Source organism: Pseudomonas sp. Xaverov 259 (assembly GCF_019352915.1).
GTDB lineage: Bacteria > Pseudomonadota > Gammaproteobacteria > Pseudomonadales > Pseudomonadaceae > Aquipseudomonas.
The window spans coordinates 1-57,671 of record NZ_JAAAFV010000008.1; the positions used below are offsets into that span (position 1 = coordinate 1).

The 57,671-nt window shown below is 60.0% G+C and carries 42 protein-coding genes (1 of these 42 running past the window's edge); 23 read left to right on the top strand and 19 right to left on the bottom strand.

The window, feature by feature from the left end; genetic code table 11:
- Positions 1–237: 237 nt before the first annotated feature.
- Both K0H48_RS01305 and K0H48_RS01310 read right to left on the bottom strand, forming a co-directional pair.
- Positions 238–909 carry a GNAT family N-acetyltransferase gene (locus K0H48_RS01305; protein ID WP_219266036.1) on the bottom strand — a complete coding sequence of 224 codons (672 nt, stop codon included), beginning with the start codon at positions 907–909 and terminating at the stop codon, positions 238–240.
- Positions 910–929: 20 nt separating this feature from the next.
- The gene (locus K0H48_RS01310) at positions 930–1,835 is read right to left on the bottom strand and encodes a LysR family transcriptional regulator (RefSeq protein ID WP_219266038.1); all 906 of its coding nucleotides are present in this window, start codon (positions 1,833–1,835) and stop codon (positions 930–932) included.
- A 113-nt stretch (positions 1,836–1,948) separates the two neighbouring features.
- On the opposite strand from K0H48_RS01310, the gene K0H48_RS01315 reads away from it, so the two are divergent.
- The 3 genes from K0H48_RS01315 (at position 1,949) to K0H48_RS01325 (ending at position 6,445) form a co-directional block, all read left to right on the top strand.
- Entirely contained in the window at positions 1,949–3,163 is a 1,215-nt protein-coding gene (locus K0H48_RS01315; protein WP_219266046.1) for an MFS transporter, read from the top strand.
- A gap of 81 nt (positions 3,164–3,244) precedes the next feature.
- Positions 3,245–4,096 carry a CAP domain-containing protein gene (locus tag K0H48_RS01320; protein WP_138817498.1) on the top strand — a complete coding sequence of 284 codons (852 nt, stop codon included), beginning with the start codon at positions 3,245–3,247 and terminating at the stop codon, positions 4,094–4,096.
- Positions 4,097–4,258: 162 nt separating this feature from the next.
- A complete protein-coding gene (locus K0H48_RS01325; RefSeq protein ID WP_219266048.1) occupies positions 4,259–6,445 on the top strand; it encodes a GAF domain-containing protein in 2,187 nt (728 codons plus the stop codon).
- Between the two features lie 4 nt (positions 6,446–6,449).
- On the opposite strand, the gene K0H48_RS01330 is transcribed toward K0H48_RS01325, so the two are convergent.
- From K0H48_RS01330 to K0H48_RS01345, 4 genes are all read right to left on the bottom strand, one after another.
- Positions 6,450–7,616, bottom strand: a complete 1,167-nt coding sequence (locus K0H48_RS01330; RefSeq protein ID WP_219266050.1) for a GGDEF domain-containing protein — start codon at positions 7,614–7,616, stop codon at positions 6,450–6,452.
- A 51-nt stretch (positions 7,617–7,667) separates the two neighbouring features.
- A complete protein-coding gene (gene glgB / locus K0H48_RS01335; protein WP_219266052.1) occupies positions 7,668–9,905 on the bottom strand; it encodes a 1,4-alpha-glucan branching protein GlgB in 2,238 nt (745 codons plus the stop codon).
- Entirely contained in the window at positions 9,902–13,249 is a 3,348-nt protein-coding gene (treS, locus tag K0H48_RS01340; protein ID WP_219266053.1) for a maltose alpha-D-glucosyltransferase, read from the bottom strand. Before treS ends, glgB begins: the two co-directional genes overlap by 4 nt.
- Positions 13,250–13,402: 153 nt before the next feature.
- On the bottom strand, positions 13,403–15,391 hold the full coding sequence (locus tag K0H48_RS01345; protein WP_219266062.1) for an alpha-1,4-glucan--maltose-1-phosphate maltosyltransferase: 1,989 nt from the start codon (positions 15,389–15,391) through the stop codon (positions 13,403–13,405).
- A gap of 203 nt (positions 15,392–15,594) precedes the next feature.
- On the opposite strand from K0H48_RS01345, the gene K0H48_RS01350 reads away from it, so the two are divergent.
- Positions 15,595–15,762 (top strand): hypothetical protein, encoded by a 168-nt coding sequence (locus K0H48_RS01350; RefSeq protein ID WP_178112673.1) that lies wholly within the window; start codon positions 15,595–15,597, stop codon positions 15,760–15,762.
- A 176-nt stretch (positions 15,763–15,938) separates the two neighbouring features.
- Positions 15,939–16,490 (top strand): hypothetical protein, encoded by a 552-nt coding sequence (locus tag K0H48_RS01355; RefSeq protein WP_219266064.1) that lies wholly within the window; start codon positions 15,939–15,941, stop codon positions 16,488–16,490.
- Positions 16,491–16,498: 8 nt separating this feature from the next.
- Here the strand turns inward: K0H48_RS01355 and K0H48_RS01360 are convergent, their stop codons facing one another.
- Entirely contained in the window at positions 16,499–16,996 is a 498-nt protein-coding gene (locus K0H48_RS01360; protein ID WP_138817491.1) for an MgtC/SapB family protein, read from the bottom strand.
- A gap of 121 nt (positions 16,997–17,117) precedes the next feature.
- On the opposite strand from K0H48_RS01360, the gene K0H48_RS01365 reads away from it, so the two are divergent.
- The 4 genes from K0H48_RS01365 to K0H48_RS01380 all read left to right on the top strand — a co-directional run bounded on the left by K0H48_RS01365 (position 17,118) and on the right by K0H48_RS01380 (position 21,078).
- Positions 17,118–17,357, top strand: coding sequence for a DUF3203 family protein (locus K0H48_RS01365; protein WP_138817490.1), 240 nt, complete (start codon positions 17,118–17,120; stop codon positions 17,355–17,357).
- A gap of 184 nt (positions 17,358–17,541) precedes the next feature.
- A complete protein-coding gene (gene ccoG / locus K0H48_RS01370; protein ID WP_219266065.1) occupies positions 17,542–18,951 on the top strand; it encodes a cytochrome c oxidase accessory protein CcoG in 1,410 nt (469 codons plus the stop codon).
- Between the two features lie 157 nt (positions 18,952–19,108).
- Positions 19,109–20,518, top strand: coding sequence for a GntR family transcriptional regulator MpaR (gene mapR / locus K0H48_RS01375; RefSeq protein WP_065906638.1), 1,410 nt, complete (start codon positions 19,109–19,111; stop codon positions 20,516–20,518).
- Positions 20,519–20,700: 182 nt separating this feature from the next.
- Positions 20,701–21,078, top strand: a complete 378-nt coding sequence (locus tag K0H48_RS01380; protein WP_219266066.1) for a hypothetical protein — start codon at positions 20,701–20,703, stop codon at positions 21,076–21,078.
- Between the two features lie 12 nt (positions 21,079–21,090).
- On the opposite strand, the gene K0H48_RS01385 is transcribed toward K0H48_RS01380, so the two are convergent.
- The 3 genes from K0H48_RS01385 to K0H48_RS01395 all read right to left on the bottom strand — a co-directional run bounded on the left by K0H48_RS01385 (position 21,091) and on the right by K0H48_RS01395 (position 24,898).
- Positions 21,091–21,837: an SDR family oxidoreductase gene (locus K0H48_RS01385; RefSeq protein ID WP_219266070.1), complete on the bottom strand. Its 747-nt coding sequence runs from the start codon at positions 21,835–21,837 to the stop codon at positions 21,091–21,093.
- A gap of 54 nt (positions 21,838–21,891) precedes the next feature.
- A complete protein-coding gene (locus K0H48_RS01390; protein WP_219266072.1) occupies positions 21,892–23,988 on the bottom strand; it encodes a bifunctional diguanylate cyclase/phosphodiesterase in 2,097 nt (698 codons plus the stop codon).
- 127 nt (positions 23,989–24,115) lie between these two features.
- The gene (locus K0H48_RS01395) at positions 24,116–24,898 is read right to left on the bottom strand and encodes an SDR family oxidoreductase (RefSeq protein WP_219266082.1); all 783 of its coding nucleotides are present in this window, start codon (positions 24,896–24,898) and stop codon (positions 24,116–24,118) included.
- Between the two features lie 108 nt (positions 24,899–25,006).
- Between K0H48_RS01395 and K0H48_RS01400 the strand changes: the two genes are divergently transcribed.
- On the top strand, positions 25,007–25,444 hold the full coding sequence (locus tag K0H48_RS01400; RefSeq protein ID WP_219266083.1) for a helix-turn-helix domain-containing protein: 438 nt from the start codon (positions 25,007–25,009) through the stop codon (positions 25,442–25,444).
- Between the two features lie 90 nt (positions 25,445–25,534).
- Here K0H48_RS01400 and K0H48_RS01405 read toward each other — a convergent pair whose 3' ends face one another.
- The 5 genes from K0H48_RS01405 to tpx all read right to left on the bottom strand — a co-directional run bounded on the left by K0H48_RS01405 (position 25,535) and on the right by tpx (position 35,244).
- Entirely contained in the window at positions 25,535–27,010 is a 1,476-nt protein-coding gene (locus K0H48_RS01405) for an efflux transporter outer membrane subunit (protein WP_219266091.1), read from the bottom strand.
- The gene (locus K0H48_RS01410; RefSeq protein ID WP_219266093.1) at positions 27,007–30,114 is read right to left on the bottom strand and encodes an efflux RND transporter permease subunit; all 3,108 of its coding nucleotides are present in this window, start codon (positions 30,112–30,114) and stop codon (positions 27,007–27,009) included. The genes K0H48_RS01405 and K0H48_RS01410 overlap by 4 nt, the downstream gene beginning before the upstream one ends.
- Entirely contained in the window at positions 30,111–33,212 is a 3,102-nt protein-coding gene (locus K0H48_RS01415; RefSeq protein WP_138817484.1) for an MdtB/MuxB family multidrug efflux RND transporter permease subunit, read from the bottom strand. Before K0H48_RS01415 ends, K0H48_RS01410 begins: the two co-directional genes overlap by 4 nt.
- Positions 33,209–34,513, bottom strand: coding sequence for an MdtA/MuxA family multidrug efflux RND transporter periplasmic adaptor subunit (locus K0H48_RS01420; RefSeq protein WP_219266095.1), 1,305 nt, complete (start codon positions 34,511–34,513; stop codon positions 33,209–33,211). The genes K0H48_RS01415 and K0H48_RS01420 overlap by 4 nt, the downstream gene beginning before the upstream one ends.
- 230 nt (positions 34,514–34,743) lie before the next feature.
- Complete coding sequence (gene tpx, locus K0H48_RS01425) at positions 34,744–35,244, bottom strand: thiol peroxidase (RefSeq protein ID WP_219266097.1); 501 nt, start codon at positions 35,242–35,244, stop codon at positions 34,744–34,746.
- A gap of 157 nt (positions 35,245–35,401) precedes the next feature.
- Between tpx and K0H48_RS01430 the strand changes: the two genes are divergently transcribed.
- From K0H48_RS01430 to K0H48_RS01480, 11 genes are all read left to right on the top strand, one after another.
- Positions 35,402–36,691, top strand: coding sequence for a glycosyltransferase (locus K0H48_RS01430; protein WP_219266099.1), 1,290 nt, complete (start codon positions 35,402–35,404; stop codon positions 36,689–36,691).
- A gap of 72 nt (positions 36,692–36,763) precedes the next feature.
- Positions 36,764–37,669, top strand: coding sequence for an AraC family transcriptional regulator (locus K0H48_RS01435; protein ID WP_219266101.1), 906 nt, complete (start codon positions 36,764–36,766; stop codon positions 37,667–37,669).
- 156 nt (positions 37,670–37,825) lie between these two features.
- Positions 37,826–43,885 carry a hypothetical protein gene (locus tag K0H48_RS01440; RefSeq protein WP_219266102.1) on the top strand — a complete coding sequence of 2,020 codons (6,060 nt, stop codon included), beginning with the start codon at positions 37,826–37,828 and terminating at the stop codon, positions 43,883–43,885.
- Between the two features lie 271 nt (positions 43,886–44,156).
- Positions 44,157–45,479, top strand: a complete 1,323-nt coding sequence (locus K0H48_RS01445; RefSeq protein WP_219266104.1) for a sugar ABC transporter substrate-binding protein — start codon at positions 44,157–44,159, stop codon at positions 45,477–45,479.
- Positions 45,480–45,642: 163 nt separating this feature from the next.
- On the top strand, positions 45,643–46,533 hold the full coding sequence (locus K0H48_RS01450; RefSeq protein ID WP_056859283.1) for a carbohydrate ABC transporter permease: 891 nt from the start codon (positions 45,643–45,645) through the stop codon (positions 46,531–46,533).
- Positions 46,534–46,543: 10 nt separating this feature from the next.
- The gene (locus K0H48_RS01455) at positions 46,544–47,374 is read left to right on the top strand and encodes a carbohydrate ABC transporter permease (RefSeq protein ID WP_078742104.1); all 831 of its coding nucleotides are present in this window, start codon (positions 46,544–46,546) and stop codon (positions 47,372–47,374) included.
- Positions 47,375–47,396: 22 nt separating this feature from the next.
- On the top strand, positions 47,397–48,500 hold the full coding sequence (locus tag K0H48_RS01460) for an ABC transporter ATP-binding protein (RefSeq protein WP_219266113.1): 1,104 nt from the start codon (positions 47,397–47,399) through the stop codon (positions 48,498–48,500).
- 16 nt (positions 48,501–48,516) lie between these two features.
- The gene (locus K0H48_RS01465; RefSeq protein ID WP_219266115.1) at positions 48,517–49,998 is read left to right on the top strand and encodes a mannitol dehydrogenase family protein; all 1,482 of its coding nucleotides are present in this window, start codon (positions 48,517–48,519) and stop codon (positions 49,996–49,998) included.
- Between the two features lie 169 nt (positions 49,999–50,167).
- A complete protein-coding gene (xylB, locus tag K0H48_RS01470) occupies positions 50,168–51,649 on the top strand; it encodes a xylulokinase (protein ID WP_219266117.1) in 1,482 nt (493 codons plus the stop codon).
- Positions 51,650–51,661: 12 nt separating this feature from the next.
- Positions 51,662–52,600 (top strand): carbohydrate kinase, encoded by a 939-nt coding sequence (locus K0H48_RS01475; RefSeq protein ID WP_219266126.1) that lies wholly within the window; start codon positions 51,662–51,664, stop codon positions 52,598–52,600.
- Positions 52,601–52,700: 100 nt separating this feature from the next.
- Positions 52,701–52,961 (top strand): DUF2790 domain-containing protein, encoded by a 261-nt coding sequence (locus K0H48_RS01480; protein ID WP_138817474.1) that lies wholly within the window; start codon positions 52,701–52,703, stop codon positions 52,959–52,961.
- Between the two features lie 74 nt (positions 52,962–53,035).
- On the opposite strand, the gene K0H48_RS01485 is transcribed toward K0H48_RS01480, so the two are convergent.
- Both K0H48_RS01485 and ilvA read right to left on the bottom strand, forming a co-directional pair.
- Positions 53,036–53,302 carry a DUF1652 domain-containing protein gene (locus tag K0H48_RS01485; RefSeq protein ID WP_219266128.1) on the bottom strand — a complete coding sequence of 89 codons (267 nt, stop codon included), beginning with the start codon at positions 53,300–53,302 and terminating at the stop codon, positions 53,036–53,038.
- A 225-nt stretch (positions 53,303–53,527) separates the two neighbouring features.
- The gene (gene ilvA, locus K0H48_RS01490) at positions 53,528–54,550 is read right to left on the bottom strand and encodes a threonine ammonia-lyase, biosynthetic (protein WP_219266130.1); all 1,023 of its coding nucleotides are present in this window, start codon (positions 54,548–54,550) and stop codon (positions 53,528–53,530) included.
- 275 nt (positions 54,551–54,825) lie between these two features.
- Here ilvA and K0H48_RS01495 point away from each other — a divergent pair, with 275 nt between their 5' ends.
- Both K0H48_RS01495 and map read left to right on the top strand, forming a co-directional pair.
- The gene (locus tag K0H48_RS01495) at positions 54,826–55,026 is read left to right on the top strand and encodes a ParD-like family protein (RefSeq protein ID WP_017135045.1); all 201 of its coding nucleotides are present in this window, start codon (positions 54,826–54,828) and stop codon (positions 55,024–55,026) included.
- The gene (gene map / locus K0H48_RS01500; protein WP_219266132.1) at positions 55,026–55,775 is read left to right on the top strand and encodes a type I methionyl aminopeptidase; all 750 of its coding nucleotides are present in this window, start codon (positions 55,026–55,028) and stop codon (positions 55,773–55,775) included. The genes K0H48_RS01495 and map overlap by 1 nt, the downstream gene beginning before the upstream one ends.
- Before the next feature lie 255 nt (positions 55,776–56,030).
- Here map and K0H48_RS01505 read toward each other — a convergent pair whose 3' ends face one another.
- Both K0H48_RS01505 and K0H48_RS01510 read right to left on the bottom strand, forming a co-directional pair.
- Entirely contained in the window at positions 56,031–56,969 is a 939-nt protein-coding gene (locus tag K0H48_RS01505; RefSeq protein WP_219266140.1) for a magnesium transporter CorA family protein, read from the bottom strand.
- A gap of 6 nt (positions 56,970–56,975) precedes the next feature.
- A protein-coding gene (locus tag K0H48_RS01510; RefSeq protein ID WP_257626807.1) for a RimK family protein crosses the window boundary here: on the bottom strand, positions 56,976–57,671 show its 3' end. 891 nt of this gene lie beyond the right edge of the window; only the last 696 of its 1,587 coding nucleotides appear in the window; its start codon lies beyond the right edge, outside the window; the stop codon is at positions 56,976–56,978.

Consider the following 57,671-nt stretch of genomic DNA (forward strand, 5'->3'; position numbering starts at 1 on the left):
GCCGGAGTGAGGGCATGCCGAGCCTAGGCGAGGCACCGAGTGGTGGGGCGAAGACTTTTTGGTTACTTTTGTCTGGGCCGGCATTCCGGTCTTTACAAAAGTGACCCGCCGTCAGGGCGGAACCCTAAGTAGCCATCACCGCAGCAACGGATATACACACAACACCCTCCCGACAACCACAAACCTCAACCCAAATAAAATAGTTAGCTACCTATATCCAAGGGAGGTTATCTACATTCAGGCCAGATGCTGGTTTACAAACAACCGCACCTTGCGTGTCAGATGATCCAAGTGCCGATCACGCTGCTTCTCTGCATCCACCATCGCGCGCTTGCCATGTTTTTGCAGCAAATACGTATGAATCTGCCGCACCTCCAGCGAGCTGTAGATCGCAGCCACGTCCAGCACGCCCATCAAGCCATCGGTGCCGTAATCGCGTGTGTTCATCAACACTTGGGTGCCCCGTGCGCCACGCAGCTGAAAGCCCAGCGCTTGGAATGCCGGGACTTTCTCCACTGAGCAGGCCAACTCTGCATGGGGATAAAGCGCCAGCACCTCGCCAAGCATGGCGCGGGCCACGCCCTGGCGCCGGTGCCCGGCCTGCACTGCCATAAAGGGAATGCCACAAGCGTGTGGGTCGTCCTTGACAGGCAAGTACAGGCAAAAGCCGATCACCTGTTCTTCCTGCATCGCCACCACCAGTTCAACCGCGATGCCCTTGGCGCCGTTCAGCGCTTCAAGGTACAGGTGCACCTCGTAACCGACGGCATATTGATAGATGTTGTAGAGCAGGTTGCTCGGCGGCAACGCCACGCTGCTGATGTCGGTGAGGTTGTCTACCACCATCTGCAGGATCTGGCTGTTGATCGGCTCGGGGCACGCGGTGGTGTAGCGGGTAAGGCTGAACATGCAAATTCCTGGGTTTAGCGTCAAGGCAGTGGTGATTGTACCTGCTGCCCGCACACCTCGCGCAAACAGCTGCGCAACCAGCGGTGGGCCACATCGGCGTCCAGGCGCGGGTGCCAGAGCATGGCCACGGTGAACGGCGGGACGACTATCGGCAGCGCGAAGCTGTGCAGCCCGTCGCGCTGATGGGCGGTGTAGCGTTCGGGCACGCTGGCGATCAGGTCGGTGTCGCGGGCCAGGGCGATGGCAGTGGCAAAGCCGGCGACGATGGTGCTGATGTCCCGCGTCAGGCCTTGGGCTTGCAGCGCGTCGTCGACCTGACCACGGTCAAGCCCACGGCGGGACACGTAGACATGCCGGCCCTGGGCAAAACGCTCGGCGCTGACGTCACCCTGGCTCAGCGGATGGCCGCTGCGGACCACACCGATCAGCCGGTCACGGAACAGCGCCTGGGTCAGCAGCTCGGGGCTGGCGCTGGCGTCGACCACGCCAATCGACAGGTCAATACTGCCCTCGCGCAGCAGCGCCGAGTCCTTGTCGCTCTTGTCGACAAAACGCAGGCGCACGCCCGGCGCTTGCTGGGCGATACGCGCGAGCAACGCCGGGCCAAGGTTTTCGACAAACTCCTCGCTGGAGCGCAGCGTGAACGTGCGTACCACCTGCCCCATGCCCAACGCTTGCGCCGGGCGCAGCACCGCCTGGGCCTCTTGCACCAAACGGCTGACCTGTTCACGCAGTTCGACGGCGCGCGGTGTCGGCACCAGCCCGCGCCCGGCGCGCACCAGCAAGGGGTCACCGGTGGTTTCGCGCAGGCGTGCCAGGGCACGGCTCATGGCCGAAGGGCTCAGGCGCAGGCGCTTGGCGGCAGCGGCGACACTGCCCTCGCTGAGCAACGTATCCAAGGTAATGAGCAGATTCAGGTCGGGCATACGCGCTCCTTATCAGGCGTTTGATGCAGGTATTAGCTGCAACCCATGCGTCTTCCGCCATATTAGGCCACGCCGTAGAGTTGTGTCAGTTGCCTTCACTCAAGGAATCGTCCATGCACAGCTCTTCACGCGCCGCGCTCGTCAGTTTGTCGCTGTCCATGTTGCTGGCGTCTTTAGGTACCAGCATCGCCAATGTCGGCCTGCCCAGCCTGGCACAGGCATTTGATGCATCCTTCCATGCCGTGCAGTGGGTGGTGCTCGCCTACCTGCTGGCGATCACGGCGGTGATTGTCGGCGCCGGCCGCCTGGGTGATCGCTTCGGGCGCAAGCGCGTCTTGCTCGCCGGCTTGCTGTTGTTCGCCGTAGCGTGCGCACTGTGCGCGGCAGCCCCATCGCTTGAATGGCTGATTGCCGCGCGCGCCCTGCAAGGGTTGGGCGCCGCCAGCATGATGGCGATGACCCTCGGCCTGGTCGGCGACACGGTAACCAAGGCGCGCACCGGACAGGTGATGGGCTTGTTGGGCACGATGTCGGCAGTTGGCACCGCCATGGGCCCCAGTGCCGGCGGGGTGTTGCTGAGCCTGTGGGGCTGGCGCGCGTTATTTGCGGTCGGTGTGCCGCTGGGCCTGTTGGCGGCCGCCCTCGCCTTTTATTACTTACCGGCAGATCGCGAGGCCAGCGCCCGCGTAGCGGACGGTGCTTTCTGGCAGCCGTTGCAAGACCCGTCGCTACGTGCCGGGTTGGCGATGAGCGCGCTGGTAGCGGCAGTGATCATGGCCACGTTCGTGGTCGGGCCGTTCTACCTGTCCCGTGGGCTGGGGTTGGACCCGGCCTGGATGGGCCTGGCCATGGCCGTCGGCCCTTGTGTGGCGGCACTGACCGGCGTGCCGGCGGGCCGCCTCACCGATCGTCTGGGCAGCCAGCGCGTAACCCTCGCGGGCCTGGGCGTCATGGCCCTGGGCGCGCTGTCGCTGTCTTTGGCGGCGGGACTGCTGGCTTACCTCGGCGCCCTGATCCTGCTCACCACCGGCTACAGCCTGTTTCAAGCGGCCAATAACACCGCGGTGATGAGCGACGTCGCGCCGACATGCCGAGGCACCGTCTCCGGCCTGCTGAACCTGTCGCGCAACCTCGGCCTGATTCTTGGTGCATGGGCCCTAGGCGCGGTGTTTGCCTGGGCCAGCCCCGATGTGGCCCACGCAGCGCCGCCCAGTGTCGCCCATGGCTTGCACCTGACCTTCGCCGTGGCGTTGGCCCTGATCGTCACCGCCAGCACTTTTGCCTGGGGCCGCCACCGCGCCACTATCGGCCCGCAGAACACCCGTTGAGGCAAAAAAACAAAAAAGGCGTTGCCCCAAACCGGGTTACTTCGCGCATCATGGGCACTTTCAAGCTCAAGGGTAACGTCCATGCGCGTGCTGTCATTGATGATGGGTCTGACGACGCTGGCCGCCAGTTCGGTGTTCTGCGCCAGCGCGATGGCGAATGAAGAAAGTCAGTTGGTACAACAGATCAACGAATACCGCAGCCAGGTTCAGCGCTGCGGCAACCAGGGTTCCCAGGAACTGCCACCGCTGGCCAGCGATACGCGGCTGGTGCTGCCGGCCACCAATGTCGGCGACTTGCAGCAGGCGCTGGCGCGGGCCGCGTACCCAATGGTGAATGTGCAGGCCATCAGCCTCTCCGGCCCCAAGGACGCCCAGGCGGCGATGAAGGCGGTGCGCGAAAGCTTCTGCCGCGTGGTGCTGGACCCGCAATTTGTCGATATCGGCGTGAGTAACAGCGGCCAGGACTGGCGCATCGTGCTGGCACGCCCGCTGCTCACCAGCGGCCTTGGCGATTGGCAGACCGAGGGCAAAAAACTCCTCGATCTGGTCAACACTGCCCGTCAGCAACCGCGCCAATGCGGCACCCAGGCGTTTACCGCAACGACGCCGCTGTCGTGGAATGATGACCTGGCCAACGCCGCCAACAGCCATTCGCGCAACATGGCCAATGGCAATTTCTTCGACCACCTGGATCATGACGGCCGTACGCCTGGCGATCGTGCGGAATTGGCCGGATACATCGCAAAAAACATCGGTGAAAACATCGCCGCCGGCCTCGACAACCCGCGCAAGGTGGTGGACGGCTGGCTCGCCAGCCCCGGGCATTGCGCCAATTTGATGAACCCGCAATTTCGTGAATTGGGCGCGGCCTACGCCATGGACCCCAAAAGTGATGCGGGCATTTATTGGACGGGGGTTCTCGGCGCGCAATAGGCGCTTTCAGGCACGATTGCAGGCCCATTCATTTGGATAGAACATCAAATTGCTATCACCTGGATAATCGTGCTGAACTGGCAGCATTCAATCCGGTCTGTTGCTTGTTAGCCTGACCGCTTCAGGCCCTCGACAGACCGTGGTAAACAAGGTGTTCTCGCAATGATGAATTGGCTGCAAAGCAGCAGCGACATGGCTGAGCGGGTTCGCCAGCACGACTGGGGCAACACGCCGCTGGGCCCGCTGGAGCAGTGGCCCGACGTGCTCAAGACCACCGTAGCGCTGTGCTTCGCATCGAGCTTTCCCCAGGCGATTGTCTGGGGGCCGCAGTTGATCACGCTCTATAACGACGCATTCATTCCGATACTGGGCACCAAGCCCGAAGCGTTGGGCCGCCCGTTCAGCGAGGTATGGCATGAGGTGTGGGCGGATATCAGCCCTATTGCCGATGCCGCCTTCCAAGGCCATGCCACCTACATCGAAAATTTCCCCCTGGTGATTGAACGCGGCCCGACGCGGGACCAGGCGTACTTTACCTTTTGCTACAGCCCAATTCGTGACCGCGAGGGCAAGGTGGTCGGCATTCTCGACACCGTGTCGGAAACCACTACCACGGTATTCCTCGCCCGCCGCCTGTCCGTGCTGGATGCCATCAGCCACACGGTGGCCAATGCGGCCGATGCCGAAACCATCCTGACCGGCACCACCCAATTGGTCGCCGAACACCTGCAGGTGAGCAACTGTGCCTACGCCGATATGGATGCCGATGAAGACGGCTTCACCATTCGCGACAATTGGGTGGCACCGGGTTCGCCCAGCATCATCGGCCGCTACAGCCTGGCGGCCTTCGGCGAAACAGCGGTTAAGTGCCTGCGGGCCGGTGAGCCACTGGTGATCCATGACAACGTACGTGAACTGCCACCAGAAGAATCGGCGTCCTTTCAGGCACTGGGCGTCAGCGCCACGATCTGCATGCCCCTGATCAAGAATGGCCGGCTGACGGCCTTGATGGCGGTACACGATAAACTCCCACGGTTGTGGTCGAGCTACGACCTGGCGTTGCTGCGCGAAGTCACCGAGCGCTCCTGGGCGCATATCGAGCGCGTGCGCGCCGATGCCCATGTGCGTGAAGGCCTGGCAGCCTTTGCCGAACTCAACACCACCCTGGAGCAGCGCGTCGAAGAACGCACCTTGGCGCTGGCCCAGGCCGAAGCCGCGTTGCGCCAGTCGCAGAAGCTCGAAGCCATCGGCCAGTTGACCGGCGGCGTGGCCCACGACTTCAACAACCTGCTGACCATCATCCGCTCCTCGGTGGATTTTCTGCGCCAGCCGGGGTTGTCCGAAGAACGTCGCCAACGCTACATGAGCGCGGTGTCCGACACCGTCGAGCGCGCCAGCAAACTGACCAGCCAATTGCTCGCCTTTGCGCGCCGCCAGCCGCTGAACCCGGAAGTCTTCGATGTAAGCCTGCGGGTCAAGAACATCGGCGAGATGCTCGAAAGCCTCACCGGTGCGCGTATCCGCGTGCAGTTGGAACTGCCGCAGCGTCCGTGCCATGTGCGCGTCGACTCCAGCCAGTTTGAAACCGCCCTGATCAACATCGCGCTCAATGCCCGCGATGCCATGGAGGGCCAAGGCACCCTGACGCTGAGCGTCGCCCACATCGCAAAGCTGCCGCGCATCCGTGGCGATGCCGAATCAAGCCAGCCCTTTGTAAGTATCGCGCTGGCTGACACCGGCAGCGGCATTGCCGTCGACACCGTCGAGCGTATTTTCGAACCGTTCTTCACCACCAAGGCGGTAGGCAAAGGCACCGGGCTTGGCTTGTCCCAGGTGTTCGGGTTTGCCAAACAGTCCGGTGGCAACGTCGACGTTACCAGCAACCTCGGCCAGGGCAGCGTGTTTACCCTGTATCTACCCGAGGCGGAACCTGTGGCAGTGCAGGCCTGCCCGGTACAGGAAGACCAAGGCCCGGTGCCCGACACTGCGGCGCGCCACATCCTGATCGTGGAAGACAACCTTGAGGTTGGGCGCTTCGCCAACCAGATCCTGCAGGACCTGGGCTACCGAACCACCTGGGCTACCGATGCCGAGCAGGCACTTGCGCTGGCCGGCCCGGACGGCATGGCGTTTGACGCGATTTTTTCCGATGTAGTAATGCCCGGCATGACCGGCGTGGCCATGAGCAAACTGCTGCGCCAGCGCCGCCCCGATTTGCCGGTGGTGCTCACGTCGGGCTACAGCGAAGAACTGGCTGACAGCGGCTATGAAGGCTTCGAGTTTCTCCCCAAGCCCTACTCCGCCGACCAAGTAGCGCGGGCATTGGCCAGGTCAATGCTCAAGGAGTGAGGCGCTACTGCGCGACGGCCACCTGATTACGGCCCATGGCCTTGGCGCGGTACAGCGCTTTGTCGGCGTTGTTCATCAGGCTGTGCAAGTCCTGATCAAGGCTGCGGGTGGTGGCCACACCGAGGCTGGCGGTCAAGCCCTTTACCGGTTCGGAGGTCAGGCCCGAAATCGCCAGGACCAGTTGCTCGGCGATGCCCCTTGCGGTCTCCAGCGAGGTGTTGGGCAGCAACACCGCGAATTCTTCACCACCGAGCCGACCATAGACGTCGGCCTGGCGAAACGACGCGCTGATCACCCCGCCAATCTGGCGCAACACCTGGTCACCGGCCTGGTGGCCGTAAGTGTCGTTGATGTCCTTGAAGTGGTCCATGTCCAGCATCAGCGCGCTCAGCGGCTGCTGGTTATGGCGGCATTGCGCGTACAGCAGGTGGGCATGTTCGAAAAACGCGCGACGGTTCATCAGCCCGGTGAGTTCGTCGGTCTGCGCGGCACGCGTGGAGATATGGTGGGCACGTTCCATTTGCCGGGTCAGGCGGAAGGCTTTCTCCAATGCATCCGAGAGCTTGCGTGTGGCGCTGACCACAAAGGTCGAAAACACCAGCACTGCAATCGCCACACCCACTTGCATCGGCGCCGGCTGGAACAGCAACCACAGGGTACATGGCAACAGCACCAGCGCCATGGAGCCCAGGGTCATATAGCGATAGGCCGAATAACACGACACCGCGCTGACCGACATGCCCACGGTAAACAGCATGACCAGCACTTGGGAGACGCGATCATCCGGCGGCATCACGGCCAGGGCGCCGAGGCCCCAGGTGCCGGCTGACAGCATCAGCGTGACCCAATAGCGGCGCTCCCAGCGTTCGGGTGTGCGCTCGCTGTCGGGGCAGCGAAACCAGTCGGTGAACAGCTTGACGCGCACCAGCGATGTCACCGCCAGCACTGCCAGCCAGACCAGCATGACCTTGTGGTCAAACCGGCTCCAGCACAGCCAGCAGAGCATGACGGCGCCCAGATAGCTGCCGAAAATAGCCGAGAACGATTGGCGAAACAGTTGGTGCAAACGGTCGGTTCGCACCTGCTGTTCGATAAGTTCATCCGGGTCTTGCCCACGCCCAAGGCCGTTCATGAAATACGCCTGCTTCGACTGCCACGACAAAGGCGCCATTGTGGCACCCTGCCAGTAGAGCGGACAACAGAATCCACCACGCTAGAGCCCTTAAAGCGGCTCCGGTCGAAGAATCAACACGCCCAAAGGTGGCAGATTCAGCGACAGCGACACCGACTGCCCATGGCGCGGCTCCTCTTGGGTGAACACTTCGCCGCCGTTGCCATAATTGGAGCCGGCATAGGTGTCGGCATCGCTGTTGATCACCTCACTCCAGCGTCCGGCAAACGGCACACCGACCGCATAGCCCTCACGTGGCACCGGCGTGAAGTTGGCCACCACCAGCACCGGCTTGCCGTCCTTGCTCCAGCGCAGCCAGGCATAGACGCTGTTGATCGCGTCGTCGCCAATCAGCCATTGGAAGCCTTGCGGCGCATCGTCCTGCTCATGCAGCGCCGGTTCTTCGCGGTACAGGCGATTAAGGTCGCCGACCAGTTTCTGCACGCCGCGGTGTTCAGGGTATTGCAGCAAGTACCAGTCCAACTGCTGGTCGTGGTTCCACTCGCGCCATTGGCCGAACTCGCAGCCCATAAACAGCAGCTTCTTGCCGGGGTGCATCCACATAAAGCTCAGGTACGCGCGCAGGTTGGCGAACTTCTGCCAGCGGTCGCCGGGCATCTTGTCGATCAGCGAATGCTTGCCGTGCACCACTTCGTCGTGGGAGATTGGCAGGATAAACCGCTCGGACCACGCATACACCAGGCCGAAACTCAGCTCATTGTGATGATGGGCGCGGTACACCGGGTCTTGCTGGATGTAATGCAGCGAATCGTGCATCCAGCCCATGTTCCACTTGTAGTTGAAGCCCAGGCCGCCCTGCTGCGTGCTCTGGCTCACGCCCGGCCAGGCCGTGGACTCTTCGGCGATCACCAGCGCGCCCGGCGCTTCCAGCGCGACCACATCATTGAGATGGCGCAGAAAGTCGATGGCCTCCAGGTTCTCGCGACCGCCATGGCGGTTAGGCACCCACTCCCCGGCTTTACGCGAATAATCGCGATACAGCATCGAGGCGACGGCATCCACGCGCAAACCGTCGATGTGGAAGTGTTTAAGCCAATGCAGCGCCGAAGCCAGCATAAAACCATGCACTTCGGTGCGGCCCAGGTTGTAGATCAGCGTGTCCCAGTCCTGGTGAAAACCTTCCAGCGGGTTGGCGTATTCGTACAGCGCCGTACCATCGAACTGCGCCAGGCCGTGGGTATCGGTAGGAAAATGCGCCGGCACCCAGTCCAGAATCACGCCGATGTCAGCCTGGTGCAAGGCGTTGATGAAAAACCCGAAGTCTTCCGGCGAGCCAAAGCGTGCGCTCGGTGCAAACTGCGACAGCGCCTGGTAACCCCAGGAGCCACCGAACGGGTGTTCCATGATCGGCATCAGCTCGATATGGGTAAAGCCCAATTGCTGCACATAGGGAATCAAGCGCTCGGCCAGTTCGCGCCAGCCATATTGGCGCGACACTTCACCGGCCTCATCGAGTTCACACTGCCAGGAACCCACGTGCAGCTCATAGATCGACAACGGCGCCGAGGCCTTCTGCTTGTCGGCACGCGCCTGCATCCATTCATGGTCTTGCCAGTCGACCTGCAACGGCGCGGCGACTTTCGAGGCGGTGTCGGGCGGCAATTGAGTCGCAAGCGCCATCGGGTCGGCCTTGAGCGGCAGGATCCCATGGGCGCCGAGAATCTCGTACTTGTAGGCTGCACCCGCTTGCAGGCGCGGGATAAAGATCTCCCATACGCCGGACGGATGCCGCAGGCGCATCGGATGGCGGCGGCCGTCCCAGATATTGAAGTCACCCACCACCGACACACGCCGCGCATTTGGCGCCCACACCGCAAAGCGCACGCCTTGCACGCCGTCGACGCTGGTCACCTGCGCCCCCAGGCAACTGCTGAGGTCACGGTGATTGCCTTCGGCAAACAGGTACAAATCCATCTCACCCAGCAGCAATTGGCTGAAGCTGTAGGGGTCTTCGGTGATCTGCTCACCGCCGGCCCACTGAATCTTCAGCAGGTAGCCCTGACGCGTGGAAAAATGCCCGACAAACAACCCCGGCACCTGAGTCGCGTCCAGGCTGCCGATGGCTTCAACGCTATCGCGGGCCAACACCTGGACGCTCAAGGCTTCGGGCAGGAACGCGCGGATAAATTGCCCGCCCTGCTCGTCATCATGCGGCCCCAGGATGGAAAAAGGGTCCGGGTGTTCAGCGCGCACCAGCGCTTCTACATCCTTGGGCGCCGGCATGGCGGTCAACTTCGCTTGCAGCGGTTCTCTCTGTGTAAAACTCATGACGTCTCCTCACCGCGTGCAGTCTTCGATATAGGTAGCAGCCCGCTGAGCAAACCGTGCAACCCTAGCAGGGGCACCGGCAACCAGGTCGGGCGATTTTCCGCTTCGTAAGCCACTTCGTACGCGGCCTTCTCCAGGCTGAACAACGTCAGCGCTGCGTCCTGGCCTTTGGCATCCTGCCATTCATGCGCCAGTGTAGACGTAGCCTGATGATAAGCCTGGATAAATGCGCTGCGCGCTTCACTCAGGTAACGGTCAGTCACGCGCTTGCGGGCGGTATCCGCTTGCGGTGAATGATCCACACCTTGCACATTCAGGGCCATGGCGGCGGCGTAATCAAACGAGCGCAACACACCACTCACATCTTTATACGGGCTGTGCTTGCCGCGACGCTCATGCAGAGGGCGCGCAGGTTCACCTTCAAAATCGATCAAGTACGCATCGCCTTTCACCACCAGCACCTGGCCCAGGTGCAAGTCACCGTGGACGCGAATCCGCAAGCCGCCGGCCGTGGCTTTCGCCAGGGCCTGGATGCTGCCGGCAAGCGCTTTTTTCTGCCCCAGCATTTCACTGACCAGCGCCTGATCGGCGGGGTTCAACTGGCTTTGATGAAGTTTTAACAAGTGCAGCGCGCGGTCGATCTGTGCGCCGATGTCCTTGGCCCACGCCTGGGTGTCCTTGGCCGTGGTGGTCTCGGGCTTGAAGTCTTTGTTGGTGGTTTTCGCCGCCAGTACCGCGTGCATTTCGCCCAGGCGCTGGCCGAGCAAGCCGGCAAAATCCTGCAGTTCGCCCAAGGCGTTGTAGTGTTGCTCCTGCTCGGAAATCGCTTCGGCCAACTCGTCGCGAATGGCGCGCTCCAGGTTGTTCTGGGTCCAGCTCCAGGCATCGCCCTGGTTGCTCAGATAGCCCTGGGCAATCATCAACAGGTTGTCTTGCCCTTCGCCATCGCGACGAATCATCGAGCCCAGCAACGGCGAAATATTCGGGTAATCGGCCGCCGTCAGGTAGGCACTCATTTCCAGCTCCGGGTGGACCCCGGTGCTGACTTTGCGGATCAACTTGAGCACCAGGCTTTCACCCACCACCACCGAACTGTTGGACTGCTCGGCAGACAGGTAGCGCACTTGGGAGTCATCACTCAGTTGCAGCGCAGCCAGGTGCGGCGTGGCTTCAAAGCGCAAATCGCCTTCGTCGGTGGCCAACACGGTGCCCGCCTGCAAACCCTGGATCACCGCACGGATAAAGTGTTCCAGGCTGAAGGCGTCGGTCACCAGCCCGACCTGGCGGCCCCGGCGTACGCGGGCCAGCGCCAGTTGCTGGGGCAACGCACTGGTGAACTGGTCTTCGGCGAGGAAACCGAACGGCAACTGATAACGACTCACCTGGCCGCCGCTGGTTACCTCGACTTCGCTGAGCAGCACCGGGTGCTGCGGGTCGCCAAAGCGCACGCCGTAGCTGATCTGCACCCGCTCGATGGTCGCATCCTTGCCCGCGAACCAGCGCCGCTTGGGCAACCATACCGGCAGCGAGGTGTGTTCCAACGTGGTGCGGCACGGCTCATCAAGTAACTCTTCCATGCGTTGTTTAAGCACCAGCGTGGTGAAATCCGGGATGCTCTGCGCCGGTTCCACATGCCAACTAGGCATCTGGTTTTCGGCCGCCAGCACAAACCAATAGAAACCGTACGGCGCCAAAGTCAGCAGGAAATTCAGCTGGCCGATGGGCGGGAACGCGTTACCGCCGAGCATCTCCACCGGCACCATGCCGGCGAAAGCGGATAAATCCAGCTCAGCCGCCTGGGCGCTGCGCGACACGTTGGCCACACACAGAATGATTTCCGTGCGGCCATCGTCGCCGGTGAACTCGCGGGTGTATGCCAGGATGCGGCGGTTGCTCGGCGAGAGCATTTTCAGGCTGCCGCGACCAAAGGCCTTGGACTGTTTACGCACGGCCAACATGCGCCGGGTCCAATTCAGCAGCGAATGCGGGTCCTGGGCCTGGGTTTCAACGTTGACCGACAGGTAGCCATATTGCGGGTCCATGATCGGCGGCAACACCAGGCTGGCCGGGTCGGCGCGTGAGAAGCCGCCGTTACGGTCGATGGACCATTGCATCGGCGTGCGCACGCCGTCGCGGTCGCCCAGGTAGATGTTGTCGCCCATGCCGATTTCATCGCCGTAGTACAAGGTCGGCGTGCCGGGCATCGACAGCAACAGGCTGTTGAGCAGTTCAACGCGGCGACGGTCACGCTCCATCAGCGGCGCAAGACGCCGACGAATGCCCAGGTTGATGCGCGCGCGGCGGTCGGCGGCGTAGTAGTTCCACAGGTAGTCGCGCTCTTTGTCGGTGACCATCTCCAGGGTCAATTCATCGTGGTTGCGCAGGAAGATTGCCCATTGGCAGTTGGCGGGTATTTCCGGGGTCTGGCGCAAAATATCGGTAATCGGGAAGCGATCTTCCTGGGCCAGCGCCATGTACATGCGCGGCATCAGCGGGAAGTGAAAAGCCATGTGGCATTCGTCGCCGTCGTCGCCTTTTTTGTCACCAAAATACAGTTGAGTGTCTTCCGGCCACTGGTTGGCTTCGGCCAGCAGCATGCGGTCGGGGTAATGCGCGTCGATCTCGGCGCGGATCTGCTTGAGCACGCCGTGGGTTTCCGGCAGGTTCTCGTTGTTGGTGCCATCGCGCTCGATCAGGTAGGGAATCGCGTCCAGACGCAGGCCGTCGATGCCCATGTCCAGCCAGTAGCGCATCACCGACAGCACGGCTTTCATGACTTGCGGGTTATCGAAGTTCAGATCCGGCTGGTGCGAGTAGAAACGGTGCCAGAAGTACTGGCCGGCGACCGGGTCCCAGGTCCAGTTGGACTTTTCGGTGTCGAGAAAAATGATGCGGGTGCCGTCGTACTTCTGGTCGTCATCGGACCACACGTAGAAGTCCCGCGCCGCCGAACCCGGCTTGGCCTTGCGCGCCCGCTGGAACCAGGGGTGCTGGTCGGAGGTGTGGTTGATCACCAGTTCAGTGATCACCCGCAGGCCGCGTTTGTGCGCCTCGCTGATAAAGCGCTTGGCGTCGGCCATGGTCCCGTAGTCGCTGTGCACACCACGGTACTCGGCGATGTCGTAACCATCGTCGCGACGTGGCGACGGGTAGAACGGCAGCAGCCAAATGGTGTTGACGCCCAGATCGGCGATGTAGTCGAGCTTGGCGATCAGGCCGGGGAAGTCGCCGATACCGTCGTTATTGGAGTCGAAATAGGATTTGACATGAACTTGGTAGATCACCGCGTCCTTGTACCAGAGCGGGTCTTTGATGAACGTGGCTGGGGTGGGTTTCTTCGCCATTGGAAACTCCTGGAACACTGGAAAATCTAGGGTCTGGACGCCGTCAGTGTGGGAGCGGGCTTGCTCGCGAATACGGTGGATCAGTTACAGATGTATTGCCTGACACTCCGCTTTCGCGAGCAAGCCCGCTCCCACAGGTTGATCTTCATCCGATCAGGAGACGGTGATACGCCATATGCCGAATGGCATCTGCGGCTCGATGCGCAACCACTGGTTCTTGCCGTACCAGGTCCAGCGATGCCCATTCATCAGGTCTTCGCCTTGGGTCTGGGCGTCGTCCGGCAAGCCCAGCTCCCACAGAGGCAATTCGAAATGGGCCTCTTGGGCATTGAACGGGTCGAGGTTGACCGCCACCAGGATAAAATTGCTGCCATCGTCACTGCGCTTGCCGAAGTACAGGATGTTGTCGTTCCAGGCGTTATAGAGCTTCAAGCCCAGATGCGTCTGCAGCGCCGGGTTCTGCCGACGAATGCGGTTGAGCTGGGCGATCTCGGCAATGATGTTGCCGGGCGCGGTGAAGTCCCTGGGGCGGATCTCGTATTTCTCCGAGTCCAGGTATTCCTCTTTGCCCGGCACCGGCGCCGCTTCGCACAGTTCAAACCCCGAATACATGCCCCACAAGCCCGAGCCCATGGTGGCCAGCGCGGCGCGAATCAGAAAGCCTGGGCGTCCGGATTCGTGCAGAAAACCTGGGTTGATATCCGGGGTATTCACAAAGAAGTTCGGCCGGAAACACTCGCGCCACGGCGATTCGTTCAACTGCGTGAAGTACTCGCTCAACTCGGCCTTGGTATTACGCCAAGTGAAATAGGTGTAGCTCTGGGAATAACCGACCTTACCCAGGCGCGCCATCATCGCCGGCGTGGTGAAGGCTTCGGCGAGGAAGATCACCTCCGGGTGCCTGGAGCGCACGTCACTGATCAGCCATTGCCAGAATGGCAGTGGCTTGGTGTGCGGGTTATCCACTCGAAAGGTCTTCACGCCCTCTTGCACCCACCCCACAACAATGTCGCGCAGTTCGGTCCACAGGCTTGGGATCGAGTCGGCGGCGTAAAAGTCGACGTTAACGATGTCCTGGTATTTCTTCGGCGGGTTCTCGGCGTATTTGATCGTGCCGTCCGGGCGCCAGTTGAACCAGCCTGGATGCTGCTTGAGCCACGGGTGGTCCTGGGAACACTGGATGGCAAAGTCGAGGGCGATTTCCAGGCCATGCTCGGCGGCGGCCTTGACCAGCCGGCGAAAGTCGTCGCGGCTGCCCAACTGCGGGTGGATGGCTTCATGGCCGCCCTCCTCGCTACCGATCGCATAAGGGCTGCCGGGATCATCGGCGCCTGCGGTCAGTGAGTTATTCTTGCCCTTGCGATGGCTGCGCCCGATCGGGTGGATCGGCGGAAAATACAGCACGTCAAAACCCATGTCATGGATCATCGACAGCCGTGCATGCACGTCATTAAAGGTGCCGTGGCGCGCCGGATCGTCGGTGATCGAGCGCGGAAACAGCTCGTACCAACTGGCAAATTGCGCGGCTTCACGCTCAACGTCGATCGGGTATACGGTACTGATGCTCAAGTAGGCGCGGTGGTCGGCCTGGGTCATCAAATGTGCACTGTCTTCGTGCAGGAACTGCGCGACCTGCTCGGTTTCCAGCAGGCCCGACAGTTCGTGGTGCAGCAGCATCAGGCGGTCGCGCAACTCATTGTCACTGCGCTCGGCGGCTTGCAATACCAGGCTGCGGCCTTCCTGCAGTTCGAGGCTGACCGGCACACCGGCCTCATGCTTTTTGCGCAACTCGTAGCAAAAGCTCGCAAACGTATCTATCCAGGCTTCGATGCAGTATTCGTGCGGGCCTTGCTCGGCCACGGTAAACGCGCCTTCCCAGCCATTGTTGCCGACATCGCTCATCACCACGCTGTGCCAGCTTTCGTCCTGCAGCGGGCGCCAGCGGATCAGCACAGCAAGCTTGTCATGGCCGTCGGCGAACACCTTGCTGGTGACGTTGACGCGCTGGCCCACCACGGCCTTCACTGCAAATTCACCGCCGTCAATGACGGGCGTGGTGCTTTCAATCGCGATCCTGGGCAACAGCAAGGCCTGGGACAGCGGCAATATGGAATCTTCTGGAGTCAGTGTTTCAGCAGTCATCGAGCATCTTCCCCTTACGCCCTGTGGACGCTCTTTGCTTGATCCGAATTCTGAGACGGCGACGCTCTCCCTGAGCAGGGCCGTAATAGGTCCGAGCCTAGGCTGCGCTGAAAAGTTCAGGTGGATGTACCGCCATTGGGCGGGAATCAAACCTGCCCGGCGGTTGTCCACCGATAGAGCAAAGCACAAAGGAGGCCATACCGATGAATATCCCGATCCCGGCTGAAACCCCGGACCCGAATATCGACAATCCAACCCTGCCGCCGAGTGAACCGCAACCGATCCCGGAGAAGGAACCGCCGGAAAACGTGCCGCCACCGGTAGAGGAACCGCCCACGACCATGCCGCCGGTGATTGTTCAATCCGGTTGATCAACACCCTCACTCATACGCGTACTCGGCATCAAGTGCCTGCCTAAAAGAGCAATACCCTGCGCGCACAGGTGAAATGGCCTACATCTCGCCTATGCGCCTATTGCTACAGTCCTACTCGCGATTACTGGAGCAACTTTCATTTTTCCCTTATAAAACGCGAGCAGGTTAATACCATGTCGGACCTCAATGTGAAGCAGGGCCACCACCACAACCATGTAGATTCGCAGATTTCTATCAGCCGGCGTTATCTCAATGAGTTTAAAGCTAGCCTCACAGAGGACGATATCGCCCAGGTTTTGCGCGCCCCCAACGACCTGAAGTCGCGTAAAGTCCTCAATGAAATGCGCGTGCATTTCAGCCAGGAAAGTGTCGACGCCATGTTGAAAGAACCAGATGCCGATGAAGTTGCTCACCTGCTGACGGACATCGGCGAGTTTCTGCAAAAAAACAGCGACGAGGACTGCGTAAAATTGTCCACCCAACTGTATTTCAACGACTATCATGCGGCTTATGACAAACAGAAAATCGCCTTAATCCTAAAGTTGATATCGGGCAAGGACGATGATGGTTTCCACCATATCTATGAGTTTTGCAGAGGCACGGCAGGCGCATTCGAGCAACTGACTGGGTGCGTGAAGGACACAGCCCAAACGGTAATGGATATGAACACCATCACCGAAGCGCTCAAACCAACACACATTAGATCAAGGATGCAGGCTCATTGATCTCGGACTCAATGTTCCTTCTCGAAGAGCTTGACGACTTTGGGCATCAAGCTCAGTACAACCAGCGCCAGCAGAGTACTCAAGACCGCCGTTGATTCACGCCCGACACCTGCCGCCACGCCGATCGCAGCGGTCATCCACAACCCGGCCGCAGTGGTAAGACCTTTAACGTGCTGGCCCTCTTCATCCTCTTTGCCCTTGAGGATAGTGCCGGCACCCAGGAAGCCGATGCCGGCGATGACCCCCTGCAATACCCTGCTCATCGCATCCGACTGGCTGCCTGACATCTGCGGCACCAGCACAAACAGTGCAGCGCCCAAGGCCACGAGCATGTGGGTGCGAACCCCCGCCGCCTTGCCCTTGTGCTCACGCTCAAACCCCAGGATACCGCCCAGGATCGCGGCAATCAGCAGGCGAACAGTTATCTGCGTGAGCTGCTTTGCATCGGCGATGTCAGCGAATTCGGCGTGCAGGGTTTGAAGCACTTCTTGCCACCAGGCGTCCATGGTCGTCATCCGTTTTATTGTCGTTAGCCGATAGACAGCGCCGACCGCCAGTCAGTTGCCTGGAACACCCGGCACAATGCGACGCCCTAACCCATACCTGCCCATGAAAAAGGAGAACACCATGCCTGTACGTATCGACAACCAGACGTGCTTTTTCAAGGTCACTGATGACGGCCAGGAACACGCCCTGCCTGCCGCTGATGTGACGGTGAGTACCGACAGCGCCAAATCCATGTCGTTTGTAGAGCTCAAAGGTGATCGGGTCTACATCACTGAAGCCGAAGCGGACGCCCTGACCGTCGCCGGTGCCACGGACGGTCGCAAACACTTGAAAGCGACCGACAGTGATTCGGTGATTTGATTGATCTGTATCAGCCCGCGCGCAAGACAGCTGCGCCCCAGGCGCCACGGGGTGCAGCACATTGTCGCAGGGGCGGATAAAAAGCCCATCTGATCTGCTTTTTATAGACCCACCTGAGTCTGTTATGCAAACAGCCTGACGTTCATAGTTCATTGGCCTGATGGAGGCTGATGAGCGAACGACCATGAGCGAAAGAATCCCAACCGTGGACACCTTTGAGCCCATACACCCAAAGAAGGTGAAGGCCAAATCCAGTGACAACCTGATCCATACCCGCAGTTTTACCGGCCTGTACCGCACCTTGCGTGTAAGTGGCGCCGCTGTGCTGTTCCTGGCGTTTTTTGGCACTGTGTGGCTGAACTGGTCCGGGCGCCAAGCCGTACTGTGGGACTTGGCCGAAAGCAAATTCCACATCTTCGGCGCCACCTTCTGGCCCCAGGATTTCATCCTGCTGTCGGCGCTGTTGATCATCTGCGCGTTCGGCCTGTTTGCAATCACCGTATTTGCCGGCCGCGTGTGGTGCGGGTACACCTGCCCGCAAAGCTCGTTCACCTGGCTGTTCATGTGGTGTGAAAAGGTCACTGAAGGTGAGCGCAACCAACGCATCAAACTGCAAGCGGCGCCCTGGAGCCTGAACAAATTGGCGCGGCGTTCGGCCAAACACACGCTGTGGCTGGCTATCAGCGTGCTGACCGGGCTGACCTTTGTCGGCTACTTCACGCCAATCCGCCCGCTGGCCACCGAGTTGCTGACCTGGCAAATGGGCGGCGTGAGCCTGTTCTGGGTGCTGTTTTTTACCGCAGCCACCTACCTCAACGCCGGCTGGCTGCGCGAGGCGGTGTGCATGCACATGTGCCCGTATGCGCGCTTTCAGAGCGTGATGTTCGACAAAGACACCTTGACCATTTCCTACGATGCGGCGCGTGGCGAAAGCCGTGGCCCGCGCAAACGCGAGGTGAATCCGGCGCAGGTTGGGCTGGGGGACTGCATCGACTGCCAACTGTGCGTGCAGGTATGCCCCACCGGCATCGACATTCGTGACGGCCTGCAAATGGAATGCATCGGCTGCGCGGCGTGCATCGATGCCTGCGATTCGATCATGGACAAGATGGGCTATGCCCGTGGTCTCGTTAGCTATACCAGCGAACATCAACTGCAAGGCGGCAAAACCCACCTGCTCAGGCCACGCCTGATCGGCTACAGTGCCGTGCTGCTGGTGATGATCGCCGCCTTGGTGGTGGCCTTGATCGAACGGCCAATGGTGTCGCTGGACGTGACCAAGGACCGCGGCATGTTCCGTGAAAACAGCCTGGGGCTGATCGAAAACATCTACAGCTTGAAGGTCATCAACAAGACCCAGCAGCGCCAGGACTACCGCCTGGAACTGGTGGACGCCGAGGGCTTCCAGTTGCAAGGCAAGACCCAGCTCAGCCTGGCACCGGGAGAAATCAGCGACGTGCCGGTGTCGGTGGCGTTGTTGGCCGATAAACCGGCGAGCAGCTCGCAGACCTTGCGCTTCAAGGTTGTGGATGTGGATGAACCGTGGATTTACAGTGCAGCGGACAGTCGTTTTGTGGCGCCGTTGAACCGTTGAGTTCTCGTTTAATACATGGAGATCCAAATGTGGGAGCGGGCTTGCTCGCGAAGGCGCCGGGTCAGTTTAGATAACTGTGACTGATACACCGCTTTCGCGAGCAAGCCCGCTCCCACATTGAGTCGGCGTTCAATTTTAGAAAGTTAATCAGGCCCCCATGAAACGCTACGAAAAATTCGCCGATGACATCGCAGAACTGATCCGCTCCGGCGTCCTCGGCCCTGGGCAACGGGTTCCGTCGGTGCGCTACGCCAGTCAGACTTACGGCGTCAGCCCGTCCACGGTGTTCCAGGCTTACTACCTGCTGGAACGCCGTGGCCTGATCCGCGCGCGGCCGCGCTCCGGCTACTTCGTCAACACTCACGCGCCCAGCCCGTTTTCCGAGCCGGTGGTGAGTGAACACGTGCACGAGTCCACCGAAGTCGATGTGAGTGAGCTGGTGTTCTCAGTGCTCGACTCCATCAAGGACCCCAACACCGTGCCGTTCGGCTCCGCGTTCCCCAGCCCCATGCTGTTCCCGTTGCCACGCCTGGCACGCTCGTTGGCCAGTGCCAGCCGCGAGATGGACCCGCGTCTTGTGGTCACCGACATGTCGCCGGGCAACCCGCAACTGCGCCGCCAGATTGCCCTGCGTTACATGGTCGGCGGCCTGATGCTGCCGATGGAAGAGCTGCTGATCACCAACGGTGCCCTCGAAGCGCTGAACCTGTGCCTGCAAGCGGTGACCGAACCGGGCGACCTGGTCGCCATCGAAGCCCCGGCGTTCTATGCCTGCCTGCAAGTGCTCGAACGCCTGAAACTCAAGGCGGTGGAAATCCCCGTGCACCCGCGTGACGGCATCGACCTCAATGCCCTGGCGCAAACCCTGGAGCGCTACCCGATCAAAGCCTGCTGGACCATGACCAGCTTCCAGAACCCCATGGGTGCCACCCTGCCAGAGGCGAAAAAACAGGCACTGGTAGAACTGTTGCGCAGCCATCAGGTGCCGTTGATCGAGGACGATGTATACGCCGAGTTGTATTACGGGCAGCACGCGCCAAAACCGGCCAAGGCCTTTGACACCGAAGGGCTGGTGATGCACTGCGGCTCCTTCGCCAAGAGCCTGGCGCCCGGCTATCGCGTCGGCTGGGTTGCGGCCGGGCGCTATGCGCAGAAGGTGGAACGCCTGAAGCTGATGACCTCGCTGTGTCCCTCGATGCCGGCCCAGGCGGCGATTGCCGACTACCTGCAACACGGCGGCTATGACCGCCACCTGCGTAAATTACGCTACGCCCTGGAAGAACAGCAGAGCGCCATGCTGGCCGCCATCGCCCGGTATTTCCCGGCACAGACGCGGGTCAGCCAGCCAGCCGGCGGCTATTTCCTGTGGCTGGAACTGCCGGAGCAAACCGATTCGTTGAAGCTGTTCCAGATGGCCCTGGCCCAGGGCATCAGCATTGCGCCGGGGCCAATTTTTTCGGCGACCCAGCGCTTCAGAAATTGCATTCGCTTGAACTACGGCAGCCCGTGGACCGAGGCATCGGAAAAGGCCATGGAAACATTGGGACGCATTGTGCGGTCCTTTTGAGCAGGAACCCATCTGCAGAGCGAGCCACACAAATGGGCGCTCTGTCCTCCCTGGCAATGCTGCGTCTCCCTTGGTTCAATCCGCAGGTTTTCATCATGTGCAACTCCGTTACGTCCAGCGTCCTCAGGCTACCGACCCCTCCACATTACATGCGCGCAGCCGAACAGCGGCAAGTGCGGAAAATGACTGGCCCTACAGGCCGCCTGAAAATTGATCATCGCTCGGCAGACAGCATCATCAAACAGAGCGTCATCGTCAGGCGCTTTCTTGAAGGCCGTGATCACTACCAAATTGGTGATGACCTCAAACTGCAGGTCGGTGACTGGACTGACGCCAACACCGACCCGACGTCCAGAGCAAATGCAGCCTACTATCTGGACAAGGCGTTGCGGTTTCTCGACAACGTCGATGACCGCACGCTCAACGCCAGCCATAGCCGCAATGGTCATATCGACGGTTTCGACCGCAGCGGTTATGGCGCTGTCGCAGACTCTGAAGCCAGCCTGCTTACGGCATTCTCCCGTCATGGCTACGAAGTGTTGCGCGACCTGCCAACCTGAACGCCCGACGTGCTAACGGCCGCCGCCCAAATCGAGGAAGGTGCCGGTGGTATACGAAGCCTTGTCCGACAGCAGCCAGATAATCGCTTCGGCCACTTCATCCGGGCGCCCGCCACGGGCCATGGGAATGCCGGACTCCAGCTTGCTGACCCGATCCGGGTCACCGCTCAAGGCGTGAAAGTCGGTAAAGATGTAGCCAGGGCGCACAGCGTTAACGCGAATGCCCTCACCCGCCACCTCTTTGGACAGGCCAATGGTGAAGGTGTCGAGTGCGCCCTTGGACGCGGCATAGTCGACATATTCGCCCGGCGAACCCAGGCGTGCTGCCACCGACGACACGTTAACGATGCTGCCGCCCTGCCCGCCATGCTTGGGCGACATGCGCAGCACCGCCTGCTTGGCGCACAGGATCGGCCCCAATACATTGGTCTTCATGATTTTTAGGATGCGAAACTCGGACATTTCATCGACCCGCGACTTGTGCCCCACGGTGCCGGCGTTGTTGACCAGAGCCGTCACGCGCCCAAGCTCGGCGTCAACGCGGTTGAACAAAGCGATCACTTCATCTTCGATGCTGACGTCGGCGCGCACCGCAATGGCTTGTGCGCCCAAGGCGCGCACTTGGTCCAGCACACGCTGGGCGGCGGCCTCATCGGACTGGAAGTTGATGCAAATTCGATAGCCCTGGCGTGCAGCCAGCAAGGCCGTCTCGGCGCCGATACCACGGCTGCCCCCGGTGATGATGACGACTTTGTCCATGCGTGCGGTCTCCTGAATAAACCAACGGTTTAAGGTTGGATCCAAGAATACCCGTCATCCACGGCTTTTGTCAGGCGCTATGGCGTTTTCGGCGCGTTGGATATCGGCCATAAAACCCTCGGCCGGTAATGGGTGCCCCAGCAAATAGCCTTGCAGGGAGTTGCACCCCAGCCGGGTGAGGAAACTCTGCTGCACATCGGTCTCCACGCCTTCGGCAACAATGCGCAGCCCAAGTGCCTGGCCGAGGGCGACAATGGCCGAGACGATGGCAGCGTCGTCGCTGTCGTGTTCCAGGTCGCGCACAAAACCTCGGTCGATCTTCAGCTCGTTGGCGGGCAGGCGCTTAAGGTACATCAGGCTCGAATAACCGGTGCCAAAGTCGTCGATGGACAGGTCAACGCCCATGTCCGACAACTGCTGCAACACGGTCATGCTCGCATCGGCATCGCTCATGGCGGTGGTTTCGGTGATTTCCAGGGTCAGGCTGTTGGCCGGCAACTGGTGACGTTCCAGCGCCGCCGCGACACTCTTGACCAGCCCTGCATGGCAGAACTGCAATGCCGAAAGGTTGACCGCAATGCGCCAGTCTTCATAACCCTGCGCATACCACACGGCCATCTGGCGGCAAGCCTCATTGAGCACCCATTCGCCGATGGGAATGATCAACCCGGTTTTTTCCGCCAGCTCGATAAACATCGCCGGCAACAACAGCCCCTGCTGTGGATGCTCCCAGCGCAACAACGCTTCGGCGCCCACCGCAATACCGCTGAGTGCGTCGAACTTGGGCTGGTAGTAGAGGCGGAACTGTTGGTGCTCAACGGCGTTGCGCAAGTCCTGCAACAACTGCAGCTGTTTGCGCGCATTGGTGTTCATCGACACATCAAAGAAGCTGTAGCCGTTCTTGCCCATGCCCTTGGCGTGGTACATCGCAGCGTCAGCGTTCATCAACAGTTCCTGGGGGTTGCCGCCGTTGCCGGGAAACAGGGCAATACCAATACTCGCGGAGATCTTCAGTTCATGCTCGGCCACCTTGAACGCGCGGTTGATCAAGCCGACCTGGCGCTCGGCCAAGTCCAGGGCGTCGTCCGGCTGAGTCAGCTGCACCAGCAACACAAACTCATCACCGCCGATGCGCGCCAAGGTGTCCTGGCTGCGCAGGTCTTCGCGCAGACGCAAACCGACTTCGCGCAGCAATTGGTCACCCAGGTGATGGCCAAATGCATCATTGACCGGTTTAAAACCGTCCAGGTCGATAAACATCAACGCAAAACAACCGCCCTGTTCCCTGACGGTTTGTACGGCTTGTTGAATACGGTCGGCGAGCAAGGTGCGATTAGGCAAACCGGTGAGCATGTCATGCAGGGCCAGGTGGGTAAGCTCCTGGTTGGCCAGGGTCAGCGAATCGGCCAGTACGGCCGTGCGTGCTTCGAGGCGAGCGTCGAGCAATGAGGTCAACAGTGCAATGATCAAGACGGCCAGCGAAGTGACCAGCACCAGGTTATCCAAGCCTTTGCCACTCAGGCCCGTCAGCGCGGCGCCACAGAAACTGTTGTCATCAAAGCGTGCGGCAGCCATGCCGGTGTAGTGCATACCGACGATTGCAATGCCCATCACCACTGCAGCGCCACCTCGCGCCAGGCGTACGTAAGGCGTGTTGCGCCGCAGGTTGAAAGCGATCCACAAAGCCGCACCGGACGCCACCACGGCGATCAACAACGAAGCGCCAAACAGCGCGGGGTCGTAGTCGATACCCGGGGTCATGCGCATCGCGGCCATGCCGGTGTAGTGCATGCTGGCAATGCCGGCACCCATCACCAGCGCGCCAAACGCCAGTTGCCAGGCCGGCAGACGCGGCTGGCTGACCAGCCACAGTGCAAAGCCACTGGATAATACGGCGATCAATAACGACAGCGCGGTAATGCCCAGGTCAAACCCGAGGGCAAAGGGCAGGCGCAACGCCAACATGCCGATAAAGTGCATGGACCACACGCCCACGCCCATGGCCATTGCCCCACCGGCCATCCACAGGTACACCGCACGGCCCTTGGCGGTCGCAATACGGCCGGCCAGGTCCAACGCGGTGTAGGACGCGAGGATCGCCACACACAGTGAGATCACGACCAGAGAGGGGGAATAACTACCGATCAGCATGGGACTTCTCAAGACTGACGGGCCTGAAACGCCCGTGCCAAGTGGCAAAGCGGGCGATTGTAGCGAGAATAATTATTGCCGGTTTGATTAATTACCAAGGGGCCATTAGTGGCATTTTGACGCCAATCTACTGACCTTGAGATGCCACTGGCTTCAACCCGCTGAGACGGATCATCTGCTTGAATATCAGCCCCGGCGCAACACGGCTGGCCACCTTCAACACCTTGCTCAGGCCCGGGCATACTTCCAATTGCCCGGCTTCAATTTGCCGGATGCATTGGCGCACCATCAGCGCCGGATCCATGCCTTTTTCGTTCTTCATCTCGTTCGCGAATTCAGCCCTTAACAAGGGTGTTTCAGTACCTGGCGGCGCAATCTCGATAACACTGACGGTGCTGTCACGAAGCTGTGCTCGCAAGCACTGCGAATACGCGTGCAAGGCCGCCTTCGAGGCGCTGTAGATAGGCGCCGCCGGAAACGGCACAAACGCAAGCCCCGACGATATGTTGATGATCACGCTGTTGGGCCGCTTGAGCAAAAAAGGCAAAAACTGCTGGACCATCCGCATCGGCGCATTCAGGTTGACCTCGATTTCGTCAGTCAAATCCTCCAGCGAGCGGGCTGCGTACAATTTGATATTGCGCATCACACCCGCGTTATTGACCAGCGTATCCAGCGCGGGAAATTGACTGGACACCGACAAAAACAGCGCTTGGATACTGGCCGGATCACGCGCATCGCTTTGAATCGTATGCACCTGCGGCAGGCGTTGCCGCGCACTGTCCAACCTGGCTTGATCACGGCCCGTCACAATCACGGTATTGCCCCGCGCCAAAAGCTGGCGCGCCAGTTCAAGCCCGATTCCGCTTGAACCGCCGGTTATCAGCACTGTTCGTCCGCTCATCTTCATCGAGGTACTCCAAAGGTGGGTCACTTGTCTGAAGCTTGAGCGCTACACTGCGTATAGGAAAGTAGGCACCCAAAATATCCATACTTACCAAAAAGAGAGTGTGCAGCGGTGAATAGACCTCCAGACTTTACCGACGAACAGATTGCCGCCGCCCAGTTCTACGCGAGGCAAACACCGCCCAAGGACTTGGACCCGCGCATTGCGCCGTTGGTGACCAACCTGATCGGCCGCGTTGCCGACAAATGGACCCTGTTGATCCTCGAAGCGCTGACCGAAACCACACCACTGCGCTTCACTCGCTTGAGTGAACGCGTCGAAGGCGTCAGCCAGAAAATGCTCACCCAGACCCTGCGCGCCATGGAGCGAGATGGCCTGGTAGTACGCAAGATTTACCCGGTAGTTCCGCCCAAAGTCGAGTACAGCCTGACCCCGCTCGGTTTTACGCTGAGCGCCGCCTTTTGTGGCGTGTGGGTCTGGGCCGCTAACAACCTGGAAGAGATTGAACAGGCGCGGGCGGATTTTGATCGGCGGTGTGCCGAGGAGTGACGAGAGCGGGCTGTTGTAGCGAGGGAGCAAGCTCCCTTGCCACGGTGACAGTCGCCACCTGTGCTTGAGTTGTTTTTACAATCTAATTAATCACTGCTTCTCGGCCAAAGACGTCTGCCCATCCCAGCCGCCGCCCATCGCCGCAATCAACTGCACACTCGCAACCAGGCGCGTCTGCAACAAGGTCAGCACCGTGCGTTCATTACTCAACGCCGTGGCCTGTACCGTCACCACATCGAGGTAGGCGATCAGCCCGGCCTTGTACTGATTCTGCGTCAAGCGCAAGGACTCGCGCGCGGCCTCCAGGGCTTCATTGCTGACTACCGCCTCATCTTCCAGCACCTTCAACTGCACCATATAGTTTTCCACTTCACGGAAACCATCCAGTACGGTCTGACGGTACTTGGCCACCGTCTCGTCATAGGACGCCACGCTACGATCAACTTCAGCCGAACGCTGCCCACCGTCAAACAAGGTCATCGCAAGCTTTGGCCCCACCGACCAGAACCGGTTGGGCAAACTGATCCAGTCCGCATAGGTGCTGCTGGAATACCCACCCGCCAGGCTCAAGGTCAGGTCCGGGTAATAAGCCGCCTTGGCCACACCGATATTCGCGTTGGCCGCAATCACTGAGCGCTCCGCCGACGCAATGTCCGGGCGCCGCTCGAGCAATTGCGACGGCACACTCACCGGAATCTGCGGCAAGGCAGGTATGTCTTTGCTCACCGCCAGATTGAAGTTGGCCGGCGCCTCGCCGATCAGCACTGCGATGGCGTTTTCCAACTGCGCACGCTGCCAGATCAAATCGATCAAACTGGCCTGGGTCGTCTTCAATTGGGTCTGTGCCTGAGCGATCGCTGCCTTATCGGAAACCCCCGCCCGGTACTGGTTTTCAGTCATCTTCAGCGAGCGCTGATAAGTCTCCAGCGTGGCTTGCAACAAACGCGTCTGCTCGTCCATCACGCGCAGTTGCAGATAGTCCTGCACCAACTCCGATTGCTGGCTCAAACGCATCGCCGCCAAATCCGCCGAGCTGGCCTCAGCTGTGGCTTCATTGGCTTCCAGGCCACGGCGTAACTTGCCCCACACATCGGCCTCCCAACTCACGCCCAACTGGGTGTTGAGCGTGTCACGGATACCACTGCTGGAACTGCTGAGGCTGGCGTTACTGCTGCCGGTGCCCTGGCTGGCACGGGTTTTACCGGCGCTCAGGTCCACCGTTGGGAAAAACGCCCCGCGCGCGCTGCGCACCTGGGCCTGGGCCTGGCGGAAGCGCGCTTCGGCCTGGGCCACGGTCTGGTTGGAGTTGTTAAGCCGCGTGACCAGCTCATTAAGCTGGCGATCGCCGTACAACTCCCACCAGGCACCCCGGGCCAGGGAATCGCTGGGGTTGGCCTGACGCCAGCCCTGGGCTTCCTTGAACTGCGCGGGTTCGACCACCTCCGGGCGTTTGTAATCCGGGCCGATGGCGCAGGCGCTGAGCAAGGCGCCGCACAGCAGCAGGCTGGCGATGCGGGAACCACGGGGCATGCTCATGGCCAATTTAGTCAAGGTTGAATCGGTCATAGCGCAGTATCCAAGGCAGCATCGGTACGCACGCCACGCCAGGCGTTGAAGCGGTGGCGCGCGCGGTCAAGATAAAGGTAAACCACCGGGGTGGTGTAAAGGGTCAGGATCTGGCTGAACACCAGCCCGCCGATGATGGTCAAGCCCAGGGGCTGGCGCATTTCGGCGCCATCGCCGGAACCGAGCAGCAACGGCAAGGCGCCCAGGATGGCGGCGAGCGTGGTCATCAAAATCGGCCGCAGGCGCAGCAGGCAGGCACTGCGGATCGATTCCAGCGGGCTCATGCCGTCGTGGCGCTCCAGTTGCAGCGCCAAGTCGATCATCAGGATCGCATTCTTCTTCACCACGCCGATCAGCAGGAACAGACCCAGCAGGGATATCAGGCTGAACTCGCCGCCCAGCAGGTAGATCGACAGCAGCGCGCCGACACCGGCCGACGGCAAGGTCGAGAGGATGGTCAGCGGGTGAATGTAACTTTCATACAGAATGCCCAGCACCAGGTACACCGCCACCAGCGCGCCGAGGATCATGAAGGGCTGGCCCTTCTGCGTCGCCGCAAACGCATCGGCGGTACCGGCCATCTTGGCGATCACGTCTTCGGGCAAACCGACCTTGGCAATCGCCCGTTCAATAGCGGCCGTGCCCTGCTCCACCGTCACCCCAGGCGACATGTCAAAGGCAATGTTTTCCGAGGCGAACTGGCCTTCATGGCTGACACGATCATCGGCCAGGCTGTTTTCGTAATGGGCAATGGTCGACAACGGCACCCGTGCACCCGTGGAGGTGATCACCTGCATCTGGTTCAGGGTGATCGGGTCCTGGGCGTATTTCGGGTTGACCTCCATCACCACCTGGTACTGGTTGAGGCTGTCATAGATGGTGGAAATCTGCCGTTGACTGTAGGCATTGTTCAATACCGAGGTGACCATGCTCATGTCGATGCCCAGGCGCTTGGCCTGGTCGCGGTCGACCACCAGCGTCACCTGCGCCGCACCGCGACCTTCGCGGGCGTCGATGGCGGTCAACTCCGGCAGCTCGCGCAAGGCGGCGACGACTTTCGGGTACCACAAGCGCAATGCAGCCAGATCACCGCTTTGCAGGATGTAGGAGTATTGGGCGCTGGTCTGGTCACGGCTGCCGCCAAATTGCAGGTCCTGGTCGGCCATCAGGAACAGCCGCCCGCCCGGCACCAGCGGCACCTCCTTGCGCAGGCGCTCGATCACCGCCTGGGCCGAGAGCTTGCGCTCGGCAATAGGCTTGAGGCGCACCAGCATCACCGCGTTGTTGGTGCCGTTGTTGCCGCCGATAAAGCCGGCCACGCTGAGCACTGCAGGATCCTTTAGTACCGCCTGGCGGAAGGTTTCCATCTTCGGCTGCATCACATTGAACGACAGCCCGTCATCGCCGCGCACAAAGCCGATCAACTGGCCGGTGTCCTGCTGCGGCATAAAGGTTTTCGGCACCACCACGTACAGCGCGATGTTCACGCCCACGGTGATCAACAAACTCAGCAGGGTCAGGCGCCGGTGGCGCAGCACCCAATCCAGGCTGGTGGCGTAGGCCGCAACCATGCGGTCGTTGACCTTCTGGCTCCAGCGCTGCAAACCAGTCATATGCCCTTTGACATGCGGCTTGAGCCAGCGCGCGCAGAGCATCGGGGTCAACGTCAGCGAAACAATCAGCGACACAATGATCGCCGCCGACAAGGTGATGGAAAACTCACGGAACAGATTGGTGACAATACCGCCCATAAACAGGATGGACAGGAACACCGCCACCAGCGACACGTTCATCGACAGCAAGGTAAAGCCGACTTCCTCGGCCCCCAGGTACGCCGCCTTCATCGGCGGCACGCCGTCGTCGATATGCCTGGAAATGTTCTCCAGCACCACGATGGCGTCGTCCACCACCAGACCGGTGGCCAGAATTAACGCCATCAGCGAAAAGTTGTTCAACGAAAACCCAAACAGGTACATCACCGCAAAAGTGCCGACCAGCGACACCGGCACCGCCAGGGTCGGGATCAACGAGGCGCGGAAGTTCCCCAGGAACAGGTACACCACCAGCACCACCAGGGCCACGGCAATCAGCAAGGTCATCTCGGCTTCATGCAGGGTCGCGGTGATCACCGGCGAACGGTCCATGGCCAGGTTGAGCTTGACGCTGGACGGCAGCACCGCCTGCAACGCCGGCAACTGGGCCTTGATTTGCCGCACAGTCTCGATGATGTTGGCGCCGGATTGGCGGTTGATCACCAGCAGCACCGCCGAATCGTTGTTGAAGAAGCCGCTGTTGTAGCGGTCTTCGACGCCGTCGCTGATCTTCGCTACATCCCCCAGGCGCAAGGCGGCGCCGTTCTGGTAGCGGATCAGCAGCGGCTCGTAGTCCTTGGCCTTTTCCAACTGGTCATTGGCCTGGATCTGCCAGTTGCGCTCGCTGTCTTCCAGGGAGCCCTTGGGCCGCCGCTGGTTGGCATTGGCGATAGTGTTGCGCACATCGTCCAGGGCCACGCCGTACTGGTCCAGAGCCTTGGGTTCCAGCTCGATACGCACCGCCGGCAAGGAGCTGCCGCCGATCTGCACTTCGCCCACGCCCGGCACCTGGGACAGGCTTTGCGAAAGGATGGTCGAGGCCAGGTCGTACAGCTCACCTTTTTGCAGCACGTCAGAGGTCAGCGAGAGCACCATGATCGGTGCCTGGGACGGGTTGATCTTCTTGTAGGTCGGCATGCTGCGCATACCACTGGGCAGCAGGTTGCGCGAGGCATTGATGGCCGCCTGCACTTCGCGCGCCGCGCCGTTGATATCACGGTCGGAGTCGAATGCCAGAATCACCCGCGTGGAACCCTGGCTCGATGAGCTGCTCATGGTGGTAACGCCGGAAATCGCGCCAAATGAGCGCTCCAGCGGTGTCGCCACGGTAGACGCCATGACCTCGGGGCTGGCGCCGGGCAAGCTGGCCGACACCACGATCACCGGGAAGTCGATCTGCGGCAACGGCGACACCGGCAGCAAGTTAAAGCTGACGCCACCGAGCAACATGATCGCCAGGCTCAGCAGCATGGTGGCTACCGGCCGGCGAATGAAAGGTCCGGACAGGTTCATGACTCAACCGGCTCCAGGCTCTGCGGCTCTTTGCGCCAGCGGCGGCCAAGGCGGTCGAAATACAGGTAGATCACCGGCGTGGTGAACAGCGTCAGCACCTGGCTCACCAGCAAGCCGCCGACCATCACCAGGCCCAGCGGTTGGCGCAATTCGGCGCCGGAACCGCTGGCCAGCATCAATGGCACCGCACCAAACAAGGCTGCCAGGGTGGTCATCAAGATCGGCCGAAAACGTAGCAACGCCGCCTGATAAATCGCCGTCTGCGGGTCCAGGCCCTGGTTGCGTTCGGCGTCGAGGGCGAAGTCGATCATCATGATCGCGTTCTTTTTGACGATACCGATCAGCAGGATGATGCCGATGATCGCGATCATGCCCAGGTCATTGCCACTGAGCAGCAATGCGAGCAAAGCGCCGACGGCGGCGGATGGCAACGTGGAGAGAATCGTAATCGGGTGAATGTAACTCTCATACAAAACGCCGAGCACGATGTACATGGTCACCACCGCCGCCAGGATCAGCAGCAAGGTGCTCGACAGCGAGGCTTCGAACGCCTGGGCCGCGCCCTGGAACTGAGTCTGCACGCCCACCGGCATGCCGATGTCCTTCTGGGTCTGGTTGATCAGCTCCACGCCTTTGCCCAGCGCAACGCCAGGGGCCAGGTTGAACGACATCATCACCGCCGGGAACTGGCCGATATGCGCGATTGCCAGTTGCGCCTGGCGCTGCTCCACATGCGCCAGGCTGGACAACCGCACCTGGCCGCCATCGGTGGTTTTCACATGGATCTGGTTCAGCGCGGCCGGCCCAAGGGTTTCACCGGACTGGGCCTGCAACACCACACGGTACTGACTGGCCTGGGTGTAGATGGTGGAAATCTGCCGTTGGCCGAAGGCGTCATACAACGCATCGGTGATGGTTGACACACTTACGCCAAGGCGCGAGGCGGCGTCGCGGTCGATCACCAGGAATACTTGCAGGCCCTTGTCCTGCAGGTCGCTGGCCACATCGGTGAGTTCCGGCAACTGGCTCAGGGCGTGTACCAGCTTGTCGCTCCACAGCGCCAACAGGTCGGCGTCCGGCGAGGACATGCTGAACTGATACTGGGTGCGGCTCACGCGGTCTTCAATAGTCAGGTCCTGCACCGGCTGCATGAACAGGCGAATGCCCACCAGCTTGTCGATCTGCGGTTGCAGGCGTGTAATCACCTGGGCCGCGCTCACATCGCGCTGGCCATGGGCCTTGAGGTTGATCAGCAATCGGCCGCTGTTGAGGGTGGCGTTATCGCCATCCACACCGATGTAGGACGACAGGCTTTCAACCGACGGGTCGGCCAGGATCACCTTGGCCAACTCCTGCTGGCGCTGGCTCATGGCGGCAAACGAAATCGACTGCGGCGCCTCCGAGATGCCCTGGATCACCCCGGTGTCCTGCACCGGGAAAAAGCCCTTGGGCACCACCAGGTACAGCACCACGGTAAGGCCCAGGGTGGCGATGGCCACCAGCAGGGTCAGCGGCTGGTGCTTGAGCACCCACTGCAATTTGCGCCCGTAGGCTTCGATCAGCCAATCGATCCACGCGCCGCTGGCCTTGTAGAAACGGCCCTGTTCTTCTTCCTTGGGTTCGCGCTTGAGCAGGCGCGCGCACATCATCGGCGTCAAGGTCAGGGACACCACCAGGGAAATCAGGATCGCCACCGCCAGGGTGATAGCAAATTCGCGGAACAGTCGCCCGACCACATCGGCCATGAACAGCAGCGGAATGAGCACCGCGATCAACGACAGGGTCAGGGAAATCAGGGTGAAACCGATTTGCTTGGCACCCTTGAGCGCCGCCGCCATGGGTGTCTCGCCTTCCTCGATATAGCGCGAGATGTTCTCCAGCATCACGATGGCATCGTCCACCACAAACCCGGTGGCGATGGTCAAGGCCATCAGTGTCAGGTTGTTGATGGAGAAGCCCGCCAGGTACATCACGCCAAAGGTGCCCACCAGCGACAGCGGCACGGCGATCGACGGAATAATCGTGGCGCTGACCCGGCGCAGGAACAGGAACGTCACCATTACCACCAGGGCAATGGCGATCAGCAATTCATGCTGCACGTCCTTCACCGAGGCCCGGATGGTCTGGGTACGGTCGGTAAGCACCGTTACATCCAGGCCCGCCGGCAGGTTGTCGGTGATGCTCGGCAGCAACGCCTTGATGCGGTCCACTACCTCGATCACGTTGGCGCCGGGTTGGCGCTGGATATTGAGCAACACCGCCTGGTTTTCATTGGCCCAGGCAGCAAGGCGCTCGTTTTCGGCGCCGTCGACGATCTGCGCCACGTCTTTGAGGCGCAAAGGCGCGCCATTGTTGTAGGCCAGGATTAATTCGGCGTATTGCGCAGGCGAAACCAACTGGTCGTTGGCATCGAGCATCGACACACGCGTGGGGCCGTCGAAGTTACCCTTGGGCTGGTTGACGTTGGAGGCGGCGATCAGGGTGCGCACGTCCGACAGGTTCAAACCGTTGGCCGCCAGGGCCTCGGGGTTGACCTTGATACGCACGGCCTGGCGCTGGCCACCGGCGATACTGACCATGCCGACGCCGCTGATCTGTGCAATTTTTTGCGCCATGCGCGTGTCAACCAAGTCGTTGAGCTTGGGCAGCAGCATGGTCTTGGAGGTAATCGCCAGGGTCAGCACCGGGGTATCCGCCGGGTTGACCTTGTTGTACACCGGCGGCGCCGGCAAGTCCTTGGGCAGCAGGTTGGTCGCAGCGTTGATCGCGGCCTGCACCTGTTGCTCGGCGACATCCATATTGATGTCGAGGTTAAAGCGCAGGGTCAGCACCGAGGCGCCGCCCGAACTGGTCGAGGCCATCTGTGTGAGGCCGGGCATTTGCCCGAACTGACGCTCAAGCGGCGCGGTCACCGCGCTGGTCATCACGTCCGGGCTGGCGCCGGGGTACAGGGTCATCACCCGGATGGTCGGGTAGTCCACCTGGGGCAAGGCCGAGACTGGCAACAATCGATACGAAATGATGCCGGCCAGGACGATGGCCAGCATGCTCAGCGTGGTAGCAACCGGGCGAAGGATAAACAGTCGCGACAGGTTCATGAACCGACCTTTTGCGCCTTGCCGGCGTTAGCGCCGGTCTCCCCTTTTGCCGCAGGCTTGCCTTGCAGGTGTTCGGTCGGCGTGGTCGGCACGTCGTTGCTGTCGTTGACCACTTCGATGTCGCTGCCGTCCTTGAGGCGGTCGGTGCCTTCCAGGACCACGCGGTCGCCGGCCACCAGGCCTTCCTTGATAACGGTGTTGTCGCCGTCGGTATCACCGACCACCAACGGCTGCATTTTGACCTTTTTGTCACCGTCGAGCTTGTAGACGAAGGTGCCGCTATTGCCGAACTGGATCGCGGCGGATGGCGCCAACACCACGTTGTGCAAGGTGTCGGCCAGCAGGTGCACGTTAACGAATTGGTTAGGGAACAGCGCCTGGTCCTTGTTATCGAAACGGCCTTTGAATTTGAGCGTGCCGGTGGTCACGTCGATCTGGTTGTCCAGGCTTTGCAACACGCCAACCGCCTGCTGTTTTACATCGCCACGGTCCCAGGCTTCCACAGGCAACTTGTTGCCAGCGTGGTAGCGGGTGAGCACGGTGTCGAGGGTGTTTTCCGGCAGGGTGAAGACCACGCTGATTGGCTGGGTCTGGGTGATCACCGCCAGGAAGGTGGTGTCGTTGGCCGCCACCAGGTTGCCGACGTCGACCTGACGCAGGCCGACCCGGCCGCTGATTGGCGCGCGGATCTTGGTGAATTCGAGGTTGAGCTTGGCGTCGTCCACCGCACCCTGATTGGTCTTGACCGTGCCCTGGTACTGCATGACCAAGGCTTCGGCGGTGTCCAGGGTCTGTTTGGCGATACTGTCCTGGGCATACAGGTCACGGTAACGCTGCACGTCAACCTGGGCGTTTTTCAGTTGAGCCTGGTTTTGCAGCAGCGTGCCCTGGGCCTGGAGCAACGCGTTCTGGTAGCTGCGTGGGTCGATTTCTGCGAGCAGGTCGCCGGCCTTGACCATCTGCCCTTCTTCGAAGGCGATCTTGACCAATTCACCGCCCACCCGGCTGCGTACATTAATGGTATTGAGCGCGGTCACCGTGCCCAAGGCCTTGTAGTACACCGGGAACTCGCCCAGTACCGCTGGCGCCACGCGCACTGGGATCGGGCCGGTGGAACCCCCGAAACCTGGGCGCGCCATCCCCGTCTTGCCGGTATGCCCGGCCGGTTTCTGCGCAGTGGCATCTGTATGGCCGGCGGGCCAGAATTTCCAGCACAGGCCGGCGATAACCAACAGCACGAGCAGGCCGAACAGCCAGCGGCGGGAGTTGCGGGGGGAGGATTGCATGGAGTGATCAACCATTGGGCGCGAGAGCTTCTTCTTTGGGAGGCTGAAAGATAAGCACTGGGGCGCATTAAGAAAAGCGCCTTTACCGGCTATTTACCTTGGATTACAACTTTTAACGGTTGACCTTAGTCCGTTGGCTATTTCGCTAAGCGTTTGAGCCGCAAATAAAAACGGCCTGGACTAGGCCAGGCCGCAATCTTGCATCAATCGTGCTACTGCAAAATGACAGTAATGCGCCGAAACAGTTACTTCAAAACAGCCAGGGCCGCTTCGTAGTTTGGCTCTTGGCCGATTTCCGCAACCAGTTCGCTGTGCAGCACGTTGTTGTTTTCGTCCAATACCACAACGGCACGGGCGGTCAGGCCTTGCAGTGGGCCATCGGCCAGGGACACACCGTAGTCGACGGCGAAGTCGGCGTTGCGGAAGTCCGACAGGCTCAGCACGTTGTCCAGGCCTTCGGTGCCGCAGAAACGCTTCTGGGCAAACGGCAGGTCAGAGGAAATGCACAGCACAACAGTGTTGCTCACGTCGTTGGCCTGGGCATTGAACTTGCGTACCGAAGTCGCGCAGGTCGGGGTGTCGACGCTTGGGAAGATGTTCAGTACTTTGCGCTTGCCGGCGAACGTTTCCAGGCTTGCCTGGGACAGGTCTACAGCGACAAGGCTGAAATCAGGAGCGGTGGAACCGGTTTTCGGCAATTCGCCTTCAACCTGGACAGGGTTACCACGAAGGGTGACTTGAGCCATGAACGGAATCCTTATGCTGGGTTTTGGTTAAACGAATTCGAGAGGCCGAAGTTAACCACAAAGTGCAGTGACTACCTACCACCGGACACAAATTGTCATGCCGCGCAGGTGTGGTTTAATTGCGCGTTTTTACCCGCCCTTCAAGGATCTGCTTTAGATGAATCAGCCCGCCACCAAAGTCCTGGTCATCGGTTATGTCTGGCCGGAACCCCGCTCCTCGGCCGCCGGCGGGCATATGATGCAGATCCTGCAGAGTTTCCTCGACCAGGGTTGGGACATTACCTTCAGCAGCCCGGCGACCATTGGCGAACATAAAGCCGACTTGCCTGGCCTGGGCATCGCCGAGTGCGCCATCGAACTCAATAACAGCAGTTTCGATGATTTTATCCGCGAATTAGCCCCGGATATCGTGTTGTTCGACCGCTTCATGATGGAGGAACAGTTCGGCTGGCGCGTGGAGCAATGCTGCCCCGATGCCTTGCGCGTGCTGGAAACCTCCGACCTGCAAAGCCTGCGCGATGCGCGTCAGCAACGTTTCAAGGCCCAGCTCAAGGCCCACCCAGACAGTGACGACTTCAGCGCGCTGTTTGAGCCGGCACTGCAGGAAGAATTCCGGTTGATGGCCGACACCGACATCGCCAAGCGTGAGATCGCCGCCATTTACCGCTGCGATATCAGCCTGATAATTTCCGATGTGGAAATCCGCCTGCTCACCGAACAATTCAAGGTGCCCGCCGCCCTGCTCCACTGGTGCCCGTTGATGCTGGAGCCGCCGGTTGAAGCCTTTGCGCCGTTTGAAGACCGCGCGCACTTCCTCAGTATCGGCAACTTCCGTCACGCACCCAATTGGGATGCGGTGCTGTGGATGAAGAACAGCCTGTGGCCGTTGATCCGCCAGCAACTGCCGGGGGCACAGCTGCATATCTACGGTTCCTACACGCCGCCCAAGGCCACCGCCCTGCACAACCCGGCGCAAGGTTTTCATGTGATGAATTGGGCTGAAGATGCATTGCAGGTCATGGGGGCTGCGCGCATCTGCCTGGCGCCGCTGCGTTTTGGCGCCGGCATTAAGGGCAAGCTGATGGATGCCATGCTCTGCGGCACGCCAAACATCACCACGCCGATGGGCGCCGAGGCCATGGGCGACGGTCAGCCGTGGCCCGGTGTTATCGAGCAGAGCGCCGAGGCCCTGGCCGCTGCCGCTGTGGCGCTGTATCAGGACCGCGAGCGTTGGACCCAGGCCCAGGAAGACGGCCGCCGATTGCTGGCTCGGCGCTACGACCAGGGCCTGCATGGCCCCGCCCTGGTGGCCTGCCTGGAACACTGCCGCAGCCGCCTCGCTGCCCATCGCCGCGACAATTTCACCGGCAGCATGCTGCGTCACCATGCGCATAAAAGCACTCAGTACATGTCGCAGTGGATCGAGGCAAAAAACCGCAGCGTATAAAGGTTGGTGCTGGCGAGGTCGCGCGCAAGGGGGCATTATCCTACGCAGCAACCACAATAAAGCGACGGCAGCATGACCCGAGCAATGCGAATCACCGACCCTTCCTACGAGTTGATGGACGATCACAACGGTCTGTCCATCATCTATCGCCAGCACGGTTTTCCCTGCCCGCTGGTGCGCTGGCACTTTCACAAGGAATACGAACTGCACCTGATCGTTGCCAGCTCGGGCAAAGTATTCATCGGCGACTACATCGGTAACTTCTACCCCGAAAGCCTGTTCCTCACCGGCCCTAACCTGCCCCACAACTGGATCAGCCAGGTGGAGGAAGACGAGGTGGTGCCCAAGCGCGATATGCTGGTGAACTTCACCGACGAACTGTTTGAACAAGGCAGCCCCGTGTTTGCCGAACTCAAGACGTTGGCACCGATGCTGGAACGGGCGCAGTACGGCATCGAGTTCCGTTGCAAAAAAACCATCGCCCAAGCCGTGACCTTGATGCAGCACATCGAGGACGCGCAGGGCATGGCGCGCCTGGGGCACTTCTTTATTCTGTTGGAGGTGTTGAGCGCGTGTGAGGATTACCAACTGCTGTCAGGCGTGACCACGCCGCAACTGGCCGATGAGCACAGCATCGATCGCACCAACCGTGCGGTGGACTACATTTTTGCCCACTACGCCCGCGAATTGTCGCTGGAGGAAGTGGCGGAACACTTGGGGATGAAGCCCACGTATTTTTCCCGCGTGTTCAAGCAAGCCACCGGGCGCACTTTCATCGAATTCGTCAACCGGCTGCGCATCAGCAAATCCTGCGAACTGCTCGCGGACGGTGACAAGGCCGTCACCGATGTGTGCTTTGAGTCGGGTTTCAACAATATCTCCAACTTCAACCGGCGCTTCCAGCAACTCAAGGGCATGACGCCTTCTCACTACCGACGCCTGGCAGTGCAACGGCTCACGGAACAAAACCTGGCGTGAACCTGTTGGTTGCGACACATCCGGATCAAAAACCACTGTTCAAACCGCCGCACACAAAAGGAACCGCGTAGGGCCCGCTGTCACTCAGCGTAGGCATCACCGCCTCTTTCAGGCGTTGGGTGGTGCTTTTCTGACACACAGGCAAAGGGTAAATCTATGATCAACGCGCAGCCGTCACCTACTCAGAGCACCTTGCTACGACCTGTCGAGCCCATCCAGCCACTCCCCCACAACACCCAACCGGCCAAGGCCCCCCTCGACAGCACGTCACTCAGCCCATCGAAGGTTCGCACTGTCGCCGCGCGCGTACGTCGGGACTTGCAAAACCCAGGCTCCACAGCCGATTCACGCAAAGCGTCAGTCCGCCAGTTCGCCGACGCCTTGGTTGAACAAGGCGACCAGCAACTGGCCGTCGGCGTTGCCAACAGTGTTATCCGCCAACGGCTCGCAAGAGAGACCCGTCGCTCAAGCGAGGGGCCGGACAAGGTTGTCGTCCCACCGCACTCAACCTTCGGCCAGGTTTGGTCTGAGCTGGCTGACGCGCTGGAGTCGGAACCGTTCAAATCGTTTGCCGAAGCCAAGTTAATTGAGACTTCGAACCTGATCATTGGCGCCAACGGCGACCTGACCGAGAAGGTTAATGGCGGCTTAGTCAGTTACTTCGCCCCCAATGACCCTGAATGGTCAGCGGTCTCAGCCGCCGTATTAGCCGCCGCAAAAAAACTGGCAGGCGCGGGTTATTCAGAGATTTCGTTCTACGGTCGAACGCACGCATCAGCCAGCAACATCGCAGGGTTCTACGGTATGCAACTGGGCCACATCAGCAGTAACGACACCCTGTCGATGGCCGGGCAACTGTTGCGCGACGGCAACTTCGCTGCGTTAAGCAGCACCGACCCGCTGGATGCGTCCATCAAACAGCGACAGCGGGAGGCGCGCCAACGGATCGTGGATCTGCCGACACACGCGCTACGGCAGACGCTTGAGCCGTTCGCCCCGCTCACCGCGCAACAGAAAGTTGAGCAAGCGGATCGTGCGCTGGCACAACAGGTCAGCCAGGGGTTGATGAAACTGGTTCCGGAGACGGCCCAATATGAAACCTCAGTCATACTGGAAGATATTCCTGAGTATTCAACCTTCAGCCAAGTGCGCAAACAGCTCTTGAATGCGCTCAACGGAGAAGCGTTCAAAACCTTTGCGCAAGACAACGATTTGGACCCCACCAGCGTGCGTATCAACCCTGTCAGCGGCGAACTGACGGGGCAAGTGAGAGGTGCCAACACCACGTTCACCTTGAACGACGTGTCCGGCTGGGCTGATGCCTGGGCCGAGATACAACCAGCCGTCCAACAGATGGCCGCCGGGTCCGACTCGGATGTGACTTACCCCACTGGCACCTCCGCGCCACTGTTTGAAGTGATGGCGTTCTACAACGAAGCGCCCCCTCACCAAGAGGACAGCCGTAAACCGAGGTGGGAGCAACGCCAACTCGCGGCCACACTGGGCCGGGTGGTCGAGATCAACCAAAACAACAGCTTCAAAACATTGACCGACGCCAACCAAGCCAATGACACACAAAAGCGCCAGCAGGCGGTAATACAGCAACTGGCCGACACCCCCGTTTCCCCCTCTCCCCTTGAATCCCTCGCCGCCGCTGTGCAAGCCAGTACAAACGAGACGGAGGAAAGCCAAGAGTCACCCGCTGATGTTTTAGCCAAAGCCGAACACGAACTGGCCATCGCCGTGAATCGAGTGATGCTGGAGCTCAAGGCTGACCCAGCCAAGGCCACGGCAAAGATGATTGACTCGATCCCGACTAACAGCCTGTTCGGTCAATCGCTGGCTTACTTGAGCAAGGCCCTGAACGCACGTGGTTATAGCGATTGGCGCCAGCAGAACAACCTCGCAGTTACCGGCGCAACCTGGTATGCGCCAAAGGATGAGGCCAATCTGCGGGCCAGCGAAGCCGAATTTGCCAAACAGTTTCCTGAACATTTCGACGTAATGAACCCTGTAAACGCGGCCGCGGCGCCATTCGCTGCCGGCACAAAACCCGTCGAACTCAAATATGGCACCGCCAGCAGCGTACCGTTCGAATGGCTGTGCAATTTTTATGGGATCAGTACCGACCCGAGCAGCGAAAAATTTGCCCAGCAGTTGGAACTGATAGGCCGCACCCAACAATTGCCAAATAGGCCAGAATCACCAGAGAGCACGGTAAACCGGCTGCAGCGGCAACGCACCGCACTGGGAAATAGCAATGATCGGTATGCGCTGATCAACCTGCTGAAAAAAGGCAACACCGGCGACACCACGGCGCGTTTTGTAGTCTCCCCTGACTCCTCTCATCAGCCTAAAAGCGTCACGACGGTTCAGCAGTTCATCGCGGACCAGGGTTGGTTCATCCCGCAGTCAAAAGCTGAAAGCGACAATTTGCTTGCCGCCTTGCAGACGCCCCTCCCTGAGTCTCCGCCACTGGGCAATTACTGGGGTTTTCTATCCACACCACTGGCCCTGAGTACGGAGCAGCGCGGCGCGGTGACGCAGTACATAAAGAAGAACATAGGCTCCGAGAAAAGCCTGCTCGCCTACCTGGGCACTGCCGTGCCACAGCTCAGTAATGATCCTGCCAAAGCGTTGGAGCAACTGCTTCGCACGGACGAAGCGCAGGCGTTAGCGGCGAACCTGCAAACACAGATGAAGGGGGCGCCGACCACTACCAGCCCTGAGCAGTGGCTGTTAACGGCCTTGGTGCTGGAGCTCGACGCAACGGCCGGCACCAGACGCAACACCGTTGCGGGCTTTGATTTCACGCAGTCAGGCAATTGGGGGCTGGAGGCTCATTCGATTCGTGAGCGGTTCAACCAACATCTGATTTCAGACCGACAAGTCCCGGCCAACCTTGCGCCCGCAGCGGCCCGACTATTGATGGCGGGGACCGCACCCCATCTGCTCGTGAAAGACATGCCATCGTTGGCATTCTTCAGTTCCATCGAATGGGTCGCCTTTGCCACAGCCGTCAACCGGATCGAGTGGAAGGCCCCCGGCGCCGCCGCGAACATGACCTTCCAGCAAGTCATGGACTTTCACAAGATAAGGCCCATTTCAGCACCCGAAGTCCGACTGGAAACATTGGCGCAGGCAAACCCTGTAAGAGATTGGGCAACCGCCAGTAACCCTGACACCCACAATGAAACCGCTGAATACACCCCCGAGCGGCACAGAATCAGCCAGGAAAAGCTGGATAAACAGATATCGGAAACGTCCGACGCCATCAACTACTTGCGCTCGGTTGAGCCACCCAATAGAAGGGATATGGCCCTCAAGGCGTTGCGAGAAAAGTTTGGTACTGGCATCGACTATGAGCGTGCTGATCTATGGGAATCGTTCCTCGGCGGAACCTTTTCGGGTCTCAATGCGAGCATCGTCGAAGTCTACGAAGCCGGACGCCTGGGCGAGCGCTGGACGTCGCCAAGACCGGAGCTGGATGTCGCAACCTTGCGGGCAGGGGCGCACGAACTGCCGGATATCAACGCGCAGTTCAATGAGGCGATTGAAAAGGACCATGCCCTGCGCAGGCAACACAACGTCACCCTGTTCAAGGATATGTTGAGCAAACTCCCGCTTGCGGATCGCGATAGTCTGGTCAATGGATCGGTGAAGGTGTTTCAGGTCAAGGGCGACGGCAATGGCATCTTGCTGACATCCAACTACCAGGGTATTGATAGAACGTTTGCAATCTACCCGGCTCTTAGAAAAATAGTAAAAGTCCCTGACATCGACCGATCAATACCCGAGGGCACCATTGGCCCACAAACCCTTGACGCCGCTGCGTTCAAAAACGGCGCCGAGCCAAAACCCGGTGTCAAATCCAACGTCGCCATAACGCGCATTGATGAAACCGACTTCATTGTTCCAAAAGATGACCCAACCACCGGGATCAGGACGCTCTTGCTGCCCTACAGCACAACACAAGACGCGTCCAACTACGACAGCGCACGCACACAGTATTTGTCCAAACTGCTGGTTGACTCGATCTACCTCAACAAAGCCAATTTTATTGCCGGGCACACGGATCAGCGCAGGAATCGAGTCGAGAATGGCGTTGAACCGATTGATGCCCTCAAAGGCATCCTGCGCGTCATCCCGGGTGGCTCCAGTGTGCTGGACATCATTGAGGGCAAATATGCGCAGGCGCTCGTAGACCTGGTCATTGATATCGTGATGTTCGTTGCCACAGAGGGCGTCGGCAAACTGTGGACCCTGGCTAAATCAGGCGCGTCCTGGGCGGGTGCCAAGGTCTCTGCCGGGCTTGCCGAAAGGTTTGCGGCCAAAGAAACCGAAAGCATTGCACTAAGGGATATAACCACCACCAGCGCCCAGGAATCGCTTCCCTCATTAAGCCGAATGCAGGGCCAGCACATTGCTGAGCAAACAGCGGATATGGCCAATGGCAGTGTGGCGCGTTCCGGCCCTCAGGCACAGGTCAAGGTCACCGCTGTAATGCGCGAGGGCAATTGGTATGCCTACGACGCCGAGGCCGGCGCGGCATATGGGCCAGCGCTTGAAGGTTTTCGCGCGGATGCCTCCATTGGATTAACACCCGAGATTCTCCCTGACGGCACGAGCATCCGGGTACCCGACCGGCTGCTACCAGAAGATGCTCAGGTTATTAACAGATCGACTTACTCCGACGTAAAGATCGGTAATAAGGTGTATCGCTATGACCCGAAGAAACCCGAGGTTCTGACTGACCTTGAATCGGCCGACCATTTCAACGATACACACGACCTTGAAGCCTTTTGCCCGGCAGGTCCCAGAGTAAAGCGACAAACTGACGGCGTATGTTTCGCCAAGGTCGTGTCGGACTTCAGCAGCAATACGGCGAGGATGGTGCAAGGCCTTGAACACACACGATTGTACCCATCGCCTGGGGGTGCCGGACTCAATTCAACGCTTGTTTACGAGCGCCGCCTGTTCGATGTCGTGGAAAAGGATGGCGTCTACACGACCGTACAACGCCAACTGCAGGATCCGATTGAATACCTGCCCACGACACGCGGCACAATCGTCAAGGACCCGTACTTTGGCTTACCCGGCACGCAGCCCCTGGCCAACCTTGAGCAGAATACGCGCATTGTCAAACTCGGGCCTATCAGCAGCGCCAGCAACGACCAGCGTGAACTGCGCGCAACCATCACCGTCATACCAACGACCGCTGCGGGAGACCGGCGATTTATGGTGGTAGAAGCCGATCCCTTGACGTTTTACTATGTTGAATTTAATGCTGACTCGACGGTGCTCGAGTTCAAAAAAATCGGCGAACCTCAGTCGTTACTCGAATCCGTACTGGCCACAAAACATACGTTGGAAACCGAAACCCTCCTGGAATTGGCGGGTGCGCCCTTGCGTAAAGAGTTCGTCTCGCTTCCGACGTTGGACTCAGCTTTCGCTAAACTTCAAAGCGCCGGTTATACGCCCGGCGAGGTCAGCGAGCTGAAAAACACCGTCGCGACATTCAGTGAGGAGAAGAAACGCGAATTTGTTTATCAACTCATCAATAAACTGGACAACTCCAACGGGCGGGTGGTTCTCAAGTCGGCCAACATTGATCCGCTGATTAAAGCGGGCAATTTTGCGGACCTATCCGTCAACAAGCAGAACAAATTCTACGCCGATGGCGCAAAGGATGCGGTCGATGCACAGGTCAAGGCTACCGGTATCGGTTCTCAAAACAAACGCACGCCCTACGACCTTAATGATCTTTACCGAGAACAGGTTGCGGGCACACTCGTCAGCTGGATACAAAACATCAAGGTAGCCTCGCCGGCCTATGCCAACTCCGTCTTGAAGTTCGGTGCCGGCAATTGCGAAGAAATGGCGGAAGCCGCCGCTCAAATCATCAAAAAAAGCGGAGGAGACGCGAAAACCTGGTATGTCCATGGCGGTGACCATGCGTTTACGGTGGTCGGAGGCCCCGCCTCAGCGGGCAAAAGCACCGTCGATTTTTCTGAAATTGAATGGAAGGACGCCTGGATCGTAGACCCTTGGGCGGAGATTTCATGCAAGGCATCAGAGTACACCGGCTTGCTGAGAAGAAAGATGGATGAGTGGGACGCAAAGGGTCTTCAGATCTACACCAGTGGTGATTGGCGTAGTCCGCGGTACCCGGAATGGGTGGATGGCCTGACCACGCTGGAAAAAAGGCCGCTGTAACCGACTTGATGGCAGTCTCCCAGACAGCCGACCGGCCATAGGGCTTGCCGCACACGTGCTGTGCGGCAATGCTTTTGCTCGACGTTCCCGCATCCATTGGGGCAGCTGAGCAACCAGTGCAAAAAAGTATCAGTGCCAGTGCGCCCAAGGATTTGTCATAACCCCAATTGAAGGCTGTAATCAACGCACACTCTTCCTGACTGTTTGTAGGAAGACACAACAACAATAACTGTCCTTCTGTAGCCCTCTGGGCGCGGAAATGGAGTGCGCGATGAAGTTCACAGCAAAAGCACTGCTTGTCTCCACCTGCATGACTACCTGCATGACCCTCAGCGCCGTCAGCTTTGGCGCGCAAACCCTGACCATTGCCACCGTCAACAACAGCGACATGATCCGCATGCAAAAGCTCTCGAAAACCTTCGAGACCGAGCATCCGGACATCAAGCTGAACTGGGTGGTGCTCGAAGAAAACGTACTGCGCCAACGCCTGACCACCGACATCGCCACCCAGGGCGGCCAGTTCGACGTGTTGACCATCGGCATGTACGAAGCCGCACTGTGGGGCGCCAAAGGTTGGTTGGAGCCGATGAAAGACCTGCCGGCGTCCTACGACCTCGACGATGTGTTCCCTTCGGTGCGTGACGGCTTGTCGGTCAAAGGCTCGCTGTACGCCCTGCCGTTCTATGCCGAAAGCTCGATTACCTACTACCGCACCGACCTGTTCAAGAACGCCGGGCTGACCATGCCCGAGCACCCGACCTGGAGCCAGATCGGCGAATACGCGGCCAAACTTACCGACAAGAGCAAAGAGCAATACGGCCTGTGCCTGCGAGGCAAAGCCGGTTGGGGTGAGAACATGGCGTTGATCACCACCCTGGCCAACGGCTACGGTGCGCGCTGGTTCGATGAAAAATGGCAGCCTGAATTCAACGGCCCTGAGTGGAAGGACGCGTTGAACTTCTACGTCGACAACATGAAAAAATCCGGCCCGCCGGGTGCTTCCAGCAACGGTTTCAACGAAAACCTGGCGCTGTTCAACAGCGGCAAGTGCGCGATCTGGGTTGACGCCAGCGTGGCCGGCTCGTTCGTCACCGACAAGTCCCAGAGCAAGGTCGCTGACAGCGTCGGCTTCACCTTCGCCCCGCACGAGAAGACCGACAAGGGCACCTCGTGGCTGTACTCCTGGAGCCTGGCGATCCCGACCAGCTCCAAAGCCAAGGACGCCGCCAAGGTGTTCACCACCTGGGCAACGTCCAAGGAATACGGCGAGCTGGTTGCCAAGACCGACGGCATCGCCAACGTGCCGCCTGGCACGCGCAAATCGACCTACAGCGACGAATACCTCAAGGCCGCGCCGTTCGCCAAGGTGACCCTCGAATCGCTGAAAGTCGCAGACCCGACCAAACCGACGCTCAAGCCGGTGCCGTATATCGGTATCCAGTTGGTGACCATTCCTGAATTCCAGGCGATTGGTACCCAGGTCGGCAAGTTCTTCTCGGGCGCGCTGACAGGTCAGCAAACGGTGGACCAAGCCTTGACCGCCGCGCAGACCACCACCGAGCGTGAGATGAAGCGGGCGGGTTATCCCAAATAGCCCTGACTCACCTCTGTAAATGTGGGAGCGGGCTTGCTCGCGAAGGCAGTGTGTCAGCCACGAATGCATCAACTGGAAGACTGCATTCGCGAGCAAGCCCGCTCCCACATTATTGACCGCGCCCGACTCTCGCTCTGCATGTACCTGACTGGTCTTGATCACCATGAATACAACACCCAAAAACCGCCTGGCCAACCCCGGCTGGTTCCTTGTCAGCCCCTCGGTGGCCATGCTGCTGCTGTGGATGATCGTGCCGCTGGGCATGACCCTGTACTTTTCGCTGATCCGCTACAACCTGCTCTACCCTGGCGAAAACCAATTCGTGGGGCTGGAGAACTTCACCTACTTCATCACCGACTCGGGCTTCCTGCCCGGCGCCACCAACACCCTGTTACTGGTGGGCAGCGTGCTGCTGATCAGCGTGGTGTTTGGCGTGTTGATCAGTGCTTTGCTGGAGGCCAGTGAGTTTTTTGGTCGCGGCATCGTGCGGGTGATGCTGATTTCGCCGTTCTTCATCATGCCCACCGTCGGTGCGCTGATCTGGAAGAACCTGATTTTCCACCCGGTGTCGGGGATTCTCGCCGCCGTGTGGAAGCTGTTCGGCGCCGAGCCGGTGGACTGGCTGGCGCACTACCCGTTGCTGTCGATCATCATCATTGTGTCGTGGCAGTGGCTGCCCTTCGCCATCTTGCTGCTGATGACCGCCATGCAGTCCCTCGACCAGGAACAAAAAGAAGCCGCACGCCTGGACGGTGCCGGCGCTATCGCGATCTTCTGGCACCTGACCCTGCCGCACCTGGCGCGCCCGATTGCCGTGGTGGTGATGATCGAAACGATCTTTTTGCTCTCGGTATTCGCCGAAATCTTCACCACCACCAACGGTGGCCCCGGCTACGCCTCGACCAACCTCGCCTACCTGATCTACAACCAGGCGCTGGTGCAGTTCGACGTGGGCATGGCCTCGGCCGGCGGCTTGATTGCCGTGGTCATCGCCAATATCGCGGCGATCATCCTGGTGCGGATGATCGGCAAAAACCTGACTGACAAGCCTTGAGGGCCGCGCCATGACGCTTCAACAATCCCGCCGCCTGCAAAGCCTGCTGCTCGGCACGTTGGCCTGGGCCATCGCGATCCTGATTTTCTTCCCGATCTTCTGGATGGTGCTGACCAGCTTCAAGACCGAAATCGACGCGTTCGCCACGCCGCCGCAGTTCATCTTCACGCCGACGCTGGAGAACTACCTGCACATCAACGAGCGCAGCAACTACTTCGCCTACGCCTGGAACTCGGTGGTGATTTCGTTCAGCGCCACTGCCCTGTGCCTACTGATCTCGGTGCCGGCCGCCTACTCCATGGCGTTTTACGAAACCAAACGCACCAAGGGCACTTTGCTGTGGATGCTGTCCACCAAAATGCTGCCGCCGGTGGGCGTGCTGATGCCGATCTATCTGCTGGCCAAAAGCATGGGCCTGCTGGATACGCGCATTGCGCTGATCATCATCTACACCCTGATCAACCTGCCGATTGTGGTGTGGATGGTGTACACCTACTTCAAGGACATCCCCAAGGACATCCTCGAAGCCGCGCGCCTGGACGGCGCTACCCTGTGGCAGGAAATGGTCCGCGTGCTGCTGCCCATTGCCAAGGGCGGCCTGGCCTCCACTGTGCTGCTGTCGTTGATCCTGTGCTGGAACGAGGCGTTCTGGTCGCTGAACCTGACCTCCTCGAATGCCGCACCGCTGACCGCGCTGATCGCCTCTTACTCCAGCCCCGAAGGCTTGTTCTGGGCCAAATTGTCCGCCGTCTCCACCCTTGCCTGTGCGCCGATCCTGATCTTTGGCTGGATCAGCCAGAAACAGCTGGTGCGTGGCCTGTCCTTCGGCGCAGTTAAATAATAATTCCAAGCGGAGGCCCATCATGGCCAACCTGAAAATCAAGAATTTGCAAAAAGGCTTCGAAGGTTTCTCGATCATCAAGGGCATTGACCTGGAAGTGAACGACAAGGAGTTCGTGGTGTTCGTCGGCCCGTCGGGCTGCGGTAAATCCACCCTGCTGCGTTTGATCGCCGGCCTTGAAGAAGTCACCGAAGGCACCATCGAGCTCGATGGCCGCGATATCACCGAAGTCACCCCGGCCAAGCGCGATTTGGCCATGGTGTTCCAGACTTACGCGCTGTACCCGCACATGAGCGTGCGCAAGAACATGTCGTTTGCCCTCGACCTCGCCGGCGTCGACAAGAAGCTGGTGGAAAGCAAAGTCAGCGAAGCGGCGCGCATTCTCGAACTCGGCCCGTTGCTGGAGCGCAAGCCCAAGCAACTTTCCGGTGGCCAGCGTCAGCGCGTGGCGATCGGCCGTGCAATCGTGCGTAACCCGAAGATTTTCCTGTTCGACGAACCGCTGTCCAACCTCGACGCCGCCCTGCGTGTGCAGATGCGCCTGGAACTGTCGCGCCTGCATAAAGAACTGCAAGCCACCATGATCTACGTGACCCACGACCAGGTTGAGGCCATGACCCTGGCCGACAAGGTGGTGGTCCTCAACAGTGGCCGCGTTGAGCAGGTCGGCTCGCCGCTGGAGTTGTACCACCAGCCGGCCAACCTGTTTGTGGCGGGCTTTCTCGGTACGCCGAAAATGGGCTTCCTCAAGGGCAAGGTGACCCGTGTGGAGGGTCAAAGCTGCGAGGTGCAACTGGACGCCGGCATGCTGATCAGCCTGCCAATGAGCGGCGCCAGCTTGAGCGTGGGCAGCGCGGTGACCCTGGGCATTCGCCCGGAACACCTGGAAATTGCCTCGCCTGGGCAAACCACCCTGACCGTCACCGCCGACGTCGGCGAGCGCCTGGGCAGCGACACCTTCTGCCACGTCATCACCGCCAGCGGCGAGCCGTTGACCCTGCGGATTCGTGGCGACATGGCCAGCCAATACGGCGAAACCCTGCAGTTACACCTGGACCCGGCGCACTGCCATCTGTTCGACACCGATGGCGTGGCCGTGGCTCGTCCACTGCGCGCTGCCGCCTGATTTTGCGAGAGTTGTGATGAAACTGAATAAACAGAACCTCACCCAGTTGGCGCCGCAAGTAAAGATTCCGGCCTACGCCATTGCCAGCACCTCCCAGGGCATTGCGCATATCGGCGTCGGCGGTTTCCACCGCGCGCATCAGGCGTATTACACCGATGCGCTGATGAACACCGGCGTTGGCCTGGACTGGAGCATCTGCGGCGTCGGCCTGCGCAGCGAAGACCGCAAGGCCCGCGACGACCTGGCCGGCCAGGATTACCTGTTCACCCTGTATGAACTGGGTGACACCGACGACACCGAAGTGCGCGTGATCGGCGCGATCAGCGACATGCTGCTGGCCGAAGACGGCGCCCAGGCGCTGATCGACAAGCTGGCCAGCCCGGAAATTCGCATCGTTTCGCTGACCATCACCGAAGGCGGCTACTGCATCGATGACAGTAACGGCGAGTTCATGGCGCACCTGCCGCAGATCCAGCACGACCTGGCGCATCCCCATGCACCGAAAACCGTGTTCGGGTTTATCTGCGCCGCACTGACCCAGCGCCGCGCCGCCGGCATCCCGGCTTTTACCGTGATGTCCTGCGATAACCTGCCGCACAACGGCGCCGTCACGCGTAAGGCCCTGCTGGCATTTGCCGCTTTGCACAACGCCGAGTTGCATGACTGGATCAAGGCCAACGTGAGCTTCCCGAATGCGATGGTCGACCGCATCACGCCCATGACCAGCACCGCCCACCGCCTGCAACTGCACGACGAACACGGCATCGACGACGCCTGGCCGGTGGTGTGCGAGCCGTTTGTACAATGGGTGCTGGAAGACAAATTCGTTAACGGCCGACCGGCGTGGGAAACCGTCGGTGTGCAGTTCACCGATGACGTCACGCCTTATGAAGAGATGAAGATCGGCCTGCTCAATGGCAGCCACCTGGCCCTGACCTACCTGGGGTTTCTCAAGGGTTACCGGTTTGTACACGAGACCATGAACGACCCGGTGTTTGTGGCCTACATGCGCGCTTACATGGACCTCGACGTCACACCGAACCTGGCGCCAGTGCCGGGCATTGATTTGACGCAGTACAAGCAGACGCTGGTCGATCGCTTCTCCAACCAGGCGATTGCCGACCAGTTGGAGCGTGTCTGTTCCGATGGTTCGTCAAAGTTTCCCAAGTTCACCGTACCGACCATCAATCGTTTGATTGCCGACGGGCGTGAGACTGAGCGTGCGGCGTTGGTTGTCGCAGCCTGGGCGTTGTACCTCAAGGGTGTCGATGAAAACGGCGTGACATACAAGATCCCCGATCCGCGTGCCGAGTTCTGCCAGGGGCTGGTGGGTGACGATGCGCTGATCAGCCAGCGCCTGCTGGGCGTGGAAGAGATTTTTGGCAAGGCTATTCCCAACTCGCCTGAGTTTGTGGCAGCGTTTGAGCGGTGCTTTGTCAGCTTGCGCGACAACGGCGTCACCGCAACACTGCAGCAACTGCTGAAAAAACTCGATTAAACCTGTGGGAGCTGGCTTGTGTGGGAGCTGGCTTGCCTGCGATAGCATCACCTGGGTTTGACTGATAGACCGAGGTGCTGGCATCGCAGGCAAGCCAGCTCCCACACAGACCAGCTCCCACATTTGAGCGGGTTAACAATCCAAGAATAATACTGCTGAGCACTCCATCATGACCCAGCAAAACCTCTACCTCGGCATCGATTGCGGCACCCAAGGCACCAAAGCCATCGTCCTCGACGCCTCCAGCGGCAAGGTCCTGGGCCTGGGCGCCGCCGCGCATACGTTGATCAGCGGCGCCAATGGCCGCCGCGAACAGCACACCCAGGAATGGCTGGATGCCTTTACCGAAGCCACTCACCGTGCCCTGCAACAGGCCGGCGTGGACGGCCAGGACATTCTCGGCATCGGCGTCTCCGGCCAGCAGCACGGCCTGGTGCTACTGGACGAACACGGCGAAGTGCTGCGCCCGGCCAAACTCTGGTGCGACACCGAAACCGCGCCGGAGAACGAGCGCCTGCTGGCCTATCTGGGCGGCGAAAGCGGCTCGCTGGAACGCCTCGGCGTGGCGATTGCGCCAGGTTACACCGTGTCGAAACTGCTGTGGACCCGCGAACAACACCCGGACGTGTTCGCGCGCATCGCCCACATCCTGCTGCCCCACGACTACCTCAACTACTGGCTCACCGGCCGCGCCGTGGCGGAATACGGCGATGCGTCGGGCACCGGCTACTTCAACGTGCGCAGCCGCGAGTGGGACGTAGAGCTACTGAAACACATCGACCCGAGCGGGCGCCTGGAAAAAGCCCTGCCCGCGTTGATTACTGCAGATCAAACGGTTGGCACCATCCTGCCGGCCATCGCCGAACGCTTAGGCATCAACCCGAATGCCAAGGTGTCCAGCGGCGGCGGCGACAACATGATGGGCGCCATCGGCACCGGCAATATCGCGCCCGGCGTGATCACCATGAGCCTGGGTTCCTCGGGCACCGTGTATGCCTTCGCCGACCAGCCGAATGTGAGTCCGCAAGCATCGGTCGCGACCTTCTGCTCATCCAGCGGCGGTTGGTTGCCATTGATCTGCACCATGAACCTGACCAACGCCACCGGGGTGATTCGCGAGCTGTTCGAGCTTGACCTTGCGACCTTCAACAGTCTGGTTGAGCAAGCGCCGATTGGCGCCGACGGCGTGAGCATGCTGCCGTTCCTCAACGGCGAACGCGTGCCCGCCCTGCCCCACGCCACCGGCAGCCTCCACGGGTTGACCATGACCAACCTGACCCGCGCCAACCTGTGCCGCGCGGTGGTCGAGGGCACCACGTTCGGCCTGCGCTACGGCCTGGACCTGCTGCGCCAGACCGGCCTGCAAAGCCACAGTATCCGCCTGATCGGCGGCGGCTCGAAAAGCCCGGTGTGGCGGCAGATGGTCGCCGATATCATGAACACCGAAGTGGTGTGTACCGAACAAAGCGAAGCCGCCGCCCTGGGCGCGGCGATTCAGGCGGCCTGGAGCCAGTCCGGTGAACCCTTGGCCGGCCTGTGCGACACCTGCGTAAGTATCGACCCGAGCAGCCGCACGCTGCCGGTGGCGGCCAGTGTCAGTGCCTATCAACAGGCTTACGAGCGCTATCAGCAGCTCGTGGCAACCCTTTAAGAGCGAACGACTATGTATCTGGTGTGTGGCGAAGCGCTGTTCGATTTTTTCAGCGAGGAGGATGCCAGCGGGCAGGCCTCCAAGGTCAATTACAAGGCCATTGCCGGTGGTTCGCCGTTCAACGTGGCCGTGGGTTTGCGCCGCCTGGGCATTGAGTCTGGGTTGTTTGGCGGCGTGTCCAACGATTTCCTTGGCCAGCGCTTGCTGCAAGTGCTCAAGGACGAAGGCGTCAGCCAGCAGTTTCTGGTTGAGTTCGCCGCACCGACGACCCTGGCGATGGTTGCCGTGGGCGCCAATGGCTCACCGCAGTACAGCTTTCGCGGTGAAGGCTGCGCCGATCGGCAACTGGCGATTGAGCACCTGCCGACCTTGGGCGATGAGATTCGCGGCGTGCATCTCGGCTCGTTTTCGCTGGTGGTGCAGCCGATTGGCGACACATTGCTAAGCCTGGTCAAGCGCGAAAGCGGCAAGCGCCTGATCAGCCTGGACCCCAATGTGCGGCTCAACCCGCAGCCGGATATCCAGCTGTGGCGTGAACGCGTGGCCGAGCTGGTCACGCATGCGGACTTGATCAAGGTCAGCGATGAAGACCTGCACCTGCTCTACCCCGATCAGTCGCCCGAGAGCGTGCTGCAAGGCTGGTTGCAGCACCGTTGCCAATTGGTATTCCTCACCCGTGGCGGCGATGGCGCAACCGTCTTCAGCCGTCAGCACGGCAGCTGGTCGCAACCTGCGGTCAAGGTGGTGATGGCCGATACAGTGGGCGCCGGCGACACCTTCCAGGCCGCGTTGATTGCCTGGCTGACCGAGCAGCAGCTGGATTCGGTGGAAGGCGTGCAGCAGCTGACACGCGCGCAGATCGACAGCATGCTTGGCTTCGCCATCCGCGCCGCCGCGCTGACCTGCAGCAAGACCGGGCCGGATCTGCCGTATCGCCAGCAATTGGGCTGAAGCCTGGGTTTCATGAAGGTTTTGTCAGCCAAGGCAAAATTAATCGATGGTTAATCCCGCAAGCCGAGAGTGAAATTGAACTTACTTGCGGAGCACCATCATGAAACTGCGTACCTTGTTATTCACCGGCACTTTGGCCCTTGCCGCAGTGTCGGGCATGGCTCAAGCCGACACCGCCGCCAAGCCCGTGCCTTATCAATACGGCACGCCCTTGAATATCGACAAAGTGATCGCCATGCACGAGGAAGACACCGACACGTGCAAGGTGATCAACGCCGATATCAAGTTCGTCGATAAAGCCGGGAAAATCGAAGACGTGGGCTATCGAAAAATGTCCGAAGCCTGTGACTTTCAGAATTGATGCACACCGTACTGGGCCTGGCGATTACCAGGCCCACAGGTCATCGGTGGCTCAACCTCAAAACACTTGGCTGACTAATAGCCGCGCCCCGCTACTCTTTGCTGAGCAGGCGCATGGGTGTGCTTGAGGTCTTCGCGCAACCCGCTGATCAGGTTGCAAATGGCTCGACTGCTGTCGAGTTTTTCGGCGTTTATACCTTTGACTTCCAAATCTACCCGGTCACGGTCGCGGTCGTCATAGACCTTGATCGTTAACGAAGCGTCTTCGGCTTTGGTGCATTCGCACCGCTTGGGCAGGAAACTTCCTTCAATAATACTGCGTAGTTCCAGTTCCGAAAGCATGGCCAACCTCTCCTTTTTTGAGACTGCCAACAGATTTTTTGTGTGCTCGGCAGGCGCAGGCCCGCCGCGTCTTACCGACCTTGGCAGACGCTTACAGTCAATAAGCCTACTCGGCAAAATCCGTTCTTGTTGTAACTTTTCCTCATAAGCACAATGACCCGTTATATAAGCCGGTTTGCATTGCTAGCATCATCGTCGAAACCACGCCGATTAAACGTTTATGCACTAAATTGTACTTTGCGCCGCAACCCTTTCAGCAACATGTCGCAAACTATCAAAGTTGATATTGGCCCCGGAATTCACCGCCACCAAGGTCTGCCCACGCGCGCCATTTTCGCTGACATACTTGCAAATACCCGCCACCGCCAGTGCGCCGGAAGGCTCGGTGATGGAGCGCGTATCGTCGTAGATCAGCTTGATGGCGCTGCACAGTTGGTCATTGCTGACGGTGATCACTTCATCGACCCAATCGCGGCAGACCTCAAATCCATAGGCGCCGATCTGCGCCACCGCGGTGCCATCGGCAAACCCATCGACACAGGGTAACACCACTCTTTCACTGGCGCGCAAGGCCGCCAGCAGGCAACTCGAGCCCTCGGGTTCGACCCCGACAATGCGCACCTCGGGCCGCAGGTATTTGACATAGGCGGCAATCCCGGCGATCAGGCCGCCACCGCCCACGGGTACGAAGATCGCGTGCAGCGGGCCTTGCTGCTGGCGCAGTATTTCCATGGCCACTGTGCCTTGGCCTGCGATCACATCGGGGTCATCGAACGGCGACACAAAGGTGCAACCCGACGTCTGGGCCAATTGCAGCGCATGGGCCAGGGCAAACGGAAAGCTTTCGCCCTGCAACACCGCCTCGGCACCCCGGGAACGCACACCCAATACCTTCAGTTCAGGCGTGCTGCACGGCATGACGATACGGGCCTTGATCCCCAATTCCCGCGCTGCCAACGCCACGCCCTGCGCATGATTACCGGCCGATGCCGTCACCACGCCTCGGGCTTTCTGCTCAGGCGTCAGTTGCACCAGCTTGTTATAGGCGCCACGGATCTTGAAGGAAAACGTCGGCTGCAAATCTTCCCGCTTGAGCAGCACCTGGTTGCCCAGTAACGCCGATAACGCAGGCGCCGTCTGCAAGGGCGTGCGCACCGCCACGTCGTAAACCGGGGCAGCGAGGATCTTTTTCACGTAATGCTCAAGCAGCCCGGTATTGGCAGTTTGCGCGGCGCTGTGGGTACTCATGGGCATCTCCTGGTGTTTATGTGCTGCCCAGGAGTCGGAAAAACAAAACCCGCCTCTAGGGCGGGTTTGGGTGCAGCCGTGTGCTATCCCGCCAAATGAGGAATGGCGGTAATAATAATGCTCGGCTGGCGGTGCAAGGTTTGAAAGGTCATGTAACGAAATTAACCGGCGGTTACCGGGCAAGTCAATGGCCTGTCGCCATTTAGCCGGTTGGGGTTTACGAGCGATATACGAAACGTATACGATTTGTATATCCACCTAACACAGTGAACCCCATGGGCATCGTCAAGATCACCGACCAACTGCACGAACAGCTTCGCCTGGCCAGCGCCGCCATGGACCGCTCCATCAACGCCCAGGCCGAGTTCTGGATCAAGATCGGCCTGCTGGCCGAACTCAACCCGCACCTGCCCTACAACGAGCTGATCAACAAGCTGTTGCTGGATAAACCCGACCTGATTCGAGGGCGCGGCTGATGATCAAGACACCTGCACAACTGGCGGTGATGCGCGAATCCGGGCGCCTGCTGGCTCAGGTATTCAGCATGCTCGACGGTTTTGTCGCCGCCGGGCGTTCGACCCTGGAGCTGGACAGCGCCGTCGAGGCCTTTATTCGCAACGACCTCAAGGCCCGCCCGGCGAGCCTTGGGCAGTACGACTACCCCTTTTGTATCAACACCTCGATCAACGAAGTGGTGTGCCATGGCATGCCGAGCGCCAAGGGGGTGTTGAAAGACGGCGACATCATCAACATCGACATCACCCTGGAGAAAGGCGGTTTTATTGCTGACTCCAGCAAAATGTACATGATCGGCAGCGTGGCGCCCAAGGCCCGGCGCCTGGTGGAACAGACCTTCGAAGCCATGTGGGCCGGCATTCGCCAGGTTCGCCCCGGCGCCCGTCTGGGCGATATCGGCCATGCGATCCAGAGCCATGCGCAGGCCAACGGCTACAGCGTAGTGCGTGAGTATTGCGGCCACGGCATCGGCCGGCAGATGCACGAGGAACCCCAAGTGCTGCACTTCGGCCGCCCCGGCACCGGCCTGGAACTGCGCGAAGGCATGGTGTTTACCATTGAGCCGATGCTCAACCAGGGCAGCGCCAAGGTGCGCGATCTCAAGGATGGCTGGACAGTGGTGACCAAGGACAACAGCCTGTCGGCGCAGTGGGAACATACCGTGGCGGTGACGGCGGACGGGTTTGAAGTGCTGACGCTGCAACCGTAAACCTGTGGGAGCTGGCGTGCCTGCGATAGCATCGACTGTGTGTCACTGACACACAGCTTGCACAGGAGCGCTGTTGTGGCGAGCGGGCTTGCCCGCGCTGGGTTGCGCAGCAACCCCAAACCAGGCGCTAAGGTCTTTCAGGAAAAATCCCTGTGCCTTTACTGGGGCTGCTTCGCAGCCCAACGCGGGGCAAGCCCGCTCGCCACAAAGGAATTTGGCCACCTTACCTGTCAGTTCCCACAAGCTGCAATGTGTTCACGCGCGACTGGCGCCGCCTGCGATGCGCTTGAGCCCGAACACCATCAACCCCGCGCCAACCCCCATCGCCACCATCAACAGCGGGTAAGACACCCACCACGGCGTGCCCGCCGTCATCATGCTGAACTCCGACATGCCGCCCACGCTGGCGATCAGGTTGAGCGGCAGAAACACCACGTTGATCAACGTCAGCTTGCGCAACAGGTTGTTCATGCTGTTGTTCATCAGGTTGCCGCGTGCATCGATCAGCCCGGAAAACACGTTGGAATAGATTTCCGCCTGCTTGTAGCACTGGTGGTTCTCGATGATCAGGTCATCGATCAACCCCAACACCTCGGCGCTGAAATGCTCCTTTTCCGCGTGGTTGCGCAACCGCGATAACACCGCGCCATTGCTGTGCAGCGCGTTGATGTAATAGATCAAACTCTCGCTGAGGTTGAACATCTGCATCAAGTGCTGGTTGCTCATCGACGCGTTGAACTGTTGCTGTAACTCCCGTGCGACCAGCTTGATCACCTTGAGATGGCCCAAGTAGTGGTGAATATTGTTAAGCAGCAGATCAAGCAGCACGTCCAGCGGCGTATGCAACGGCCGGCGCGCGCCGAGCCCGGACAACGGGGTGTCATCCGTGGCAATCACCAGCAAGCGGCCGGGCGAAAACAACAGCCCGCAGGAGGCCACTTCGAACATCAGGCTGCCGCCGCCCGAATAGTTCTCCGGGCGTTTCCAGATCAGGAACAGATTATCGGGGTGAAACTCGATGCGTGAGACTTCATCCGGGTCGAGCGCCGAGGCCAGGGCATGCTCATCGAGCTTGTGCTGCTCGCGCAGCCACTCGCGTTCGGCCGCGTCCGGGTTGTTGAACAGCATGATTGCAGCGTCGTCCTTGTCCGCTTTGCACAATTTTCCATCGGCCAGTTCAAAGCGCTGGATCATCGCGCGTCACCAGCCCTGGCCCTGGCGTTTCAACTCCAGCCGCCGCACGAACTCCTCCAGCACCAGTGCATACAGGTCGTCTTGCAAATAGGCATCTTCGATACCGGCGTCCATGTTGGGGTTGTCGTTCACCTCGATCACCACCACTTTATCGCCGGACTGCTTGAGGTCGACGCCATAAAGGCCGTCGCCGATCAGGTTGGCGGTTTTCACCGCCAGTTCCACCACCGCCTTGGGCGCTTCGTGGACCGCCAGGGTGCGGCATTCGCCGTTGATGTCCTGGCCGATGGCCTTGTGGTTATAAATCTGCCAATGGCCCTTGGACATGAAGTACTGGCAGGCGAAGATCGGCTTGCGGTTGAGCACGCCAATGCGCCAGTCGTATTCGGTGTAGAAAAACTCCTGGGCCAGCAGCAGCACCGAATGCTCGAACAATTCGGCGGTAGCTTTGAGCAGGGCTTCCTGGCTTTCCACCTTGATCACGCCGCGCGAGAAGCAACCGTCGGGGATCTTCAACACCAGCGGGAAGCCCAGGCGCTCGCCGACCCGTTCGAAATCTTCCGGTCGCTCCTTGTAGAGAATCTCGGTGGCGGGCATGCCCAGTTGATGGCTGTTGAGCAGGTCGGTGAGGTAAACCTTGTTGGTGCAACGCAGGATCGACGCCGGGTCGTCCATCACCACCAGGCCTTCGCTTTCGGCTTT

Bases quoted from the DNA above. Each gene is read 5' to 3' on its own strand.
- K0H48_RS01440 (WP_219266102.1), top strand. From the start codon at position 37,826: ATGATCAACGCGCAGCCGTCACCTACTCAGAGCACCTTGCTACGACCT.
- mapR (WP_065906638.1), top strand. From the start codon at position 19,109: ATGAAACGCTACGAAAAATTCGCCGATGACATCGCAGAACTGATCCGC.
- xylB (WP_219266117.1), top strand. From the start codon at position 50,168: ATGACCCAGCAAAACCTCTACCTCGGCATCGATTGCGGCACCCAAGGC.
- K0H48_RS01345 (WP_219266062.1), bottom strand. From the start codon at position 15,391: ATGACTGCTGAAACACTGACTCCAGAAGATTCCATATTGCCGCTGTCC.
- K0H48_RS01395 (WP_219266082.1), bottom strand. From the start codon at position 24,898: ATGAAGATGAGCGGACGAACAGTGCTGATAACCGGCGGTTCAAGCGGA.
- K0H48_RS01465 (WP_219266115.1), top strand. From the start codon at position 48,517: ATGAAACTGAATAAACAGAACCTCACCCAGTTGGCGCCGCAAGTAAAG.
- K0H48_RS01325 (WP_219266048.1), top strand. From the start codon at position 4,259: ATGATGAATTGGCTGCAAAGCAGCAGCGACATGGCTGAGCGGGTTCGC.
- K0H48_RS01435 (WP_219266101.1), top strand. From the start codon at position 36,764: ATGACCCGAGCAATGCGAATCACCGACCCTTCCTACGAGTTGATGGAC.
- treS (WP_219266053.1), bottom strand. From the start codon at position 13,249: ATGGCGAAGAAACCCACCCCAGCCACGTTCATCAAAGACCCGCTCTGG.
- K0H48_RS01350 (WP_178112673.1), top strand. From the start codon at position 15,595: ATGAATATCCCGATCCCGGCTGAAACCCCGGACCCGAATATCGACAAT.
- K0H48_RS01455 (WP_078742104.1), top strand. From the start codon at position 46,544: ATGACGCTTCAACAATCCCGCCGCCTGCAAAGCCTGCTGCTCGGCACG.
- K0H48_RS01310 (WP_219266038.1), bottom strand. From the start codon at position 1,835: ATGCCCGACCTGAATCTGCTCATTACCTTGGATACGTTGCTCAGCGAG.
- glgB (WP_219266052.1), bottom strand. From the start codon at position 9,905: ATGAGTTTTACACAGAGAGAACCGCTGCAAGCGAAGTTGACCGCCATG.
- K0H48_RS01330 (WP_219266050.1), bottom strand. From the start codon at position 7,616: ATGGCGCCTTTGTCGTGGCAGTCGAAGCAGGCGTATTTCATGAACGGC.
- K0H48_RS01390 (WP_219266072.1), bottom strand. From the start codon at position 23,988: ATGCTGATCGGTAGTTATTCCCCCTCTCTGGTCGTGATCTCACTGTGT.
- K0H48_RS01305 (WP_219266036.1), bottom strand. From the start codon at position 909: ATGTTCAGCCTTACCCGCTACACCACCGCGTGCCCCGAGCCGATCAAC.
- K0H48_RS01405 (WP_219266091.1), bottom strand. From the start codon at position 27,010: ATGACCGATTCAACCTTGACTAAATTGGCCATGAGCATGCCCCGTGGT.
- tpx (WP_219266097.1), bottom strand. From the start codon at position 35,244: ATGGCTCAAGTCACCCTTCGTGGTAACCCTGTCCAGGTTGAAGGCGAA.
- K0H48_RS01360 (WP_138817491.1), bottom strand. From the start codon at position 16,996: ATGGACGCCTGGTGGCAAGAAGTGCTTCAAACCCTGCACGCCGAATTC.
- K0H48_RS01420 (WP_219266095.1), bottom strand. From the start codon at position 34,513: ATGGTTGATCACTCCATGCAATCCTCCCCCCGCAACTCCCGCCGCTGG.
- K0H48_RS01385 (WP_219266070.1), bottom strand. From the start codon at position 21,837: ATGGACAAAGTCGTCATCATCACCGGGGGCAGCCGTGGTATCGGCGCC.
- K0H48_RS01505 (WP_219266140.1), bottom strand. From the start codon at position 56,969: ATGATCCAGCGCTTTGAACTGGCCGATGGAAAATTGTGCAAAGCGGAC.
- K0H48_RS01495 (WP_017135045.1), top strand. From the start codon at position 54,826: ATGGGCATCGTCAAGATCACCGACCAACTGCACGAACAGCTTCGCCTG.
- map (WP_219266132.1), top strand. From the start codon at position 55,026: ATGATCAAGACACCTGCACAACTGGCGGTGATGCGCGAATCCGGGCGC.
- K0H48_RS01410 (WP_219266093.1), bottom strand. From the start codon at position 30,114: ATGAACCTGTCCGGACCTTTCATTCGCCGGCCGGTAGCCACCATGCTG.
- K0H48_RS01355 (WP_219266064.1), top strand. From the start codon at position 15,939: ATGTCGGACCTCAATGTGAAGCAGGGCCACCACCACAACCATGTAGAT.
- ilvA (WP_219266130.1), bottom strand. From the start codon at position 54,550: ATGAGTACCCACAGCGCCGCGCAAACTGCCAATACCGGGCTGCTTGAG.
- K0H48_RS01320 (WP_138817498.1), top strand. From the start codon at position 3,245: ATGCGCGTGCTGTCATTGATGATGGGTCTGACGACGCTGGCCGCCAGT.
- K0H48_RS01315 (WP_219266046.1), top strand. From the start codon at position 1,949: ATGCACAGCTCTTCACGCGCCGCGCTCGTCAGTTTGTCGCTGTCCATG.
- K0H48_RS01450 (WP_056859283.1), top strand. From the start codon at position 45,643: ATGAATACAACACCCAAAAACCGCCTGGCCAACCCCGGCTGGTTCCTT.
- K0H48_RS01415 (WP_138817484.1), bottom strand. From the start codon at position 33,212: ATGAACCTGTCGCGACTGTTTATCCTTCGCCCGGTTGCTACCACGCTG.
- K0H48_RS01430 (WP_219266099.1), top strand. From the start codon at position 35,402: ATGAATCAGCCCGCCACCAAAGTCCTGGTCATCGGTTATGTCTGGCCG.
- K0H48_RS01445 (WP_219266104.1), top strand. From the start codon at position 44,157: ATGAAGTTCACAGCAAAAGCACTGCTTGTCTCCACCTGCATGACTACC.
- K0H48_RS01460 (WP_219266113.1), top strand. From the start codon at position 47,397: ATGGCCAACCTGAAAATCAAGAATTTGCAAAAAGGCTTCGAAGGTTTC.
- K0H48_RS01485 (WP_219266128.1), bottom strand. From the start codon at position 53,302: ATGCTTTCGGAACTGGAACTACGCAGTATTATTGAAGGAAGTTTCCTG.
- K0H48_RS01365 (WP_138817490.1), top strand. From the start codon at position 17,118: ATGCCTGTACGTATCGACAACCAGACGTGCTTTTTCAAGGTCACTGAT.
- K0H48_RS01380 (WP_219266066.1), top strand. From the start codon at position 20,701: ATGACTGGCCCTACAGGCCGCCTGAAAATTGATCATCGCTCGGCAGAC.
- K0H48_RS01475 (WP_219266126.1), top strand. From the start codon at position 51,662: ATGTATCTGGTGTGTGGCGAAGCGCTGTTCGATTTTTTCAGCGAGGAG.
- ccoG (WP_219266065.1), top strand. From the start codon at position 17,542: ATGAGCGAAAGAATCCCAACCGTGGACACCTTTGAGCCCATACACCCA.
- K0H48_RS01480 (WP_138817474.1), top strand. From the start codon at position 52,701: ATGAAACTGCGTACCTTGTTATTCACCGGCACTTTGGCCCTTGCCGCA.